At 71.1% G+C, this 56,226-nt stretch carries 55 protein-coding genes and 2 pseudogenes (1 of these 57 only partly in view); 40 read left to right on the top strand and 17 right to left on the bottom strand.

The genetic code is table 11. The annotated features are described in order from the left end of the window. From ABZS71_RS27205 to ABZS71_RS27195, 3 genes are all read left to right on the top strand, one after another. A protein-coding gene (locus tag ABZS71_RS27205; RefSeq protein ID WP_356214301.1) for an aldehyde dehydrogenase family protein crosses the window boundary here: on the top strand, positions 1-811 show its 3' portion. The gene continues 572 nt to the left of window position 1, outside the view; 811 of the gene's 1,383 nt are visible here — the last part of the coding sequence; its start codon lies beyond the left edge, outside the window; the stop codon is at positions 809-811. A 1-nt stretch (position 812) separates the two neighbouring features. Continuing rightward, on the top strand, positions 813-1,595 hold the full coding sequence (locus ABZS71_RS27200; RefSeq protein WP_355856399.1) for a 3-oxoacyl-ACP reductase: 783 nt from the start codon (positions 813-815) through the stop codon (positions 1,593-1,595). A 68-nt stretch (positions 1,596-1,663) separates the two neighbouring features. Further along, positions 1,664-2,629 (top strand): DUF2510 domain-containing protein, encoded by a 966-nt coding sequence (locus ABZS71_RS27195; protein WP_356214299.1) that lies wholly within the window; start codon positions 1,664-1,666, stop codon positions 2,627-2,629. A gap of 47 nt (positions 2,630-2,676) precedes the next feature. Here ABZS71_RS27195 and ABZS71_RS27190 read toward each other — a convergent pair whose 3' ends face one another. After that, on the bottom strand, positions 2,677-3,879 hold the full coding sequence (locus ABZS71_RS27190; protein ID WP_355856405.1) for an alanine racemase: 1,203 nt from the start codon (positions 3,877-3,879) through the stop codon (positions 2,677-2,679). A 213-nt stretch (positions 3,880-4,092) separates the two neighbouring features. On the opposite strand from ABZS71_RS27190, the gene ABZS71_RS27185 reads away from it, so the two are divergent. Both ABZS71_RS27185 and mycP read left to right on the top strand, forming a co-directional pair. Next, on the top strand, positions 4,093-5,211 hold the full coding sequence (locus tag ABZS71_RS27185) for a hypothetical protein (RefSeq protein ID WP_356214297.1): 1,119 nt from the start codon (positions 4,093-4,095) through the stop codon (positions 5,209-5,211). After that, a complete protein-coding gene (mycP, locus tag ABZS71_RS27180; RefSeq protein ID WP_355856410.1) occupies positions 5,208-6,422 on the top strand; it encodes a type VII secretion-associated serine protease mycosin in 1,215 nt (404 codons plus the stop codon). The genes ABZS71_RS27185 and mycP overlap by 4 nt, the downstream gene beginning before the upstream one ends. On the opposite strand, the gene ABZS71_RS27175 is transcribed toward mycP, so the two are convergent. Next, entirely contained in the window at positions 6,400-7,149 is a 750-nt protein-coding gene (locus ABZS71_RS27175) for a serine hydrolase (RefSeq protein WP_356214315.1), read from the bottom strand. The genes mycP and ABZS71_RS27175 overlap by 23 nt on opposite strands. A gap of 215 nt (positions 7,150-7,364) precedes the next feature. Between ABZS71_RS27175 and ABZS71_RS27170 the strand changes: the two genes are divergently transcribed. Beyond that, the gene (locus ABZS71_RS27170; RefSeq protein WP_356214295.1) at positions 7,365-8,099 is read left to right on the top strand and encodes an SseB family protein; all 735 of its coding nucleotides are present in this window, start codon (positions 7,365-7,367) and stop codon (positions 8,097-8,099) included. A gap of 120 nt (positions 8,100-8,219) precedes the next feature. Beyond that, positions 8,220-9,026, top strand: a complete 807-nt coding sequence (locus tag ABZS71_RS27165; RefSeq protein WP_356214293.1) for an aquaporin — start codon at positions 8,220-8,222, stop codon at positions 9,024-9,026. A gap of 108 nt (positions 9,027-9,134) precedes the next feature. Here the strand turns inward: ABZS71_RS27165 and ABZS71_RS27160 are convergent, their stop codons facing one another. Next, on the bottom strand, positions 9,135-9,500 hold the full coding sequence (locus ABZS71_RS27160) for a DUF1844 domain-containing protein (protein WP_355856419.1): 366 nt from the start codon (positions 9,498-9,500) through the stop codon (positions 9,135-9,137). 414 nt (positions 9,501-9,914) lie between these two features. Here ABZS71_RS27160 and infC point away from each other — a divergent pair, with 414 nt between their 5' ends. The 10 genes from infC to ABZS71_RS27110 all read left to right on the top strand — a co-directional run bounded on the left by infC (position 9,915) and on the right by ABZS71_RS27110 (position 21,945). Beyond that, a complete protein-coding gene (infC, locus tag ABZS71_RS27155) occupies positions 9,915-10,556 on the top strand; it encodes a translation initiation factor IF-3 (RefSeq protein ID WP_356214313.1) in 642 nt (213 codons plus the stop codon). A 145-nt stretch (positions 10,557-10,701) separates the two neighbouring features. Further along, entirely contained in the window at positions 10,702-10,896 is a 195-nt protein-coding gene (gene rpmI, locus ABZS71_RS27150) for a 50S ribosomal protein L35 (protein ID WP_020867203.1), read from the top strand. Between the two features lie 100 nt (positions 10,897-10,996). Continuing rightward, entirely contained in the window at positions 10,997-11,380 is a 384-nt protein-coding gene (rplT, locus tag ABZS71_RS27145; RefSeq protein WP_355856423.1) for a 50S ribosomal protein L20, read from the top strand. A 347-nt stretch (positions 11,381-11,727) separates the two neighbouring features. Further along, the gene (locus ABZS71_RS27140; RefSeq protein ID WP_355856426.1) at positions 11,728-12,561 is read left to right on the top strand and encodes an RNA methyltransferase; all 834 of its coding nucleotides are present in this window, start codon (positions 11,728-11,730) and stop codon (positions 12,559-12,561) included. Between the two features lie 39 nt (positions 12,562-12,600). Continuing rightward, the gene (locus tag ABZS71_RS27135; protein WP_356214291.1) at positions 12,601-13,785 is read left to right on the top strand and encodes a PAS domain-containing sensor histidine kinase; all 1,185 of its coding nucleotides are present in this window, start codon (positions 12,601-12,603) and stop codon (positions 13,783-13,785) included. A gap of 171 nt (positions 13,786-13,956) precedes the next feature. Continuing rightward, a complete protein-coding gene (gene pheS, locus ABZS71_RS27130) occupies positions 13,957-15,078 on the top strand; it encodes a phenylalanine--tRNA ligase subunit alpha (RefSeq protein ID WP_356214289.1) in 1,122 nt (373 codons plus the stop codon). Further along, complete coding sequence (gene pheT, locus ABZS71_RS27125; protein WP_356214287.1) at positions 15,078-17,633, top strand: phenylalanine--tRNA ligase subunit beta; 2,556 nt, start codon at positions 15,078-15,080, stop codon at positions 17,631-17,633. Before pheS ends, pheT begins: the two co-directional genes overlap by 1 nt. 1,164 nt (positions 17,634-18,797) lie before the next feature. Further along, entirely contained in the window at positions 18,798-19,925 is a 1,128-nt protein-coding gene (locus ABZS71_RS27120; RefSeq protein ID WP_356214285.1) for a PP2C family protein-serine/threonine phosphatase, read from the top strand. An 83-nt stretch (positions 19,926-20,008) separates the two neighbouring features. Next, the gene (locus ABZS71_RS27115) at positions 20,009-21,346 is read left to right on the top strand and encodes a transcriptional regulator (protein WP_355858977.1); all 1,338 of its coding nucleotides are present in this window, start codon (positions 20,009-20,011) and stop codon (positions 21,344-21,346) included. 68 nt (positions 21,347-21,414) lie between these two features. After that, positions 21,415-21,945 carry an NUDIX domain-containing protein gene (locus tag ABZS71_RS27110; protein ID WP_356214283.1) on the top strand — a complete coding sequence of 177 codons (531 nt, stop codon included), beginning with the start codon at positions 21,415-21,417 and terminating at the stop codon, positions 21,943-21,945. A gap of 60 nt (positions 21,946-22,005) precedes the next feature. Here ABZS71_RS27110 and ABZS71_RS27105 read toward each other — a convergent pair whose 3' ends face one another. Then, positions 22,006-22,263 carry a hypothetical protein gene (locus ABZS71_RS27105; protein WP_356214281.1) on the bottom strand — a complete coding sequence of 86 codons (258 nt, stop codon included), beginning with the start codon at positions 22,261-22,263 and terminating at the stop codon, positions 22,006-22,008. Between the two features lie 247 nt (positions 22,264-22,510). Here ABZS71_RS27105 and ABZS71_RS27100 point away from each other — a divergent pair, with 247 nt between their 5' ends. Next, positions 22,511-23,299, top strand: coding sequence for an MgtC/SapB family protein (locus ABZS71_RS27100; RefSeq protein WP_355858986.1), 789 nt, complete (start codon positions 22,511-22,513; stop codon positions 23,297-23,299). Between the two features lie 10 nt (positions 23,300-23,309). Here ABZS71_RS27100 and ABZS71_RS27095 read toward each other — a convergent pair whose 3' ends face one another. The 4 genes from ABZS71_RS27095 to ABZS71_RS27080 all read right to left on the bottom strand — a co-directional run bounded on the left by ABZS71_RS27095 (position 23,310) and on the right by ABZS71_RS27080 (position 26,066). After that, positions 23,310-24,221, bottom strand: coding sequence for a DJ-1/PfpI family protein (locus ABZS71_RS27095; RefSeq protein WP_356214279.1), 912 nt, complete (start codon positions 24,219-24,221; stop codon positions 23,310-23,312). Further along, positions 24,218-24,769, bottom strand: coding sequence for an isochorismatase family protein (locus ABZS71_RS27090; RefSeq protein ID WP_355858992.1), 552 nt, complete (start codon positions 24,767-24,769; stop codon positions 24,218-24,220). Before ABZS71_RS27090 ends, ABZS71_RS27095 begins: the two co-directional genes overlap by 4 nt. Positions 24,770-24,921: 152 nt before the next feature. Continuing rightward, complete coding sequence (locus ABZS71_RS27085; protein ID WP_356214276.1) at positions 24,922-25,779, bottom strand: 3-hydroxybutyryl-CoA dehydrogenase; 858 nt, start codon at positions 25,777-25,779, stop codon at positions 24,922-24,924. A gap of 134 nt (positions 25,780-25,913) precedes the next feature. Continuing rightward, entirely contained in the window at positions 25,914-26,066 is a 153-nt protein-coding gene (locus ABZS71_RS27080) for a hypothetical protein (RefSeq protein WP_356214317.1), read from the bottom strand. Between the two features lie 108 nt (positions 26,067-26,174). On the opposite strand from ABZS71_RS27080, the gene ABZS71_RS27075 reads away from it, so the two are divergent. Continuing rightward, a complete protein-coding gene (locus tag ABZS71_RS27075) occupies positions 26,175-27,404 on the top strand; it encodes a family 10 glycosylhydrolase (RefSeq protein WP_356214274.1) in 1,230 nt (409 codons plus the stop codon). Positions 27,405-27,421: 17 nt separating this feature from the next. On the opposite strand, the gene ABZS71_RS27070 is transcribed toward ABZS71_RS27075, so the two are convergent. Both ABZS71_RS27070 and ABZS71_RS27065 read right to left on the bottom strand, forming a co-directional pair. Further along, the gene (locus ABZS71_RS27070; RefSeq protein WP_355859001.1) at positions 27,422-27,625 is read right to left on the bottom strand and encodes a DUF1918 domain-containing protein; all 204 of its coding nucleotides are present in this window, start codon (positions 27,623-27,625) and stop codon (positions 27,422-27,424) included. A 49-nt stretch (positions 27,626-27,674) separates the two neighbouring features. Beyond that, entirely contained in the window at positions 27,675-28,703 is a 1,029-nt protein-coding gene (locus ABZS71_RS27065; protein ID WP_356214272.1) for a DMT family transporter, read from the bottom strand. On the opposite strand from ABZS71_RS27065, the gene ABZS71_RS27060 reads away from it, so the two are divergent. The 11 genes from ABZS71_RS27060 to ABZS71_RS27010 all read left to right on the top strand — a co-directional run bounded on the left by ABZS71_RS27060 (position 28,702) and on the right by ABZS71_RS27010 (position 40,902). Further along, positions 28,702-30,153, top strand: coding sequence for a PLP-dependent aminotransferase family protein (locus ABZS71_RS27060; RefSeq protein ID WP_356214270.1), 1,452 nt, complete (start codon positions 28,702-28,704; stop codon positions 30,151-30,153). The two genes, ABZS71_RS27065 and ABZS71_RS27060, sit on opposite strands and share 2 nt — an antisense overlap. A gap of 75 nt (positions 30,154-30,228) precedes the next feature. Further along, positions 30,229-30,675, top strand: coding sequence for a GNAT family N-acetyltransferase (locus ABZS71_RS27055; protein ID WP_356214268.1), 447 nt, complete (start codon positions 30,229-30,231; stop codon positions 30,673-30,675). A gap of 16 nt (positions 30,676-30,691) precedes the next feature. Continuing rightward, positions 30,692-31,264 carry a histidine phosphatase family protein gene (locus ABZS71_RS27050; protein ID WP_356214266.1) on the top strand — a complete coding sequence of 191 codons (573 nt, stop codon included), beginning with the start codon at positions 30,692-30,694 and terminating at the stop codon, positions 31,262-31,264. 283 nt (positions 31,265-31,547) lie between these two features. Continuing rightward, positions 31,548-33,767, top strand: coding sequence for an NADP-dependent isocitrate dehydrogenase (locus tag ABZS71_RS27045; RefSeq protein ID WP_356214264.1), 2,220 nt, complete (start codon positions 31,548-31,550; stop codon positions 33,765-33,767). A 387-nt stretch (positions 33,768-34,154) separates the two neighbouring features. Beyond that, complete coding sequence (locus ABZS71_RS27040) at positions 34,155-34,649, top strand: lamin tail domain-containing protein (RefSeq protein WP_356214262.1); 495 nt, start codon at positions 34,155-34,157, stop codon at positions 34,647-34,649. 111 nt (positions 34,650-34,760) lie between these two features. Beyond that, the gene (locus ABZS71_RS27035) at positions 34,761-35,558 is read left to right on the top strand and encodes an SDR family NAD(P)-dependent oxidoreductase (protein WP_356214261.1); all 798 of its coding nucleotides are present in this window, start codon (positions 34,761-34,763) and stop codon (positions 35,556-35,558) included. 473 nt (positions 35,559-36,031) lie between these two features. Continuing rightward, entirely contained in the window at positions 36,032-37,060 is a 1,029-nt protein-coding gene (gene argC / locus ABZS71_RS27030) for an N-acetyl-gamma-glutamyl-phosphate reductase (protein WP_356214259.1), read from the top strand. Continuing rightward, positions 37,057-38,211, top strand: a complete 1,155-nt coding sequence (gene argJ, locus ABZS71_RS27025) for a bifunctional glutamate N-acetyltransferase/amino-acid acetyltransferase ArgJ (protein WP_356214257.1) — start codon at positions 37,057-37,059, stop codon at positions 38,209-38,211. Before argC ends, argJ begins: the two co-directional genes overlap by 4 nt. Continuing rightward, a complete protein-coding gene (argB, locus tag ABZS71_RS27020) occupies positions 38,208-39,134 on the top strand; it encodes an acetylglutamate kinase (RefSeq protein ID WP_356214255.1) in 927 nt (308 codons plus the stop codon). The genes argJ and argB overlap by 4 nt, the downstream gene beginning before the upstream one ends. Beyond that, positions 39,131-40,333, top strand: a complete 1,203-nt coding sequence (locus ABZS71_RS27015; RefSeq protein WP_356214253.1) for an acetylornithine transaminase — start codon at positions 39,131-39,133, stop codon at positions 40,331-40,333. The genes argB and ABZS71_RS27015 overlap by 4 nt, the downstream gene beginning before the upstream one ends. Positions 40,334-40,341: 8 nt before the next feature. Further along, complete coding sequence (locus ABZS71_RS27010; protein ID WP_355859026.1) at positions 40,342-40,902, top strand: arginine repressor; 561 nt, start codon at positions 40,342-40,344, stop codon at positions 40,900-40,902. A 62-nt stretch (positions 40,903-40,964) separates the two neighbouring features. Here ABZS71_RS27010 and ABZS71_RS27005 read toward each other — a convergent pair whose 3' ends face one another. Continuing rightward, a complete protein-coding gene (locus ABZS71_RS27005) occupies positions 40,965-41,558 on the bottom strand; it encodes a pyridoxamine 5'-phosphate oxidase family protein (protein WP_356214251.1) in 594 nt (197 codons plus the stop codon). A 51-nt stretch (positions 41,559-41,609) separates the two neighbouring features. On the opposite strand from ABZS71_RS27005, the gene ABZS71_RS27000 reads away from it, so the two are divergent. Continuing rightward, on the top strand, positions 41,610-41,996 hold the full coding sequence (locus ABZS71_RS27000; RefSeq protein ID WP_356214249.1) for a DUF488 family protein: 387 nt from the start codon (positions 41,610-41,612) through the stop codon (positions 41,994-41,996). A 141-nt stretch (positions 41,997-42,137) separates the two neighbouring features. Here ABZS71_RS27000 and ABZS71_RS26995 read toward each other — a convergent pair whose 3' ends face one another. The 3 genes from ABZS71_RS26995 to ABZS71_RS26985 are packed head-to-tail and all read right to left on the bottom strand — an operon-like array spanning position 42,138 to position 44,786. Next, entirely contained in the window at positions 42,138-42,926 is a 789-nt protein-coding gene (locus tag ABZS71_RS26995) for an FAD:protein FMN transferase (protein ID WP_356214247.1), read from the bottom strand. Beyond that, the gene (locus ABZS71_RS26990) at positions 42,923-43,444 is read right to left on the bottom strand and encodes an FMN-binding protein (protein WP_356214245.1); all 522 of its coding nucleotides are present in this window, start codon (positions 43,442-43,444) and stop codon (positions 42,923-42,925) included. Before ABZS71_RS26990 ends, ABZS71_RS26995 begins: the two co-directional genes overlap by 4 nt. Before the next feature lie 13 nt (positions 43,445-43,457). Next, complete coding sequence (locus ABZS71_RS26985) at positions 43,458-44,786, bottom strand: ferredoxin reductase family protein (RefSeq protein ID WP_356214311.1); 1,329 nt, start codon at positions 44,784-44,786, stop codon at positions 43,458-43,460. 194 nt (positions 44,787-44,980) lie between these two features. Between ABZS71_RS26985 and ABZS71_RS26980 the strand changes: the two genes are divergently transcribed. The 7 genes and pseudogenes from ABZS71_RS26980 to ABZS71_RS26950 all read left to right on the top strand — a co-directional run bounded on the left by ABZS71_RS26980 (position 44,981) and on the right by ABZS71_RS26950 (position 51,452). After that, on the top strand, positions 44,981-45,382 hold the full coding sequence (locus tag ABZS71_RS26980) for a DUF6507 family protein (RefSeq protein ID WP_356214243.1): 402 nt from the start codon (positions 44,981-44,983) through the stop codon (positions 45,380-45,382). Continuing rightward, entirely contained in the window at positions 45,379-47,697 is a 2,319-nt protein-coding gene (locus ABZS71_RS26975; protein ID WP_356214242.1) for a protein phosphatase, read from the top strand. The genes ABZS71_RS26980 and ABZS71_RS26975 overlap by 4 nt, the downstream gene beginning before the upstream one ends. Beyond that, a complete protein-coding gene (locus ABZS71_RS26970; protein ID WP_356214240.1) occupies positions 47,697-48,227 on the top strand; it encodes a hypothetical protein in 531 nt (176 codons plus the stop codon). The genes ABZS71_RS26975 and ABZS71_RS26970 overlap by 1 nt, the downstream gene beginning before the upstream one ends. Positions 48,228-48,443: 216 nt before the next feature. After that, a complete protein-coding gene (locus ABZS71_RS26965) occupies positions 48,444-48,980 on the top strand; it encodes a hypothetical protein (RefSeq protein WP_356214238.1) in 537 nt (178 codons plus the stop codon). A 157-nt stretch (positions 48,981-49,137) separates the two neighbouring features. Beyond that, a pseudogene (locus ABZS71_RS26960) lies at positions 49,138-49,452 on the top strand (IS1380 family transposase); the annotation flags it as partial. Positions 49,453-49,506: 54 nt separating this feature from the next. Then, positions 49,507-49,944 (top strand): VOC family protein, encoded by a 438-nt coding sequence (locus ABZS71_RS26955; protein WP_100110979.1) that lies wholly within the window; start codon positions 49,507-49,509, stop codon positions 49,942-49,944. Between the two features lie 132 nt (positions 49,945-50,076). Further along, positions 50,077-51,452 (top strand): annotated as a pseudogene (locus ABZS71_RS26950) (IS1380 family transposase). A 234-nt stretch (positions 51,453-51,686) separates the two neighbouring features. Here the strand turns inward: ABZS71_RS26950 and ABZS71_RS26945 are convergent. Continuing rightward, positions 51,687-52,733 carry an IS630 family transposase gene (locus ABZS71_RS26945; protein WP_356214236.1) on the bottom strand — a complete coding sequence of 349 codons (1,047 nt, stop codon included), beginning with the start codon at positions 52,731-52,733 and terminating at the stop codon, positions 51,687-51,689. Between the two features lie 403 nt (positions 52,734-53,136). On the opposite strand from ABZS71_RS26945, the gene ABZS71_RS26940 reads away from it, so the two are divergent. After that, a complete protein-coding gene (locus tag ABZS71_RS26940; RefSeq protein ID WP_356214234.1) occupies positions 53,137-53,583 on the top strand; it encodes a PPOX class F420-dependent oxidoreductase in 447 nt (148 codons plus the stop codon). Here ABZS71_RS26940 and ABZS71_RS26935 read toward each other — a convergent pair. Together ABZS71_RS26935 and ABZS71_RS26930 are read right to left on the bottom strand one after the other, a co-directional pair. Then, on the bottom strand, positions 53,580-53,825 hold the full coding sequence (locus tag ABZS71_RS26935; protein ID WP_356214232.1) for a DUF397 domain-containing protein: 246 nt from the start codon (positions 53,823-53,825) through the stop codon (positions 53,580-53,582). The genes ABZS71_RS26940 and ABZS71_RS26935 overlap by 4 nt on opposite strands. Continuing rightward, the gene (locus ABZS71_RS26930; RefSeq protein ID WP_356214230.1) at positions 53,822-54,652 is read right to left on the bottom strand and encodes a helix-turn-helix transcriptional regulator; all 831 of its coding nucleotides are present in this window, start codon (positions 54,650-54,652) and stop codon (positions 53,822-53,824) included. Before ABZS71_RS26930 ends, ABZS71_RS26935 begins: the two co-directional genes overlap by 4 nt. Before the next feature lie 168 nt (positions 54,653-54,820). On the opposite strand from ABZS71_RS26930, the gene ABZS71_RS26925 reads away from it, so the two are divergent. Next, positions 54,821-55,258, top strand: coding sequence for an ATP-binding protein (locus ABZS71_RS26925; protein WP_356214228.1), 438 nt, complete (start codon positions 54,821-54,823; stop codon positions 55,256-55,258). Positions 55,259-56,226: the final 968 nt, after the last annotated feature.

The following is a 56,226-nucleotide window of genomic DNA, read 5'->3' as shown; positions in this document are numbered from 1 at the left end:
CGGCCCGGTGGCGGGCGCCGCGCTGGTCGAGCATCCGGGCGTGGCCAAGGTCGTCTTCACCGGGTCGACGGCCGTCGGGAAGGAGATCATGGCCCGATGCGCCGCGGGCGTGAAGCGCGTGACGCTCGAACTCGGCGGCAAGAGCCCCAATATCGTCTTCGCCGACGCCGATGTGGAGCGCGCCGCGGCGGCGGCGCCCGGCTCGTTCCTGGACAACACCGGACAGGACTGCTGCGCGCGCAGCCGCATCCTGGTCCAGCGGAGTGTCTACGACCGGTTCCTGGAGCTGCTGGAGCCCGCCGTGCGGTCCTTCGCCGTCGGCGACCCGGCCGACCCCGCCACCGCCATGGGCCCGCTGATCTCCGCCGCGCAGCGCAAGCGCGTACGGTCCTACGTCCCCGAGGACGCGCCCGCCGCGATCCGCGGCGAGGCCCCGAAGGGCAAGGGGTTCTGGTACCCGGCCACCGTCCTGGAGGCCACCGGGCCGGGCGAGCGCACCGCCGTCGAGGAGATCTTCGGACCCGTCGCCGTCGTCCTCCCCTTCGAGGACGAGGCCGACGCCGTACGGCTGGCCAACGCCACCGACTACGGCCTGTCCGGCTCGATCTGGACCCGGGACGTCGGCCGCGCCGTCCGCGTCTCGCGCGCCGTCGCCGCCGGGAATCTGTCCGTCAACTCGCACAGCAGCGTGCGCTACGCGACCCCCTTCGGCGGCTACAAGCGGTCCGGCCTCGGCCGGGAGCTGGGCCCCGACGCCCTGACCGCCTTCACCGAGACCAAGAACGTCTTCATCAGCACCGAGGAGCAGTGACGTGACCGAGACCCCCGTGTGCCGCCGTCTGGTGGGCCGTACCGCCGTCATCACCGGAGCGGGCAGCGGCATCGGCCTGGCCACCGCGCGCCGCCTCGCCTCCGAGGGAGCGCGCGTCGTCTGCGCCGATATCGACGAGACCGCGGGCAAGGCCGCGGCCGACGAGGTCGGCGGGCTCTGTGTGAAGGTGGACGTCACCGACCCCGAGGAGGTCGAGGCGCTCTTCAAGACCGCGTACGACGCCTGTGGCTCGGTCGACATCGCCTTCAACAACGCGGGCATCTCGCCCCCCGACGACGACTCGATCCTCACCACCGGACTGGACGCCTGGAAGCGGGTCCAGGAGGTCAACCTCACCTCCGTCTATCTGTGCTGCAAGGCCGCGCTGCCCTATATGCGGCGGCAGGGCAAGGGGTCCATCATCAACACGGCGTCCTTCGTGGCCGTCATGGGGGCCGCGACCTCGCAGATCAGCTACACGGCTTCCAAGGGCGGTGTGCTGGCCATGTCGCGCGAGCTGGGCGTGCAGTTCGCGCGCGAGGGCATCCGGGTCAACGCGCTGTGCCCGGGGCCGGTCAACACCCCGCTGCTGAAGGAGCTGTTCGCCAAGGACCCGGAGCGGGCGGCGCGGCGGCTGGTGCATGTGCCGGTGGGCCGCTTCGCCGAGCCGGAGGAGATCGCCTCGGCGGTGGCCTTCCTGGCCAGCGACGACTCGTCCTTCGTCAACGCCGCCGAGTTCCTGGTGGACGGAGGGATCGCCGGGGCGTATGTCACCCCTTTGTAGGCAGGCGCGCAGTCCGCGCACCCGCGGTGTACGGAGCCGAGCCCTGGCCATAAGGTGACCGAGTGAGCATGAACACACCCCCCGGCTGGTATCCCGATCCCGGCGACACAGGCAATGGCCCCGCCATGGAACGCTGGTGGGACGGAGCCACGTGGACCGAGTACACCCGCGACACCTCAGGAGCGGCGGGTCCGTCCTTCGGCCCGCCGCCGATGCCCCCGTATCTGCCCGCACAGGGCGGGGGCCACCACGGGCGTGGCCGCGGCCCGAGGATCGCGGCGCTCGCCGCCGCCGTGGGAGTCGTGGTCGCCGCGATCGTCGGCGGCGTCGTGCTGCTGGACGACGGCGGTGGCGGGGGCGGCGGGGACAAGGCCGGACCGGCCTCCAGCGCCCCCCTCCCGCCGGGGGACGGGGGTGACGGCGGTGGAGGCGGCACAACCCCGGGCGGCCCCTCGGAGGCGCCCACCACCCCCAGCGCCCCGCCCACCGACGATCCGAGCATCGCCCCGGACTCCGGAAACGGCATCAGCCTGCCCGTTCTCTCCGGCTGGCAGGCGGGCCGCAGCAGCTCCGGCGGCGCGGGCGTCACCACCTCCCGCTACCCCTGCCCGAACGACCCGTCCACGGACTGTGTGCGCGGCGGCGCCTTCTCCCGGACCGCCAGCGGCTACAAGGCCACGTCCGCCAAGGGCATAGCCAAGGAGGACATCGCGCAGAACGCGGAGGAGTCCTACGGCAAGGACGAGGCCACCAACCGCAAGGCGTACGGCGGGATCACCTCCCATCAGCAGGTCAAGGAGGCGGCGGTCGACGTCGCGGGCGAGAAGGGCTATCTGGTCCGCTGGAAGGTCGTCACCAAGAAGGGCGCCGACGGATACGTCCAGTCCCTCGCCTTTCCGTCGCCCATCATGCCCGGCACGATGGTCGTCGTCCGCTTCGGCTTCGACATGGGCGACAAGGCGCCCCCGGTCACCGATATGGACAGGATCGTCAAGGGGATAGCCGCCCTGGCCGGCGACGGCCGGTCCGTCTGAAACGCCGGAGGACCGTGACGCCGGAGGACCGTGACGCCGGAGCGGACCTAGAGGAACGTACGGCCCTCGCCCCGGTACGTCGGCACGGAGGCCACCACCCGGTCCCCGTCCCCGTCGACAAGGTGCAGCACATCGAAGCGCTCGCACAGCTCACCGGCCTTCGCATGCCGGAACCACACCTTGTCGCCGATCAGCAGATCGTCGGCGGCCGTGCCCAGCAGCGGGGTCTGCACCTCGCCCGGCCCCTCCATCGGGTCGTACGCCAGCCCCTCGGGCAGATACGGCACCGGCAGCCGGTCCGGGCCCGGCGCGCCCGACGCCGGATAGCCGCCGCCGAGCACCGTCACCACGCCCACGCCGGGCCGGCGCACCACCGGCTGAGCGAACAGGGCCGCCGGGCGGCCGCGGAAGGAGGTGTAGTTGTCGAACAGACGGGGCTGGTAGAGCCCGGATCCGGCGGCGATCTCCGTCACCGCGTCCTCGGCGGCGGTGTGCTGCACGCTGCCCGTACCGCCCCCGTTGACGAATTCCAGGTCCGCCACGGCCCGTACGGCATGGACCACCGCCGCCCGGCGGGCCGCCAGCTCCCGGCGCGCGGCCGCCTGCATCAGCCGGATGGCGCGGGAGCGCAGCGGACGCCCCGCCACCGCGTCGCCCACGCCCGCCACATGACCCTCGTACGCCATCAGGCCGACCAGCCGGAAGCCGGGGCGGCGCCCGACCGCGCGGGCGAGCTCCGCGAGCTGCTCCGGTTCGCGCAGCGGTGAGCGCAGCGCGCCGATCCGCACCCGGCCGCCGAACATCCGCAGTGAGGTGTCCAACTCCAGGCAGACCCGGACCTCTTCGGTGCCGGCACGCACACTCTCGATCAGATCGAGCTGGCTGATGTCGTCCACCATCACGGTGACGGCGGCGGCGAGCTTGGGGTCGCTGGTGAGCGTGGCGAAGCCGTCCCGGTCGGCGGAGGGATAGGCGAGCAGAACGTCGTCGAACCCCTCGCGCGCCAGCCACAGGGACTCCGCGAGCGTGAAGCTCATGATCCCGGCGAAGCCGTCCCGCGCCAGCACCCGCTCCAACAGCGCCCGGCACCGCACCGACTTGCTGGCCACCCGGATCGGCTTGCCTCCCGCCCGGCGCGCCAGATCCCGTGCGTTGTCGTCGAATGCCCCCAGGTCGACGATCGCCACGGGCGCTTCGAGATGGGCAGTGGCCCGGTCGTACCGGGCCCGGTCAGCGGCGGCAGCGGACATGAGCGAAGCTTGCCAGACCGCTATTACCACTGGGTAGAGGGCGCCCGGTGCGGAGGGCCCCCGGTGCCCCGTAGAGTGTCGCGCACGCCATGACCGGCAGGTCAGCGGCGTGTTGTCCGTATACGGGCCCGCCTGCCCGAAAGGCGGCGGGGCGGCGTGGCCAACCGGACGGAGCCAGGTGGACCAGGTCTTCGAGGGTGCGAGGGGGTGCGGATGAGCACCGACGCGGAACAGGCGCACTCTCCGTACAGCGCGCCCCCACCGCGCCCTGCGCACCCCCCGCGCACGGCGCCCGCGCAGCCTTACGCGCCCCCGCCCCACCCCTCCGCGCCCGGCTTCACCCCGGACCCGGACACCCCCATCCTCGGCATACCGGCGAAGGTCCCGTCCCCGAGGGGGACCAGGGGCACCGGGGCGCCGGACGGCTCCCCGGTGCCGCCCCGCCCCGCCGCCCCGCCCGGCTCCGCACCCGGCTCCGCGCCCCGCCCGCCCGCTCAGCGGAGCGACGACGCCGACCCCTGGTACCGCAGCCCGGAAGCCACCGCCTCCGGCGCCCCGCCCGCGGACGGCCACCACCGCGCGCACAGCCGTACGGTGGCCGCCGCCGCATCTCTCGTCCTCGGCCTCGGGCTGCTCGGCGGGGCGGCGGCCGGCAGCTGGCTCGGCGGCGGCCCCGACACCGAGCCCTCCGTCGCCGACACCTACGCACGGGCCCGCGCCGCCTGGCACAGCGTCCCTGTCGACGACCTCTTCCCCCGCACCCTGCGCGGCAAGGGCCAGGGCCCCGGCGGCGCCGACCGTCTCTGGACCCGGATCGCGGTCGCCCCCGACAGCAGCTGCGGCGGCGGCTTCGACCCGCTGCTCACCAAGGCGCTGGCCCCGGTGGGCTGCAAGCGGCTGCTGCGCGCCACCTACGCCGACGCCACCAGCACCAGCGTCACCACCGTGGGGCTGCTGATCACCACCTCCGACGCCGCCGGGATGCGCGAGCTGCACCAGCGGTTCGCGGCCGAACGGCTCGACGAACGCACCGATCTGATGCCCCGTCCGTACGCCGCCAAGGGCACCGCGGCGGCGGACTTCGGCGACGACCAGCGCGCCAGCTGGCAGATCCGGATCCTGACCGACGCCCCCGCCGTCATCTATACGGTCAGCGGCTTCGGCGACGGCCGTAAGGTCACCGACCCGCAGTCGGCCGGCGAGGCGATCCAGACCGGGGCGACCTCCGCCCCCGCGCAGTCGGGCCTCGGCCATGACGCCCGGGGCATCGCCGACGAGATCGAGCTCGGCTTCCGCCGGGCCCTGTCCGAGACCGCGGAGCCGTCCTCATGACCGCGCTCGCACGGCGCGTCGCCGTGGCCCTCGCCGCCGCCGGACTGACCCTGGTGCCGGTCGCGCCCGCGCGGGCCGACGGCATACAGGCCCAGGAGTGGGCGCTGGACGCCCTCCACGTCCGCGAGGCGTGGCAGACGACGAAGGGCGCCGGGGTGACCGTCGCCGTCCTCGACACGGGCGTCGACGCCGAACACCCGGACCTCGTGGGCCAGGTGCTGCCCGGCAAGGACCTCATCGGCTTCGGCGCCCGGTCCGGCGACCGCGCCTGGGCCCGGCACGGCACCGCCATGGCCGGGATCATCGCCGGTCGCGGACACGGCGCGGCCGGCGGCGAGGGCGTGCTGGGCGTCGCGCCGCGGGCCAAGATCCTGCCGGTGCGGGTGATCCTGGAGGACGCCGACCCGGCCCGTAAGAAGGCCCGCAGCACCCGCGGCGGCGCCCTCGCGGACGGTATCCGCTGGGCCGCCGACCACGGCGCCGACGTGATCAACCTGTCGCTCGGCGACGACAGCGAGTCCGCCCACCCCGAGGCCGCCGAGGACGCCGCCGTGCAGTACGCGCTGCGCAAGGGCGTGGTCGTGGTCGCCTCCGCGGGCAACGGCGGCGAGAAGGGCGACCGCGCCTCCTACCCGGCCGCCTACCCCGGCGTCATCGCCGTGACCGCCGTGGACCGAGACGGCTCCCGCGCCGCCTTCTCCACCCGCCGCTGGTACGCCACCGTCTGCGCGCCCGGCGTCGACGTGGTCATAGCCGACCCCGACAAGCGCTACTACGAGGGCTGGGGGACCAGCGCCGCCGCCGCCTTCGCCTCCGGCTCCGCCGCCCTCGTCCGCGCCGCCCACCCCGAACTGAGCCCGCGCCAGATCCGGCAGCTGCTCGCGCGGACCGCGCAGGACAGCCCGACGGGCGGGCGCAGCGATGAGCTCGGCGCCGGTCTGGTGAACCCGGCTGCGGCGATCAAGGCGGGGGACGCGCTCAGGCCGCGGGCCCAGCAGCCCGTCGTGGCCGCCTACCCCCAGCGCTTCTTCGGTACGGGCCCCGACGGCGCCCAGGCCCAGGGGGACGGAGACGGGCCGAATCAGCTCGCGCTCGCCGCCGGGGTCGCGGGAGCGGCCCTGGTGGCTGCCGCGGTCGCCCTGTGGCGCGGCTCGGGCCCGCTGCGTATGCCGAGGCCGCGCGGGCTGCTCACGACGATCCGCAGGCGCTGAGGGCGGCCGCCGCCCGGACGGCCGCCCGCGCCGCCTTCTCGACCAGCGCGACGCCGCTGTCCATGTCCTTACTGCCGTCGGAGAGCACCGCGACCAGATACGTGCGCCCGCCCGCGGTGACCTGGCCGATGCTGTTGACGTCCCACAGCCCGGTCGTGCTGCGCGGCAGCCAGCCGTTCTTCAGCCGGGTGCCGTTGCCGGTGCCGTCGGCGGCGGCCGAGACGCCCCAGCTCTGGCCGTCGGATATCCGGCCCGTCAGCGACCGCAGATACGCCCGGGACCGCTCGCTCAGCGCCGAGCCGCCCGCGCCCGCACCCCCGAAGACGGCGGTCAGCAGCTTCAGCTGATCGGCCGCGGTGGTCCGGGTCAGCCCCCAGCGCCCGCCGTCGCCGCCGCGCGTCCGCGTCAGCCCGAGCCGCCGGTGCGCCGCGTCGAGACCGTCGGCGCCGCCGATCGTCTTCCACAGCGAGGTCGCCGCGTCGTTGTCGCTGTGCTCGATCATCACGGTGGCGTACGAGCGCTCCCGCGCGGTCAGCTGCCGCCCCTCGTCCTGGGCCTTGAGCAGCAGCGCCGCGAGAATGCCGACCTTGACGATGCTCGCGGTGTCGTACGAGCCGTCGCCGTACACCCCGCGCGCCCCCGACCGGGTGTCCAGCACGGCGACCGAGAAATCGGCGGCCGAGCCGTCCGCCACCGGGCCGAGCGCGTCGGCGAGGGCCCGGGCCAGCGTCGGTGCCGAGGTGGCCGAGGGGGAGGGCCGGTCTTCGTCCACACGCTCCACACCGTCTCCTTCGCTCCCGCCCGCCGCCGACCGCGTCGGGCCGCTCGCCGGCCGGGCATGGGCCAGGCCCTGCGCACCGGCCGCACCAGACTTCTCCCCGGTGAACAAGGGAGTCTCCCCCTCGGCCGAGCGGCACTACCCGTCACCGATACGCTCGTGGCGTGGCCCTCAAGAACATCCCTGACTCCGGTTTCTCCGACGACGACGGCTCGGCCGACCCCCGCCTGTCCGCGGCGCTCGCCGCCTGGGCCGACGACCGCTCCGCCGAGCCCCAGGTGCTCGCCGCGCTCGCCGGCGCGCGGCTGCTCGTTCCGGTGATCGCCCTCCTGGGGGAGGCGGAGGAAGGGCCCGACGGACTGCGCCGGGACAAGACCAGCGATATGGCGGTGCCGACGCTGGAGGCCCCCGGCGGGCGGCGCGCCCTGCCGGCCTTCACCTCGACCGAGACGCTGGCCCGCTGGCGCCCGGACGCCCGGCCCGTCGCCGTACCGCTGGGCCAGGCGCTGGAGGCCGTCGCCTACGAGAGGGCGGACACCCTGGTGCTGGACCTCGCGGGGCCGGTCGCGTACCAGGTGACCGGGCCCGCGCTGCTCGCCCTCGCCGAGGGGCGGGCGAGCGTCGATCCGCTCACCGACCCGGCCGTCGTCGCGGCCGTACGCACCCTGGTGGCCGCCGAGCCGGGGGTGGTCCGCGCGCATTTCGCCCCGGCCGACGACGCCGACGGCGTGCTCGCGATCGCCGTGGCCCCAGATGCCCCGGCGCGTGAGACGGCGCAGCGGGTGGCGGGCGCCCTGGCCGCCGATGAGGTGCTGCGGGCCCGGCTGGTGCGCGGGCTGACCCTGGCACTGCTGCCGCCGGACGCCGAGGTGCCCGGGGAACCGCTCTTCAGCCGCTGATCAGCGGCTGATCCACGGGGCGTGGGCCCCTCGGCGGAATCGAACCGACAGGCGAAGTCTCCTGATTCGCCCCACAATGCTGAGTGCAACTGGCGGTCCGATCTGCGTGAGGAGAGCGCCATGGAGACGAGAACGGTCATAGCGGAGTTCATCGGGACCGCGATGCTGGTCTTCTTCGGAGTCGGTTCCCTGGTCCTGGCAGGCGACTACATCAACGCCCTCGGCATCTCGCTCGCCTTCGGCTTCACGCTGATCGCGATCGCGTGTGCGTTCGGACGCATCTCGGGCAGCCACATCAATCCGGCGGTGACCCTCGGTGTGCTGCTGGCCAAGCGCATCGACGTCCGTACCGCCATCGAGTACTGGATCGCGCAGCTGGTGGGCGGGATCGTGGGCGCGGCGGTGCTGTTCCTGCTCGCCAAACAGGTGCCGAGGCTCCAGACGGACGACGCCTTCGGCAGCAACGGCTACGGCGGCCGCTCACCGGTGGGCCTCGGGGCGGGCGGGGCCTTCCTCGCCGAGGTCATGCTCACCTTCCTGCTGGTCTTCGTCTTTCTGACGGTGACCCGCACGGTGGCGCTGGTCGGCGTCGAACCGTTCCCGGTGGGGCTCGCCTTCGCCGCGGTCAACCTGATCGGCATCCCGCTGACCTGGGCCTCCGTCAATCCGGCGCGAAGCCTGGGCCCGGCGCTGTTCGCGGGCGGCGGGGCGCTCTCCCAGCTGTGGCTGTTCCTGGTCGCGCCCCTGGTGGGCGGGGTGCTCGCGGCCGTGGTGCACCGGTTCACCCATCTCCATCCGGCGGGGCAGGCGCCACAGCGGGAGCAGGTGACCCATCCGCCGCCGGCGCGTGGGCCGTGGGGGCGGATGCGCGGCGGACACCGGCCCGAGGCGGGCGGGTCCGAGACGAAGGGGCCGGAGGCGGCCTGAGCCGGTACGGGCTCGGAGGCGGCCTGGCGGCCTGATGCGGCCTGGCGGCCTGAGGCGGCCTGGGCCCGGGGCCCGCCCCCGCCCCGGGCGCCGCTCGGTCGGCCCGCGTCAGCCGAAGACCGGTCCGGTGAACTTCTCGCCGGGCCCCTGCCCCGGCTCGTCCGGCACCACCGACGCCTCGCGGAAGGCGAGCTGCAGCGACTTGAGGCCGTCCCGCAGCGGGGCGGCGTGGAAGGAGCTGATCTCCGTGGCGCTCGCCGAGACCAGACCCGCCAGTGCGTTGATCAGCTTCCGCGCCTCGTCCAGATCCTTGTGGAGCGGGCCCTCCTCGGCCAGCCCCAGATTGACCGCGGCGGCGCTCATCAGGTGCACCGCGACCGTGGTGATCACCTCGACCGCGGGCACATCCGCGATGTCCCGGGTCATACGGTCGAAGTCGGGGGCCGGCGGCTGGTCGGCGTTGGCGTCGCTCATGGTGGTAGGGGCTCACTTCCTGAGGGATGGTGCGCTCCAGCCTAGGGGGCCGCCGGCCGCCGTATGCACGGGGCGGGTGAGTTCACAGGAACACGGGGGGCGGACGAGCGGATGACGGCGCGGTGAGCATTCGGCCGCGGTGCTGGTATCGTAGATAAATGACCGGCCGGATCACTCATGTGTCCGGCCCACAAGTGGAGGCTCCGCGCTCCCACCTCCCGATCTCCGGTCGGCAGGTCATCGGTCAGGCTGCGCCCCGCGGTTTTAGCGCGTCGGTGCTCCCGGTCAGTGAGTGGAGCCCCGCCTGTGTACCGTGCGGGGCGTTTTTTGCGTCACGGCGCGGTGGTCTCACACTTATAGAGACGTTACGCGGCAGTCCGCCAGACGGTCGCGTGGTGCAACCGAGGAGGATCCATCAGCGCCGAGCCCCGCATCAACGACCGGATTCGCGTCCCCGAGGTGCGACTCGTCGGTCCCAGTGGCGAGCAGGTCGGCATTGTGCCGCTTGCCAAGGCCCTGGAGCTTGCGCAGGAGTACGACCTCGACCTCGTCGAGGTGGCGGCGACAGCCCGTCCGCCGGTCTGCAAGCTCATGGACTACGGAAAGTTCAAGTACGAGTCGGCCATGAAGGCCCGTGAGGCGCGCAAGAACCAGGCGCACACGGTCATCAAGGAGATGAAGCTCCGGCCGAAGATCGACCCGCACGACTATGACACCAAGAAGGGTCACGTCGTCCGGTTCCTCAAGCAGGGCGACAAGGTCAAGATCACGATTATGTTCCGGGGCCGTGAGCAGTCCCGGCCGGAGCTCGGCTTCCGGCTGCTGCAGCGGCTCGCCGAGGACGTCCAGGACCTGGGCTTCATCGAGTCCAATCCGAAGCAGGACGGCCGAAACATGATCATGGTTCTCGGTCCGCACAAGAAGAAGACCGAGGCGATGGCCGAAGCCCGTGAGGCGCAGGCCGCCCGCAAGGCGGAGCGCCAGGGTGTTCCTCACCTGGACCAGTCCCCGGACGCGTCCGCCGAGGAGCCCGCCGAGGAGCCCGCAGAGGCGTGATTGAGAGGCGCCAGCCTCGACCGCCCACCCGGGGCCGTATGGCCCCGGACACCAACCGAAACATATGACGCTTCCGTACGCCGGATCGCGGCCCGTGCCGCGCCGCCGGCCGCCGGAAGCGCCCCGACGAGGAGAGAACGGCGACATGCCGAAGAACAAGACGCACAGCGGTGCCAGCAAGCGCTTCAAGCTCACCGGCTCCGGCAAGGTGGTGCGCCAGCGCGCCGGTCGCCGCCACCTTCTCGAGCACAAGCCGTCCACGTTGACGCGCCGCCTGGCCGGCAAGGTCGAAATGGCCCCGGCCGACGCCAAGAAGATCAAGAAGCTTCTCGGCAAGTGACGCCCCGCCCCGCTTCGGCGGGGCGTGCGTCAGCCGACCGGGACCTATTCGTTTCCGGGCCGCGTGAGTCACCCGCGGCCCCGTACAAGGAGTTAAACAAGTGGCACGCGTCAAGCGGGCAGTCAACGCACACAAGAAGCGCCGGGCGATCCTCGAGCAGGCCAGCGGTTACCGGGGCCAGCGCTCCCGCCTGTACCGCAAGGCCAAGGAGCAGGTCACCCACTCTCTGGTCTACAACTACAACGACCGCAAGAAGCGCAAGGGCGACTTCCGTCAGCTGTGGATCCAGCGCATCAACGCCGCTGCCCGCGCCAACGGCATGACGTACAACCGCTTCATCCAGGGTCTGAAGGCCGCCAGCATCGAGGTGGACCGCAAGATCCTGGCCGACCTCGCGGTCAACGACGCCACCGCGTTCGCCGCGCTGGTCGAGGCGGCCCAGAAGGCGCTGCCGAGCGACGTCAACGCGCCGAAGGCCGCCTGAAGCAGGCGCTGAGCCTTACGGCACCCGGACCCGCAGGTGATCGCTCACCTGCGGGTCCGCGCATGTGCAGCCCTGCCCCCGGCTGGGGGCACCTCCCAGCGGTTGCTGGGGGCGAGCCGAAGGGGCGCGCCGCTGTCGTAAGGGAGAGCAGGTGCAGGCCCGGAGGGTTCCCATCGCTCTGGGTGCCTTGCCTGCCGGCGAGTGAGCCGAAGGGGCGCGCCGCTGTCGTAAGGGAGAGCGCGCGGAGGCCCTGAGGAACGAAGGGCCGAGCACGGTCGACTGTCGACAGTGGCTGAAAGCGCCCCGGAGGCGAACCGAGCCCCAGAAGAAAGAGAGAGGCGCACCCCATGGCGACCCCCGAGCTGACGTCCCTGCGATCGCCGCGCGTCACGGCGGCCAGACGGCTCGCCAAGCGCGGCTTCCGCGGGAAGGAGCGGCGGTTCATCGTCGAGGGGCCGCAGGCCGTACGGGAGGCGATCGCGCATCTCGTGGAGGTGTACGCGACCCCCGAGGCCGCCGAGCGTCACGCGGAGATCGTCGCCGCCGCCCGCGCCGCGGACATCCCCGTCCTCACCGCGTCCGACGAGGTCGTCGCGGAGATGTCCGACACCGTCACCCCGCAGGGCATCGTCGGGCTGTGCCGCTTCCTGGACTCGCCGTTCGAGGAGATCCTGCGCGCCCGCCCCCGGCTCGTCGCCGTCCTCGCCCATGTCCGCGACCCCGGGAACGCGGGGACCGTCCTTAGGTGCGCGGACGCCGCCGGGGCGGACGCCGTCGTCCTCACCGACGCCTCCGTTGACCTCTACAACCCCAAGGCCGTGCGCGCCTCCGTCGGCTCGCTCTTCCACCTTCCCGTCGCCGTCGGGGTGCCCGTCGAGCGCGCGGTGAGCGGTCTGAGGGAGACCGGGGCGCGGGTGCTGGCCGCGGACGGGGCGGGGGAGCGGGATCTGGACTCCGAGCTCGACGACGGGGTGCTCGGCGCCCCCACCGCCTGGATCTTCGGCAATGAGGCCTGGGGGCTGCCGGAGGCTACCCGCGCACTCGCCGACGAGGTGGTGCGCGTTCCGATCCACGGCAGGGCCGAGAGCCTCAACCTCGCCACGGCCGCCGCCGTGTGCCTCTATGCCTCCGCTCGTGCGCAGCGTGCTCCCGCAGGGTGCCGCTCCGTCACATCGACCTAGTAGGGTTGCCCCTCCGGGGGAGTGAGAGGGGGTGTGGGGATGGACGTCAGGACCTCCGGCGCCAGGGCGGCCGATGCCCATGCGCCCGGTGCGGGGCTGCCCGGCGCGGGATACGACCCGGGCGAGGGCCCCGGCCCGGCCGACGACGTGATGGCCGCGCTCGGTCTGCACCCCGACGATCTGCCCGACGGTCTGGTGGTGGCCGATGAGACCGGCCGCGTCACCTGCTTCAACGCCGCGGCGGGCCGGATCACCGCCACCCGCCCCGCCGACGTGATCGGCTGCCGGCTGGAGCGGGCCCTGCCGTTAGAGGACCTGGACGGGCGGCGCTGGTGGGCGCTGACCGATCCCTACGGAGGGCTGGCCACCCGGGTCGGCCAGCCCGAGCGGAATCTGCTGCTGCCCGGCGGCCGTGAGGTGCTGGTCTCGGCCCGTTACGTACGCGAGCGGCCCACCGGGCCGGTGTGCCGGCTGGTGGTCTCGCTGCGCGGCACCGAGGCGCGCCGGCGCACCGAGCGCAGCCATGCCGAGCTGATCGCGACCGTCGCGCATGAGCTGCGCTCCCCGCTGACGTCCGTCAAGGGCTTCACGGCCACCCTTCTCGCGAAATGGGAGCGCTTCACCGACGATCAGAAGCGGCTGATGCTGGAGACCGTCGACGCCGACGCCAACCGGGTCACCCGGCTGATCGCCGAGCTGCTGGACATCTCCCGGATCGACTCCGGCCGCCTAGAGGTGCGCCGACAGCCGGTCGACGTCGCCGCCGCCGTCCGCCGCCATGTGCAGGCGCTCACCGCCGCCGGACAGTGCGCGGAGCGCTTTCTGATCAGGGTCAGGGGGCCGCTGCCCGGCCTGTGGGCCGATCCGGACAAGATAGATCAGGTGTTGGGCAACCTCCTGGAAAATGCGGTGCGCCACGGCGAGGGAACGGTCACTATTGAGGTGGCACCCGCGGCGGTCAGACCCGCCGCGGACGGCCCCGTAGTCGAAAGGACCGCCATCACCGTGAGCGATGAGGGCCCCGGTATCCCGGAGGAGTCGATGAGCCGCGTCTTCACCCGCTTCTGGCGGGGCAGCAAGCGCGGCGGCACCGGCCTGGGCCTCTACATCGTCAAGGGCATCGTCGAGGCGCACGGCGGGACGATCACCGTCGGCCGGGCCCGCGGCGGCGGCGCCGAGTTCCGATTTACCCTGCCCGTGGGCACCCCGGCCTATCTGGTCTGATCGCCCCACGGGCTTCCCGCGGAACAGCAGACCCCCCGCGCCCCTTAGACTCGGGCCTTGGCACCTTTGGCGTCCCTTGTGGTCCCCTGTGGTCGCAGAGTCGAGCGGGGTCGCGCAGCCAGGGGGCACCTCCCAGCGGTAGCTGGGGGACAATCGGAAGCACGGGAAGAGATGTCGGCACCCAATAAGTCGTACGACCCTGTTGAGGTCGAGGCACTGAAACCGGAAGAGATCGCCCGGATGCGGGACGAGGCGCTGGACGCCATCGCCGCCGCGGGGGACCTCGAGGCGCTGCGCGAGGTGAAGGTCGCCCACGCCGGCGACCGCTCGCCGCTGGCGCTCGCCAACCGCGAGATCGGCGCCCTGCCGCCGCACGCCAAGGCGGACGCGGGCAAGCGCGTCGGCCAGGCCCGCGGCCAGGTCAACCAGGCGCTGAAGGTCCGGCAGGAGGAGCTGGAGGCCGAGCGCGACGCGCGGGTCCTGGTCGAGGAGGCGGTGGACGTCAGCCTGCCGTACGACCGCACCCCGGCCGGCGCCCGTCACCCCATCACCACGCTCTCCGAGCGCATCGAGGACATCTTCGTCGCCATGGGCTACGAGGTCGCCGAGGGCCCCGAGGTCGAGGCCGAGTGGTTCAACTTCGACGCGCTGAACTTCCCGCCCGACCACCCCGCCCGCGAGATGCAGGACACCTTCTTCGTCCGGGGCGCCAAGGAGGGCGAGTCGTCCGGAGTGGTGCTGCGCACCCACACCTCGCCGGTGCAGATCCGGTCGATGATCGACCGGGAGCCGCCCATCTATGTGATCTGTCCGGGCCGCACCTTCCGCACCGATGAGCTGGACGCCACCCACACCCCCGTCTTCCACCAGGTCGAGCTGCTGGCCATCGACGAGGGCCTCACCATGGCCGACCTCAAGGGCACGCTCGACCACATGGTGCGGGCGCTGTTCGGCGAGGGGATGACCACCCGGCTGCGGCCGAACTTCTTCCCGTTCACCGAGCCGTCCGCCGAGATGGACATGCGGTGCTACGTGTGCTGCGGCGAGTCCGTCGGCAACCCGGACCGGCCCTGCCGCACCTGCTCCAGCGAGGGCTGGATCGAGCTGGGCGGCTGCGGCATGGTCAACCCGCGGGTGCTGGTCGCCGCCGGCGTCGACCCGGAGAAGTACAGCGGCTTCGCCTTCGGGTTCGGGATCGAGCGGATGCTGATGTTCCGGCACAACGTGGAAGACATGCGAGACATGGTCGAGGGTGACGTGCGCTTCACCCGGCCCTTCGGGATGGAGATCTGATGCGGGTCCCGCTTTCTTGGCTGCGGGAGTACGTCGACCTGCCCGCCGGTGAGACCGGCCGTGACGTACAGGCCAAACTCGTCGCGGCCGGGCTCGAGGTCGAGACCGTCGAGCAGCTCGGCGCCGGCCTCAAGGGCCCCCTGGTCGTCGGACAGGTACTGGCCATCGAGGAGCTGGAGGGGTTCAAGAAGCCCATCCGCTACTGCCAGGTCGACGTCGGCCAGGCAGGGGGCACCTCCCAGGCCGAAGGCTCTGGGGGCGGCACCGGTGAGCCGCAGAACATCGTCTGCGGTGCCACCAACTTCGCGGTCGGCGACAAAGTCGTCGTCGTGCTGCCCGGCGCCGAGCTGCCCGGCGGCTTCGCGATCTCCGCGCGCAAGACGTACGGCAAGACCTCCGAGGGCATGATCTGCTCCGCCCGCGAGCTGGGCATGGCCGACGACCACGACGGCATCATCGTGCTGCCGCCGGAGTACGAGCCGGGCACCGACGCCATCGAGCTGCTCGAACTCGTCGACGATGTCCTCGACATCGCCGTCACCCCCGACCGGGGCTACTGCCTGTCGATGCGCGGCATCGCCCGCGAGACCGCGATCGCCTACGGGCTGCCGCTGCGCGACCCGGCCCTGCTGGACGTACCCGCGCCCAACAGCCACGGCTACCCGGTCAAGGTCGCCGACCCGGTCGGCTGCGACCGCTTCACCGCCCGTACGGTCACCGGGCTCGACCCCGAGGCGCACTCCCCGATCTGGCTGCAGCGCCGACTGCAGAAGGCCGGGATGCGCCCGGTCTCGCTCGCGGTCGACGTCACCAACTATGTGATGCTCGAACTCGGCCAGCCGCTGCACGCCTATGACCGCACCCGGGTCAACGGCGCGATCGGTGTCCGCCGCGCCGAGCAGGGCGAGAAGCTCACCACCCTTGACGGCACCCAGCGCGTCCTGGACGCCGAGGACCTCGTCATCACCGACGAGAGCGGGCCGATCGGCCTCGCCGGCGTAATGGGCGGCGCCGACACCGAGATCGCGGACGCCGCGGCCGCCCCCGGGACCGGCCAGGTCAAGGGCACCACCGAGGTCGTCATCGAGGCCGCCCACTTCTCCCCCGTCTCGATCGCCCGTACCGCCCGGCGCCACAAGCTGTCCTCCGAGGCGTCCCGGCGGTTCGAGCGCGGCGTCGACCCGGAGGCCACCTCGGCCGCCGCGCAGCGCACCGTCGACCTGCTGGTGCTGCTCGCGGGCGGCACCGCCGAGGCGGGCGTCACCGAGATCATCTCGCCCAGCGCACCGCACACCATCACGCTGCCCGCCGACCACCCCGACCGCGTCGCGGGCGTCACCTACGGGCGCGAGACCGTGGTGCGGCGGCTCCAGCAGATCGGCTGCGACGTCTACGGCGCCGACGACCTCACCGTCACCGTGCCCAGCTGGCGGCCCGACCTCACCGACCCCAACGACCTCGCCGAGGAGGTCATCCGGCTCGAAGGGTACGAGAACCTCCCCTCGACCCTGCCGCGGCCGCCCGCCGGGCGCGGGCTGACCAGCCGTCAGCGGCTGCACCGGCGGGTCGGCCGCGCGCTGGCCGGCGCCGGCTATGTCGAGGCGCTCAACTACCCGTTCATCGGCGAGGAGGTCCTCGACCAGTTCGGCCTCGCCGCCGACGACGGGCGGCGTGACCTGGTCCACCTCGTCAACCCGCTCTCCGACACCGAGCCCGCGCTCCGTACGACGCTGCTGCCCGGACTGCTCGCCGCGCTGCGCCGCAACGTCGGCCGCGGCGAGCACGACGTCGCGCTCTTCGAGACCGGTCTGATCTTCCGCGCCACCGGCGGCGAGCCCCCGGCCGTCGTCCTCCCTGTCGACCACCGTCCGTCGGACGAGGAGATCGCCGCGCTGAACGCCTCGCTCCCGCGCCAGCCGCGCCGCGCCGCCGTCGTCCTCGCGGGCGCCCGTGAGCAGGCCGGCTGGTGGGGCAAGGGCACCCCGGTGAGCTGGGCCGACGCCGTCGAGGCGGGCCGTATCGTGGCGCGTGAGGCGGGCGTCGAGCTGATCGTCCGCCAGGACCAGCAGGACCCCTGGCACCCGGGCCGCTGCGCCGCGCTGCTGGCCGTCGTCGACGGCGAGGAGATCCTCGTCGGCAACGCCGGTGAGCTCCACCCGCGCGTCACCAAGGCCCTCGGCCTCCCCGAGCGCACCTGCGCGATGGAGATCGAGCTGGACCATCTGGAGCGCGCGGGCACGGGCGTCGTGGAGGCCCCCCACGTCTCCACCTTCCCGGTGGCCACCCAGGACGTCGCGCTCGTCGTGGACACGTCGGTGGCCGCGGCCGACGTCGAGGCGGCGCTGCGGGAGGGGGCCGGCGATCTGCTGGAGTCCGTCCGCCTGTTCGACGTCTTCACCGGCGAACAGCTCGGCGAGGGCAAGAAGTCCTTGGCCTACGCGCTGCGCTTCCGCGCCCGCGACCGCACCCTGACCGCCGAGGAGATCGCGGCGTCCCGCGACGCCGCGGTGGCGGTGGCGGCCGAACGCACGGGCGCCACGCTCCGCGGAGCCTGACGCCGACCGACTCGCGTCGGTCGCCGTAACGAGCCGATGGGGCGCACCCCGATCACGGGGTGCGCCCCATCGCGCGCTCCCGCCGCCCGGGGGCGGCGTGCCCCCGCGGCGACCGCCACCGGGCCGCGCCGGATACGGGCGGCTGCGCCCGCCCGCACCGCAGCGGCCCTGCCGCGTTGGCGCGCCGTGGCCGCGTGTGTGCGGCCTTCCGTAGCGTCTGTCGGCGACCGGTGCCGCCGCCGGTCGTGCGGGGGTGTGGGTGGTTGCGTCGGTCCGCGTCTGCAGCGGCCGTGCGTGCCGCGTTGGGGGCGGCCTGGTCCGCGTGTGTGCGGCCTTCCGCAGCGTCTGCCGGCGACCGGTGCCGCCGCCGGTCGTGCGGGGGTGTGGGTGGTTGCGTCGGTCCGCGTTTGCAGCGGTCGTGCGTGCCGCGTTGGGGGCGGCCTGGTCCGCGTGTGTGCGGCCTTCCGCAGCGTCTGTCGGCGACCGGTGCCGTCGCCGGGCTGCGCGGGATGCGGGCGGTTGCGCTCGCCCGTGGTCCGGCGCGGTGTGGCCGCGGCTGCGCCACCTCCGTGCGTCTGAGGGCGGACCGGTCCGCCACACGCACGCCGGCCTTCCCGCAGTGGCGCTGCGGCGTCGGGCGGGCCTGCGCTCGTCGCCGCCGCTGCGGGCCGCCTGGGCGCGGTCTCCGCGGTGCGGTCGGGGCCGGGCGGGCGTACCGCCGAGGCCCGGCGCGTCGGCTCGGGCCGGCGTCGGCGGTCAGCCGCGCGGGCGCCGCCCGGGGCGCGCGCACGGGCCCCGCCCGGTGGCTCCGCCGCGTCAGCCGTTCCTCTGAGCCGGGCTGGTCTCCGGGCCCCGGTATCGGCAGACAGCCGATACCGCGTCCGGCCCACGGCGTGGTGTTCGGGGTCCGGTCAGGGCGGTGGTCACACGTTCAGGTGAGATCCGGAAGGCGACTGGTCCTTTGCGCAGGAGCTGTCGCCAGAATCGTCACGGTCGCACGGCTCGGGTCAGGACCGGCACCGGGCCCCGCCGACCGCCTCATTGGGCTGCGAGTGGGGGCGACGCATGATCGGGACCAGGGCGGTGGGCGGTGTACCGGCAACGGTGGCGGATTCGCCGTGCGGGAGGCGGCGGCGGTTTGTGCTCGTGTTTGCCTGTCTGTGGGTGGCCGGTGTCGTTGTGTGGGAGCTGTACTGCCCGCATGGGCCCCGGCTGGTGCAGGTTCTGGCCGCCGTTCCCGCCTTCGCGTACGCGATCAGCGGCCGCAGGCTCTGCATGCTGCTGGGCGGGGTGAGCGCGCTGTTCGCGCTCGTACCGCTGAGCCTCCTGGCCCCGGCGAGCCCGTCGGACGCCCTGTCCACCCGGCTCGGGGCGTGCGGGGCCATCCTCAGCGTCGTCGCGGCGGGGTATCTGACGACGGGCCGGCGGTCCCGGCTGGTGCGCGAGCTGGAGCGGGCCCGGGAGGTGGCCGCCGCCGCGCAGGACGCGGTGCTGCGGCCGCTTCCGTCCCGTCTGGAGGGCATCGAGCTGGCGGGCGGCCATCTGTCGGCCAGCCGGGGCGCCGCGGTGGGCGGCGATCTGTACGAGGCGCTGGCCACTGCCCATGGCGTCCGGGTCGTCATCGGGGATGCGCGCGGGCACGGGCTCGCCGCGATCGGCACTGTCGCCGCCGTGCTCGGCAGCTTCCGCGAGGCGGCCCACGAGGAGGCCGAACTCGCCGATGTACTGCGCCGGTTGGACCGCGCCCTGCAGCGCCATCTGCGGGAGCGCGCCGGGGGCGAGTACCCGCCGGAGAGCCCGGAGGCCGAGGAGTTCGTGACGGTCCTGCTGCTGGAGGTGGGCCGGGACGGCGAGGTCACCGCGCTCAACTGCGGCCACCCCTGGCCGTACCGGCTCTTCGAACAGCCGGTGGGTCCGGCCATGGCCCGGCAGACGGCCCCCGGCGAGGTGCTGCCCCCGCTCGGCCTCTTCCCGCTCCCCGCCGAGCTGCCCGTCGCCCGCTGCCGCGATCTGCGGGGCGGGGACGCGCTGGTGCTGCACACCGACGGCGCCGAGGACGCGCGCGACGCGCACGGCGCGTTCTTCCCGTTGCGCCGCGCCCTCGCCGAGGCCGCGGGCCCCGGCCCGATCGTGCCGGCGGCGGTGGTCGCGGGGGTGCGCGCGGCGGTGCTGCGGCACACCGGTGGCCGGCTCGCGGACGACATCGCCCTGGTCGCGCTCCGCAACGACCGCAGTCCGCTGTCCGCCCACCCGGCCCTCAGCGTCCCGGCCGGCGATGCCCGCCACCGCTAGGGCGCCCCTCACGCGCCCTCTTCACACCCCGTGCGAATCCCCCTCCACTACGCTGAGCGCACCGAGGGCATCGGGAGGGCGCCATGGAGCCCAACACACTGCTCGATTCCTTACTCGACGAGGCCGGAATCTCCCACGCGGGGCTGGCCGCGCATATCAACGAGGCGGGCCGGGCGCGCGGCATGAGGCTGCGGTACGAACACACCGCGGTGGCCCGCTGGCTGAAGGGCCAGCGGCCGCGCGGTCAGGTGCCGGACCTCATCTGCGAGGTGCTCGGCGAGCGGCTGCACCGCGCGCTCACCCTGGACGACATCGGTCTCGGCACCCCCGGCAGCCCCCGCGCGCCCGCCACCCCGCTCTCCGGCTTCGTCGAGCGCGCCACCGCGCTGTGGCGCTCCGACGAACAGCAGCGCCCGCATGTCATCGGCGCCCCGGCGGTCACCGGCACGCCCGCCGTCATCCCGGTGTGGGAGTGGGAGAACCCGCCCGAGGACTCCGATGTGTCACGCCACGGCCTGACCCGCGTCAGCATGACCGACATCGACATGCTGCGCGCCGCCCGCGCCCACTACGAGCAGCTGTACCGCAAGGCCGGCGGCATCGCGACCAGAGCCCGCGTCGTCGGCTTTCTCAACTCCGAGACCGCGCCGCTGCTGCGCGGCAGCTACGCCGACGACACCGGCCGTCAGCTGCACCGGGCGACCGGCGGCCTGGTGGCCATCGCCGGGATCTGCGCGTACGACTCCAACGCGCACGGCCTGGCCCAGCGCTACTTCCACCAGGCGCTGCGGCTCGCCAAGGCCAGCGGCGACCGGGGCCTGGGGGCCTACGTCATAGCGCTGCTCGTCACCCAGTCCCTGTACATGAAGGAGCACCGGCAGGCGGTCGCCTTCGCCGAGTCGGCGCTGCGCGCCGCGGGCGCCCAGATCACCCCCGCGCTCGCCGCCGATCTGTACGCCATGCAGGCCAAGGCGTACGCCCGGCTCGGCGACGGCGCCGGGGCCCTGTCCTGCATCCGGCGCGCCGAGACCGCGGCCGACCGGATCCGGCCGGGCCAGGAGCCCGACGAGACGGGTTACGTCCAGCCGGGGCTGGTGAACATCCAGGTGGCCGAGGCGCTGCTGAGCCTCGGCGACCTCGGCGGCGCCCGGGAGCACGCCACCGCCGCCGTCGGCACACCCGCGCACGACCGGGGCCGGGTGCACCGGCTCGCCATGCTCACCCATATCGAACTGCGCCAGGGGGACGCGGACCGGGCGGGCGCCACCGCCGTGGAGATGACCGAGCGGGCCCGCGGGATGGAGTCCCAGCGGTTACGCGACCGGTTGCGCGCGGTGCGGGAGCACCTCGCGACCAGCGGATCCGCGGCGACATCCGTGGCAGCCGAGCTCATCGACGGGGCACTGCGCGTTCCTCTCTGACCGCGGTCCGCACCCTCGTCAGCGGTTGGCCGAGGATTGCCATCTGTCCGACGGAAGGTGGCTGACCAGTGCGATGGAAGAACCTCAGGGAGCAGACCGTGTACGAGAACCGATGGTTCCGGGTCAACCTCGCGGATGTCCGACTCCCCGACGGCCGTCATCTCGACCACTATCTGATCCGGCTCCGACCGGTGGCCGTGGCCACCGTCGTCAACGCGGCGAACGAGGTGCTGCTGCTGTGGCGGCACCGCTTCATCACCGACACCTGGGGCTGGGAGCTGGCGGCGGGCGTCGTCGAGGACGGTGAGGACATCGCGGAGGCCGCGGCGCGCGAGATGGAGGAGGAGACCGGCTGGCGCCCCGGCCCGCTGCGCCATCTGCTCTCCGTCGAGCCGTCCAACGGGCTCACCGATGCCCGGCACCATATCTACTGGGCCGAGGAGGCCGACTACGTCGGGCCCCCGGAGGACGACTTCGAATCGGACCGCCGTGAATGGGTCCCGCTCAAGCTGGTGCCCGATCTGGTCGCCCGCGGCGAGGTGCCCGCGGCGAACATGGCGGCCGCGCTGCTGCTGCTTCACCACATACGCCTCGGCTGAGCGGTGGGCCGCGCGAGCCTCGCGGCCCCCGCGGCCCACGCGGGCACCCCGGCCCGGGCGCTAGTGGCCCGCCGCCTGCCACACCGCGAGCGCCAGCGCGGAGACGCCCGTCAGGGCGGCGATGGAGGGCAGCGGCCAGCGTCCGTGCTCCAGGACGCGCATCCGTCCGGCCAGTTGGCCGACGTCCTCCTCCGACTGTTCCCCCCGGTGGTCGAGCAGGGCGAGCCGGCCGTCGACGCGGGCGAAGCCCACATCGACGCTCCGGCGGAGTTCCGCGAGCTCCACGGCTAACGCGGCTTGCTCGGGCTCGGTGGTCACGGGTTGATCCCCTTCCGGATGTACGTCCGTGCACTGGTCATGCTATGAGTCAACCGCGTACCCGGGCGGCGCGGGAGAGTGTGTGGGGATGGTGTGTGAGTCACCGGCGCACACCCCGTGCGAAGAGCGGTGCGCACCGGGGCCGGCCGTTCCGTTTCCCGTTCCGCTTCCCACGTGTCCGAGCCGATGTCGGGTACTGATGGGACGCATGGGGTGGGACCGTCAGGACGGACCGAAGAGGTGGCACGTGCAACTGATCGCCGCTCCGATGTGGGAATTCGGTGCTGACCAGGGGGTACGGCAGTTCGCCGAACTCGGTGTCGCGCTGGTGCTGTCCACCCTCATCGGGCTCGAACGGGCGGTGCGGCAGAAGAGTGCCGGGCTGCGCACCCACACCCTGGTGGGCGTGGGCAGCGCGCTGTTCATGCAGGTCTCCCAGTACGGCTTCGCCGATGTGCTGTTGCGGGAGCACGTCACCTTGGACCCGTCGCGGGTGGCGGCGCAGATCGTCTCCGGTATCGGCTTCATCGGCGGCGGTCTGATCTTCGTACGCCGGGATGCCGTCCGCGGACTGACCACGGCGGCCACCATCTGGCTGACCTGTGCGGTGGGCATGGCCTGCGGCGGCGGCCTGGCCCTGCTGGCCACGGCGGCCACCGTGGTGCACTTCCTGGTGGTACGCGGCTATCCGCTGGTCACCCGCCGTATGCCGGCCACGTGGTCGGCCGAGGAGGTGGAGGTGCAGCTCTCCTACCGGGTGGGCGGCGGGCTGCTGTCCCACGTTCTGGAGCTGTGCACGTCCGCCGGGTTCAAGGTGCTGCGGGTGCGGGTGGACCGGGCGCCCTGGAAGGGCCGGGACCGTTCGACCCGTGTCGTCCGGGCCGAGGAGGAGGCCAGGCCCAGCGATACGGGCGTCGCCGAGGTACAGCTCGCCCTCGAAGGCACGGGGGATGTGCTCCGGCTGGTCGGGCAGATCTCCGAGCTGGACGGTGTGCTCGGCGCCGACGCCGGACCGGAAACGGAGTCGGCGGAGTGAATCCCGCCGGTCACAGTGCGCGCGCCCGGAGGCGGCGCAGCATCCGCGCGTCGTCGAACCCCACTTCGCGGGCCGCGGCTTCCACTGTCGAGCCATGGCTGATCAGATGCTGGGCGCGTTCCAGCCGCAGTGTCTGCTGGTAGCGCAGCGGGGTGAGCCCGCTGGTGGCGCGGTTGAACAGCCGGGTGAGGGTGCGTTCGCTGACCCCCGCACCGGCGGCCAGATACGCCAGCGACAGCGGCTCGGTGAACCGTGCGTCGATGAGGTCCTGGACGCGGTGGACGGTGTCGTCCAGATGGGAACGGTGCCGCAGCATGACGCTGGCCTGCGGCTCATGGCCGTTGCGGCGGGCGTAGACGACCATGTTCCGGGCCACCTGGGCGGCGAGCGCCGGACCGTGCCGGAGGGCCAGCAGATGCAGCGCCAGATCGATCCCACTGGCGATGCCCGCCGAGGTCACTACCCGGTCGTCGGTCGTGAACAGCACGTCCCGTACCACCGTCGCCCGGGGATACCGGGCGGCCAGCTCATCCTGGAGCTCGTGGTGGGTGGTACACCGGCGCCCGTCCAGCAGCCCGGCCAGGCCCAGCGCCAGCGCCCCGGCGCACACGCTGGCGACGGTGCCCCCGGCCGCGTGGTGCGCGCGCAGCCGCGCCAGTTCCTCCGGGCCCGGCTCCGGGCCGACGTGCGGCGTGGACGTCCGCCAGCCCGGCACCACGACCAGGTCGTCGGGGCCTGTCTCGGGCCATCGGGTGTGCGCGGTCAGCGTCACACCCTGAGCGCTGGGAATCCGCTCCCGCTCGGCGACGTAGCTGAGCTCGTACGGCTGCCCGAGGTCCGCCGCCGTGCTGAAGACCTGGGCCGGTCCGGCCAGATCGAGCAGGTGGACTCCGGGCAGCAGGACGAAGACGACCCGGCTCACGCCGTGGACACTCCCGGCTCCGCCTCCAGCTCGGCCACCGTCGCGATCCGGGCGAACCGGTCGCGGAGGACCGCCTCCGTACGCTCGATGATCGCCTCGGCGCTGAGCTTGCCGATCGGGTTCGTCGTGGTGGCGTCGGTGACGAAGACGACCCGGTACCCCAGGTCGCTGCCGACCCGGGTGGTGGTCTCCACACACTGCTCGGTGCGGATGCCGCAGACCACCAGCTCGCGCACGCCCGCCGCGGTCAGCAGCTGGTGCAGACGGGTGGTGGTGAAGGCGTTGTGGGAGGTCTTGTGCAGCACCGGCTCACCGGCCTCCGGCCGCTCCAGCTCGTCCAGCAGCCGGACGTGCTGCTGGTCCGGATCGAACACGCCTCCACTGCCGGGCTCGGTGTGCAGCACCCAGACCACCAGGTCACCCTCGGCACGGGCGAGGCGGACCAGCCGATTGACCGGATCCGCGATCTTCGGATTGGCGATCTGCTCCCACGACGGGCGGGCGCGGAAGGACTCCTGGACATCGACGACGATCAGTGCGCGATTCATGTGACCCAGTCTGACCTGGGCCGACATCAAGCGGCCAGGCACGATCGGGGCTGGTGCCGGAACGATCCGGTCAGCCTCATCCGGGCGTAGGCGGCCCCCTCCCCGCGAGCCGCCCTCCGCCACCACCGGGCGCCGAGCCGATCGCGAGGGCGTCAGTACGGGTAGAAGCCCGAGCCCGTCTTACGGCCCAGCCGGCCCGCGTCCACCATGCGCAGCAGCAGCGGGGGAGCGGCGTACAGCGGCTCCTTGTACTCGTGGTACATCGAGTCGGCGATCGCCGCGATCGTGTCCAGACCGATCAGATCGGACAGCTTGAGCGGGCCCATCGGATGGGCGCAGCCCATCTCCATGCCGTTGTCGATGTCCTCACGGCTGGCGATGCCGGACTCGAACATCCGGATCGCGGACAGCAGATACGGGATCAGCAGCGCGTTGACCACGAACCCCGAGCGGTCCTGGGCGCGGATCGCGTGCTTGCCGAGGACGTCATGGACCAGCGCCTCGGAGCGCTTGATGGTCTCGTCGCCGGTGGTGAGCGCCGGGATCAGCTCGACCAGCGCCTGCACCGGGGCCGGGTTGAAGAAGTGGATGCCGATGACGTGGTCGGGGCGGGAGGTGGCGACGGCCAGCTTGACCAGGGGGATGGAGGAGGTGTTGGAGGCGAGGATGGCGTCGGGACGGGCCACCACCTGGTCGAGCACCTGGAAGATCTCCGTTTTGACCTGCTCGTTCTCGACAACCGCCTCGATCACGAGGTCACGGTCGGCGAACTCCCCCAGATCGGTGGTGAAGTTCAGCCGCCCCAGCGTCTCGTCCCGCTCCTTCTCGGTGATCTTGCCGCGTTCGGCGGCCTTGCCGAGGGAGTTGGTCAGGCGGGTACGGCCGATCTCCAGGGCCTCGCCGGTGGTCTCCGCGACCATGACGTCCAGGCCGGCGCGGGCGCACACCTCCGCGATGCCCGCACCCATCTGGCCGCAGCCCACCACTCCGACGCGTTCGATGTCGGTCACATCGTGCCTTTCGCTGATCTGCCTTCGGCTGTGTCGTCCCCCTGTCGCCCCTGACGTTACCCTCCGGTTATCGGCGAGGGACGGGCCGGGGCCGGATTCGCCCGGGCCCCGGCCAGTCCGCTGTCACCGCGCCGTTACGACGCGTCGCCGCGGAGGATGACGCGGCCGTTCGTCTCCCCGTAGACCCGCCCGTGGACCCGGGGGCCGCCGGTGATCGTGGCGCCGGTCCAGCCCCACTGATGGGCGTTGCCGTTGATCCTTGTCCAGCTCGCCCCGGCGTCGGCCAACGGCCGGATGGCCGTGCGAGAAGAGTGAAGTCACGGGGTAACCATTGCCGCGTGCGCCCAAGAGCCCCATCATCGGCGGGAGTTGCCACAAGGGGCGAGGAGCTGAGCATGGGTCGGATCACGCGCAGAAGCCTGACGGTCGCCGCCGCCGGGGCGCTGGCCGCAACCGTCACGGGCGAGGCGAGGGCGGACGGGCGGGGCGGGGAGCGCCGGCCCCGGTTCCGCGGGATGTGGCTGGCCTCCGTCGCCAACCGGGACTGGCCCTCCAGGCCCGGTCTCACGGCCGCGGAGCAGCGCGCCGAGCTGCTCGCGTTCCTCGACACCGCGGCCGAGCGCCGGCTCAACGCGGTGGTCTTCCAGGTGCGGCCGACCGCCGACGCGCTGTGGCCGTCACCGTACGAGCCCTGGTCGGAGTACCTCACCGGGGTCCAGGGCCGCGATCCGGGCTGGGATCCGCTGGGCACCGCCGTACGCGAGGCGCATCGGCGCGGTCTGGAGCTGCACGCCTGGTTCAATCCGTACCGGATCGCCAACCACACCGACGTCTCGAAGCTGGTCCCCACTCACCCCGCGCGCGTGCACCCCGAGTGGGTCGTGCCGTACGGCGGGAAGCTCTACTACAACCCCGGGCTGCCCGAGGTCCGCCGCTTCGTCCAGGACGCGATGCTGGACGCGGTCGGGCGCTATGACATCGACGCCGTTCACTGGGACGACTACTTCTATCCCTATCCGGTGGCGGGCCAGGTCTTCGACGACGACGCCGCGTACGAGCGCCATGGCGCGGGCTTTCCGGACCGGGCCGCCTGGCGGCGGGACAACATCGACCGGCTCGTGCACGAGACGGCCGGCCGTATCAAGCGGCTGAAGCGGGGCGTACGGTTCGGCATCAGCCCCTTCGCGGTGTGGCGCAACCGGGCCACCGATCCGCTCGGCTCCGACACCCGGGCAGGGGTGCAGACCTACGACGACCTGTACGCGGACACGCGCGGCTGGGTGCGGCGGGGGTGGATCGACTACATCGTCCCGCAGGTCTACTGGAACATCGGCTTCGCCGCCGCCGACTACGCCAAGCTGGTGCCCTGGTGGGCCGATGCCGTACGCGGCACCGGGGTGCACCTCTACATCGGAGAGGCCCTCTACAAGGCGGGCGACCCGGCACAGCCCGCACCCTGGCAGGACCCGGCGGAGCTGTCCCGGCATCTCACCTTCGACCGGGACTATCCGCAGGTCCGGGGGAACGTCTACTTCTCCGCAAAAGAAGTGGCCGCCGACCGCAACGGCGCCATGGCGCGTGTGGTCGCCGACCACTACTCGTGTCGCGTACGTCCGCCCCGTTGAGCCGGGCCTTGGCGGCGTTACTGCCGGGGTCCGGTGGCCAGGTGCCGGACGACGGAGTCGGGCCCGGGGGAGAACAGGCACTCATGGCCGTCGTCCTCGTAGCGGATGCGGTACGGCGGTTCGCCGTGGTCCCCGAGCACTTCGATGATCTCTGCGATCCGGTCGTGTATGCCGACAACCCTGCCGTGCACCAGCAGCTTGTCGCCTGTGGTCGCCTCCATCTGCGTGACCTCCTGTCCGCCGGAGGGCAATGCGATCCCTGAAGCCAGTCTATGGCCGCTTATCCTGGTTTGCGCCTGTCGGGGGGCCAATCCGGGCCGCCGATCCCGGAACCCGCGCCCGCTGCGTCACTCCGATGCACACCAGGACCGCGACGGCGGCGAGCGGGGCCGCGGGGGTCAGCTCCTCGTCGAGCAGAAGCACCGACCACACCAGCGTGAGCAGCGGCTGCGCCAGCTGGAGCTGGCTGGCCCTGGCCACGCCGATGGCGGCCATCCCGCGGTACCAGGCCACCAGGCCCACGAACTGCGAGCCCACCGCCAGCCACAGCAGCCCGGTGACGGCGCGCGCGCCGAGGTGGACCGGCTCGCCGAGCAGCGCCAGCGCCGCGCCCGGCACCGACAGCGGCAGACAGCCCACCAGGGCCCAGCCGATCACCTGCCAGCCCGGCATATGGCCGGCCAGCCGGCCGCCCTCCGTATAGCCCGCCGCGCACACCAGCAGCGCGCCGAACAGATACAGATCGCCGGTGGTCGGCGCGCCACCGCTCTGCTGCACCGCGAAGACGATCACGACGGCGGCCCCGGCCAGCGCCGCCGCCCAGAACAGGCGCGAGGGCCGCACCCCCGTGCGCACGGCGGAGAAGGCGGCGGTGGTGAGCGGCAGCAGGCCGACCACCACGGCCGCGTGCGAGGTGGTGGAGGTCTGCAGGGCGAGCGTGGTCAGCAGAGGGAAGCCCACGACGACACCCGCCGCGACCACCAGCAGGCCGGGCCAGTGGCGGCGCCCGGGGAGCGGTACGCGCAGCGCGGCCAGCGCGCCGCCGGCGACCAGCGCGGCGAGCACCACCCGGCACGCGGTCACCGACCAGGGGCCGAGGCCCTCCAGCGCCCAGGCGGTGGCGGGGAAGGTGAGGGAGAAGGCGGCCACGCCGAGCGCGGCGAGAACGGTTCCGCTCCGGGCGGGATGCGGCGGCGAGGTGCTGGGCGGCGGGGCGCCGGGCGGCGGGGCGGAGCCGCGCTGGGGCTCGCCGCTCACCGCTATCGTGCCGCGCTCGGTAGCGCTATCCTCTGCTGTCATGCATGAGCGTAGCAGTGTGGCTGATCTCGCCGATACGCTGCGGAGCGAACTGAACCGCTACTCACCCGGTGAGAAGCTGCCCTCCAGCCGTGCGCTGATCGAGCGCTATCGGGTAAGCCCCGTGACCGTCTCCCGGGCGCTCGCCACACTCGCCGCCGAGGGGCTTGTCGTCACCCGCCCCGGCGCCGGTGCCTTCCGCGCCGCCGCCCGGCCACGGGCCGAGGAGCCGCGGCCCGGCGACACCTCCTGGCAGGAGGTCGCGCTGAGCGCCCCGCCCGCCGGCGACTCGGTCCCGCGCTCCGTCGACGCCTCCGGTGTCCTGGCCACGCTCGCCGCCCCGCCACCCGGCGCCCTGGAACTCAACGGCGGCTATCTCCACTCCTCGCTCCAGCCCGAGCGGGCGATGGCCGCCGCCCTCGCCCGCGCCGGCCGCCGGCCCGGTGCGTGGGACCGCCCGCCCGTGGAGGGGCTTCCCGAGCTGCGCGCCTGGTTCGCCCGCGAGATCGGCGGCCGGGCCGGCGCCCTGGCCCCTTCCGACGTTCTGGTCACCGCCGGCGGCCAGTCCGCACTCACCTGCGCGCTGCGCGGGCTCGCACCGCCCGGCGCGCCTGTCCTCGTCGAGTCCCCGACCTACCCCGGCATGCTCGCCGCCGCCCGCGCCTCCGGGCTGCGGCCCGTCCCGGTCCCGGTGGACGCCGACGGGGTCCGCGCCGAGCTGCTCGCCGAGGCGCTGCGCGCGAGCGGCGCCCGGGTCTTCGTCTGCCAGCCGCTCTTCCAGAACCCGACCGGTGCGGTGCTCTCCGCCGAGCGCCGCCGCGAGGTGATCCGGATCGCCCGCGAGGCGGGCGCGTTCGTGGTGGAGGACGACTTCGCGCGCCGGCTCGTTCACGAGGACGCGCCTCCGCTGCCCGCCACGCTCGCCGCCGACGACCCCGACGGGGTGGTCGTTCACGTCTGCTCGCTCACCAAGGCCACCTCGCCCAGCCTGCGGGTGGGCGCGCTCGCCGCCCGCGGCCCCGCGCTGGAGCGGCTGCGCGCGATCCAGATCGTCGACAGCTTCTTCGTGCCCCGCCCGCTGCAGGAGGCCGCGCTGGAACTCGTCGGCGCGCCCTCCTGGACCCGCCATTTGCGCACCGTCGCCGACCGGTTGCGGACCCGCCGCGAGGCGCTCGTCACCGCGATCCGGCGGGACCTGCCCGGCCTCGCCCTGCCCCATGTCCCGCCCGGCGGCTACCACCTGTGGCTACGGCTGCCCCAGGGCGCCGACGAGGCCGCGCTGGCCTCCGCCGCGCTGCGCGCCGGAGTCGCCGTAGCCCCCGGCCGTCCGTACTTCTGCGCCGAGCCGCCCGCGCCGCACGTCCGGCTGAGCTTCGCGTCGGTGGCGGGCACCGGTGAACTGGCGGAGGGGGTACGCCGGCTCCGTACCGCGTGCGAGGAAGTGCTCGGCTGAGGCGGGTGCGTCGGGGCCGAGGGTCCGCCGGAATTCCGTCGCGGCGGCCGTGGCGCTGCTGATAGGAACATCCACATGATCGACGGCTACGAGATCTCCACCGACCCGGCGCGGCTCGACCCGGCCCGTGTCCACCACTGGCTGTCAACCGACGCCTACTGGGCGCTCGGCCGCACCCGCGAGAAGCAGGACCACGCCATCGCTGGCTCGCTCAACTTCGGCGCGTACGACACCGCTTCGGGCGCCCAGGCCGCGTACGCGCGCGTCGTCACCGACCACGCCACCTTCGCCTGGCTGTGCGATGTCTACGTCGACCGGGCCGCGCGCGGCAAGGGGCTGGGCAGCGCGCTGGTCACGGCCGTCCGCGACCATCTGGCGCCCCTCGGTCTGCGCCGCATACTCCTCGCCACGGAGGACGCCCACGGCGTCTACGAGAAGATCGGCTTCGGGCCGCTCGACGATCCCGAGCACTGGATGCGCCTGCTCTTCGCCCGGCGACAGGCCACCGGGGCGAACCCGTGAACCGTACGATGCCCGGATGACGTTTCGGCTGACGCTGGTCGCCGCCGCCCGGACCTCATCCCGCCTCGGGGAGCGCTTCGACGACGACCGGCCGCTGGATCCGGAAGGCCGGCACGCGGCCGAGCGCGCCGCGCCGGTGCTGTTGCCCCTCGCCGCCGCGGAGCTGCGCTACTGCTCGCCGTCGCCCCGCAGCCGCGAGACCGGTGACGCGCTCGGCTTCACCCCGCTGGTCCAACTCGCCCTGCGCGATTGCGACATGGGCCGCTGGTCGGGCCGTACGCTGGCGGATGTGATGGCGCGCGAGCCGCGTACGGTCGACGCCTGGCTCGCCGACCCCCGCTCGGCGCCGCACGGCGGCGAGTCGCTGCACACATTCATCACCCGGGTGGGCGGCTGGCTGGACACCCGGCCGGCCGAGGACCACGCCAAGATGGTCGCCGTCGCCGACCCCGGGGTGATCCGCGCGGCGATGATGTACGCGATCAAGGCGCCGCCGCACTGCTTCTGGAGCGTCGACATACTCCCACTCTCCACGGTCACCCTGACCGGTCGCGCGGGCCAGTGGCGGCTGCGTATGGAGGGTTTCTAGGGCACTCCTTTTTTTCTCAGGGCTCGGTTCGCCTCCGGGGCGCTCCAGCCACTGTCGACAGTCGACCATACCGGCCCCGCAAAGTCGTCCGCATGGACGGGAACGATCTCAGGAAGCGGGGGCGGAGACCAGGTCCTTTCGCGACCGCGTGGGCCGGCTGACCGGCGACTCGGCGCTGTGACGCATACGGGGCCAGGTTTCTTTCGAGGGTCCTTTCGAGAGGGGCCCGATCACGAGATATCTTGATGTCGAGCAATGTTGCAGACGTGGAGCGGAGCACCCGGTGACTGACTCGACCATCATCTATACGCACACCGACGAGGCCCCGGCCCTCGCGACGTATTCGTTCCTGCCTGTGGTCGAGGCGTACGCCTCGACGGCCGGGGTCACCGTGGAGAGCCGTGATATCTCGCTGGCGGGGCGGATCATCGCGAGCTTCCCCGAGTACCTCGAAGAGGGCCAGCGGATCGATGACGCGCTCGCCGAGCTCGGTGCGCTGGCCAGGACCCCCGAGGCCAACATCATCAAGCTGCCGAACATCTCGGCGTCGATCCCGCAGCTGAAGGCCGCGATCGCCGAGCTCCAGCAGCAGGGCTACGCGCTGCCGGACTACCCGGACGACCCGAAGACCGACGAGGAGCGGGACATCCGCGCCCGTTACGACAAGGTCAAGGGCAGCGCCGTCAACCCGGTGCTGCGCGAGGGCAACTCCGACCGCCGCGCCCCCGCCTCGGTGAAGAACTACGCCAAGGCCCACCCGCACCGCATGGGCGCGTGGTCGTCCGACTCGAAGACGAACGTCGCGCACATGGACGCCGACGACTTCCGCTCCACCGAGAAGTCCGTGGTGATCTCCGAGGCCGGTTCGCTCCGTATCGAGCTGGTGGGCGACGACGGCACCACCACCGTGCTGCGCGAGTCGGTGCCGGTGCTCGAGGGCGAGGTCGTGGACGCGTCCGTGATGCGCGTCGCGGCGCTGCGCGAGTTCCTCTCGGATCAGGTCGCCCGCGCCAAGGCCGAGGGCGTGCTGTACTCGCTGCACCTGAAGGCCACGATGATGAAGGTCTCCGACCCGATCATCTTCGGCCACGCGGTACGCGCCTTCTTCCCGAAGACCTTCGCCGAGCACGGTGAGACGCTCGCCGCCGCCGGTCTGACCCCGAACGACGGTCTCGGCGGCATCCTCAAGGGCCTGGAGCCGCTGCCCGAGGGCCCGGCGATCAAGGCGTCCTTCGAGGCCGAGCTGGCCGAGGGCCCCGCGATGGCCATGGTCGACTCGGACCGCGGCATCACCAATCTGCACGTCCCGAGCGATGTCATCGTCGACGCCTCCATGCCGGCCATGATCCGCACCTCCGGACATATGTGGGGCCCGGACGGCGAGGAGGCCGACACCCTCGCGGTCATCCCGGACAGCAGCTACGCCGGCATCTACCAGGTCGTCATCGACGACTGCCGCGCCAACGGCGCCTTCGACCCGGCCACGATGGGCTCGGTGGCCAACGTCGGCCTGATGGCGCAGAAGGCCGAGGAGTACGGCAGCCACGACAAGACCTTCGAGATCCCCACCACGGGCACCGTCCGCGTCCTCGACGAGGCCGGCAACGCGGTGCTGGAGCAGGTCGTGGGCGCCGGTGACATCTTCCGGATGTGCCAGACCAAGGACGTGCCGATCCGGGACTGGGTCAAGCTCGCCGTCACCCGCGCCCGCGCGACCGGCGACCCGGCCGTGTTCTGGCTCGACGAGGGCCGCGCGCACGACGCCAACCTGATCGAGAAGGTCAAGGAGTACCTGGGCGAGCACGACACCGAGGGTCTCCAGATCGAGATCATGTCGCCGGTCGACGCGATCGCGTTCTCGCTGGAGCGGATCCGCCGGGGCGAGAACACCATCTCGGTCACCGGCAACGTCCTGCGTGACTACCTGACCGACCTGTTCCCGATCCTCGAGCTCGGCACCAGCGCCAAGATGCTGTCCGTCGTCCCGCTCATCAACGGCGGCGGCCTGTTCGAGACCGGCGCCGGCGGCTCCGCCCCCAAGCACGTCCAGCAGTTGGTCAAGGAGAACTACCTGCGCTGGGACAGCCTGGGCGAGTTCCTCGCGCTCGCGGTCAGCTTCGAGCACCTCGCCCAGAAGACGGGCAACGGCCGCGCCCAGGTGCTCGCCGACACCCTCGACCGCGCGACCGGAACCTTCCTCAACGAGAACAAGTCGCCGAGCCGTCGCGTGGGCGGTATCGACAACCGCGGCAGCCACTTCTACCTGGCCCTCTACTGGGCCCAGGAGCTGGCCAAGCAGACCGACGACCCCCAGCTCGCGGAGGCGTTCGCCGGCCTCGCCAAGACGCTCGCCGAGCAGGAGCAGACCATCGTCGACGAGCTGATCGCCGTCCAGGGCTCGCCCGTCGACATCGGCGGCTACTACCAGCCCGACCCGGCCAAGGCCTCCGCCGTCATGCGCCCGTCCGCGACCCTCAACCAGGCCCTCGCGACCCTCAGCTGACGCCTCCGCCACAGCGCCCGTTCCGCCCCGGCCGGTATCCCACCGGCCGGGGCGGTTCCGTCTTCGGGAGGTGTTCCTCGTCGGTCGAAGAGGTCCACGGCGCTCTTGAACTGTCGCGACGGCAGGTTCTGGTGTGGCCGGCGTGATCGGGAAAGCCGCCGCGCGGACGACGTGGCAGGACAACAGCGAAGAGATCAGCCGAAGCCTGCCGTGGCCCGCGGAGCATGCGTGACCTGGTCCGTTACCCGGAGCGGGCCCGTCAGGCCGGATAGGCCCGGTGCGGCATCAAAGAAGTGCGCGACCCGTGTTATTTACCGTGCAACCATCACGCCCCCTCACAAGTCCTTCACATGCAACACGTCTTCATCGCACTTTGAGGGGAATCTCTTGCGTAAGCGATCTGTCATAGCCGCGGCTGTTACCGCCGGCGCGCTGGCCTTCCTTGCCGTCAACCCGGCTCAGGCCGCCGAGTACCACTCGGCGCTGAAAATCCGCGGAGTCCAGTACGACGCGCCCGGCCGTGACTCCAACAGCTGCTCCTCCGGCAACACCAGGGAGGAGTACCTGACGATCAAGAACTACTCGTCCTCGGCGACCATCAACCTCAAGGGCTACGTCGTCAAGGACGCCACGGGTAACCGCTTCGCCTTCACCGCCAGCCACTACCTCCAGCCCGGTGACTACGTGAAGCTCCGCGGCGGCCACGGCACCGACTCCGACAAGTACAACGTGGTCTACCGCGACAGCTGCAACTTCATGTGGAACAACGACCGCGACACGATCTACCTGTACAAGCCCTCCGGCAGCCGCTCGGATGTCCACTCCTACACCAAGAGCGGATACGACCGCGACGGCGACGGCTACATCCGCTTCCACAGCTGACCAGGACGCGCGCGGCCCCCACCTCCTGATCGCAGGTGGGGGCCGCGCGGTGAACCTTTGCATCAAGCTGCCGTGGATCGTATAGCGTGCCATACCTGAGGGAGGAAGGCGATGGCGGTACGCGCTGCGGTAACAGGCACCGACACCGTCGACGCGGCCGGCGAGCCGCTGTCGGGGTGCGCGGCGCTGGTGACCGGCGCGTCCAGCGGCATCGGGGCAGCCACCGCCCTGGCGCTGGCCCGGCAGGGCGCCGCTGTGGCGCTGGTCGCCCGCCGCACCGAGCGGCTGGAGGAACTGGCCACCGCGATCCGAGGCCAGGGCGGCTCGTGCGTCGCCCTCACCGCGGACCTGCGTGACATGGCGCAGGCGCGCCACGCCGTCGAGGACGCCGCGGACCGCTTCTCACGGCTGGACGTGCTGGTCAACAACGCCGGTTACGTAGCGATGGGCACGTTCGAGGAGAACGCCCCCGAGGACCTGGATCAGACGGTCGACCTCAATGTCAAGGCTGTCCTGCACGTGTCGCAGGCGGCGCTGCCGCACCTGCTGCACGCGGCCGCGGATGATCCGCGCCGAGTCGCCGATCTGGTCAACGTCAGCTCGCTCGCGGGCCGGGTGGCGCGTAAGAACAACAGCGTGTACTCGGCGACGAAGCACGCCGTGGGCGCGTTCAGCGAAGCCCTGCGCCAGGAGGTCACCGGGCGGGGGGTGCGGGTGGGCCTGGTCGAGCCGGGTATGACCACGACGGAGATGGCGACCGGCGCGGGTTCCGCCGCCGCCCGTGGCCTGCCGCGGAATACGTGGCTGCGCGCTGAGGACATTGCCCGCTCCATCATCTTCATGATCACCCAGCCCCCGCACGCCGCGATCAACGAGATTATGGTGCGCCCGACGGCTCAGGAGCACTGACCACCGGCGCGCACGCCGGAACAGCAGCCTGCCCACCGATTCGAGCACTCAGAGTTGCCGACTGGACGGGACGTCGGGCCGGCCTCCGGTAGTGGGGCTGCGCAGCCGCCATCGGACGAGTGCCCTGAGCATTCCGGCGCCGGCCGCAACGGCGCCGGCCGCAATGGCGCCGGCCGCAATGGCGCCGGCCGCAATGGCGCCGGCCGCAACGGCGCCCGCCTCGGACGCCACCCCGGCCGCCCACGTCCACCACTGGGACTGTTCGCCTCCCCCGTCCGGCGGAACCGCCCTCATCACCCTGACCGACCAAGCGTGCGTCCGCAGCCCGGCGACCCCGACCACACACCCGGCCAACTCAGGCGCTCACTGGCCAACCGAAGCGCGACCACAAGCGGCCTGCTGGTCGGTAACCCGACTCTTTGCATAAAGCTGCCGTGGATCGTATAGTCATGCCATACCTGAGGGAGGCTGGGATGGCGGTACGTGCTGCGGTGGCAGGAGCGAGCGGATATGCGGGCGGCGAGCTGCTGCGTCTGCTGCTCGCGCATCCCGAGGTGGAGATCGGCACGCTGACCGGCAACTCCAATGCCGGACAGCCTCTGGGGACCCTGCAGCCCCATCTCCTCCCGCTCACCGACCGGGTGCTGGAGGCGACCACCGCCGAGGCGCTGGCCGGGCACGATGTGGTTTTCCTCGCGCTGCCGCACGGGCAGTCCGCCGCCGTCGCCGAGCAGCTCGGCGACGGGGTGCTGGTGGTGGACTGCGGCGCCGACTTCCGGCTGGCGGACGCGGCGGACTGGGAGAAGTTCTACGGTTCGCCGCACGCCGGGACCTGGCCGTACGGCCTGCCCGAGCTGCCCGGGGCCCGCGTCGCGCTGGAGGGGGCGGGGCGCATCGCGGTTCCGGGCTGCTATCCCACCGCCGTCTCGCTCGCGCTCTTCCCGGCGTACGCGGCGGGGCTGGTCGAGCCCGAGGCCGTGGTCGTCGCCGCCTCCGGGACCTCGGGCGCGGGCAAGGCGCCCAGGCCGCATCTGCTCGGCAGTGAGGTCATGGGGTCCATGAGCCCGTACGGCGTGGGCGGCGGCCACCGGCACACCCCGGAGATGATCCAGAACCTGTCGTCCGCGGCGGGGGAGCGGGTCTCCGTCTCCTTCACTCCGACGCTCGCCCCGATGCCCCGCGGCATCCTGGCCACCTGCAGCGCCAAGGCCAGGGCCGGGGTGACGTACGGGACCCTGCGGGCCGCGTACGAGAAGGCGCTCCGGGACGAGCCCTTCGTACGGCTGCTCCCCGAGGGGCAGTGGCCCTCCACCTCCGCCGTGTACGGATCCAACGTCGCGCTGCTCCAGGTCGCCCACGACGAGGCGGCCGGCCGCGCCATCGTGATCAGTGCCATCGACAACCTCACCAAGGGCACCGCGGGCGGCGCGGTCCAGAGCATGAACATCGCCCTCGGCCTCCCCGAGGAGCTGGGACTTTCCACGATCGGAGTCGCTCCATGAGCGTTACGGCAGCCAAGGGCTTCACGGCCTCCGGCGTCGCGGCAGGGATCAAGGAGAACGGGCACCCCGATCTCGCACTCGTCGTCAACAACGGCCCCCGCCTCGCGGCCGCGGGCGTCTTCACCTCCAACCGCGTCAAGGCCGCCCCCGTGCTCTGGTCCGAGCAGGTGCTGAAGGGTGGTCAGGTCTCCGCCGTCGTCCTCAACTCCGGTGGCGCCAACGCCTGCACGGGCCCGGGCGGTTTCCAGGACACCCACGCGACCGCCGAGAAGGTCGCGGACGTCCTCGGGCACAGCGCGGGCGAGGTCGCCGTCGCCTCCACCGGGCTCATCGGCCTCCGGCTGCCCATGGACGCCGTGCTGCCCGGTGTGGAGGCGGCCGCCGCCGCGCTCTCCCCGCACGGCGGCGAGAAGGCCGCCATCGCCATCAAGACCACCGACACCGTGCACAAGACGGCCGTCGCGCAGAGCCCCGACGGCTGGACCCTCGGCGGTATGGCCAAGGGCGCGGGCATGCTGGCCCCGGGCCTGGCCACCATGCTCGTCGTCCTCACCACCGACGCCGAGGTGGACGCCCCGGAGCTGGACGCCGCGCTGCGCGCCGCCACCCGCACCACCTTCGACCGGATCGACTCCGACGGCTGCATGTCCACCAACGACACGGTGCTGCTGCTCGCCTCCGGCGCCTCCGGCGTCGCCCCCGCCCACGCCGATTTCGCCGAGGCGGTCCGCACCGTCTGCGCCGATCTCGCGCGCCAGCTGATCGGGGACGCCGAGGGCGCCTCCAAGGACATCCGGATCGAGGTCGTGGGCGCGGCCACCGAGGACGACGCCGTCGAGGTGGGCCGCTCCATCGCCCGTAACAACCTGCTCAAGTGCGCCATCCACGGTGAGGACCCCAACTGGGGCCGGGTGCTCTCCGCGATCGGCACCACCTCCGCCGCCTTCGATCCGGATCAGCTCAATGTCGCCATCAACGACGTGTGGGTCTGCAAAAACGGTTCAGTCGGCGAGGACCGCGAGCTCGTCGATATGCGCTACCGGGAGGTACGGATCACCGCCGACCTCTCCGCAGGCAGCGAGTCGGCCGTCATCTGGGCCAACGACCTGACCGCCGACTACGTCCACGAGAACAGCGCCTACTCGTCATGAGCCAGCCGACCGCCCGTAAACACACCGCCCTGCCCAAGGCCCGCACCCTCATCGAGGCGCTGCCCTGGCTGACCCGCCACCACGGCAAGACCGTCGTGATCAAGTTCGGCGGCAACGCGATGGTCGACGAGGAGCTGAAGGCCGCCTTCGCCCAGGACGTGGTCTTCCTGCGCCACGCCGGGCTGCGCCCCGTCGTCGTGCACGGCGGCGGCCCGCAGATCAGCGCGCACCTCGACAGGCTCGGCCTGGTCTCGGAGTTCAAGGCCGGGCTGCGGGTCACCTCGCCCGAGGCGATGGACGTCGTACGGATGGTGCTGGCCGGCCAGGTCCAGCGCGAACTCGTCGGCCTGCTCAACCAGCACGGCCCCCTCGCCGTCGGGCTGACCGGCGAGGACGCGCACACCATGACCGCCACCAAGCGCTACGCCGACATCGACGGCGCACGTGTGGACCTCGGCCGGGTCGGCGAGATCACCGAGGTCGACCCGGGCGCGGTCCAGGCGCTGCTGGACAACGGCCGGATCCCGGTCGTCTCCTCCATCGCGCGCAGCGCCGACGACGGCCATGTCTACAACATCAACGCGGATACGGCGGCGGCCGCGCTCGCCGCCGCGCTGAACGCCGAGACGCTGATGGTCCTCACCGACGTCGAGGGCCTCTACGCGGACTGGCCGAACAGTGACGAGGTGATCAGCCAGCTCACCGCGAGCGAGCTGGAGAAGCTGCTGCCCGAGCTGGCCAGCGGCATGGTCCCCAAGATGGAGGGGTGTCTGCACGCCGTGCGCAACGGCGTCACCACCGCGCGCGTGCTCGACGGGCGGGTGCAGCACTCCATCCTGCTGGAGATCTTTACCGACGAGGGCATCGGCACGATGGTCCTGCCGGACCAGGACACGACGACGGACGAGGGGGAGGACCAGTGAGCAACACGGAGCTGAGGAAGCGCTGGCAGGGCGCGCTGATGGACAACTACGGCACCCCCCGCCTCCCGCTCACCCACGGCGAGGGCACCAAGGTCTGGGACGCCGACGGCACGGAGTACCTCGACTTCGTCGGCGGCATCGCCGTCAACTCCCTCGGTCATGCCCACCCCGCCGTCGTACGGGCCGTGTCCGACCAGATCGCCACCCTCGGCCATGTCTCCAACCTGTTCGTCGCCGAGCCCCCGGTCGCGCTCGCCGAGCGGCTGCTCCAGCTCTTCGGCCGCTCCGGCCGGGTCTACTTCTCCAACTCCGGCGCGGAGGCGGTCGAGGCCGCCTTCAAGATCGGCCGACGGACGGGCCGCACCCATATGGTGGCCACCACCGGTGGCTTCCACGGCCGCACCCTGGGCGCCCTCGCGCTGACCGGCCAGCCCGGGAAGCAGGACCCCTTCCTGCCGCTGCCCGGCGATGTCACCCATGTCCCGTACGGCGACACCGAGGCGCTGCGCGCGGCCGTCACCACCGACACCGCCCTCGTCATCCTGGAGCCGGTCCAGGGCGAGAACGGGGTCATCGTGCCCCCGGCCGGCTATCTGGCGGCGGCCCGCGAGATCACCCGGGCCACCGGCACCCTGCTGGTCCTCGATGAGATCCAGACCGGAATCGGCCGCACCGGCCACTGGTTCGAGCATCAGGCGCAGGGCGTCGAACCCGATGTCGTCACCCTCGCCAAGGGGCTCGGCGCCGGGTTGCCCATCGGCGCGACCGTCGCCTTCGGCCCCGCCGCCGAGCTGCTCACCCCAGGTCAGCACGGTTCCACCTTCGGTGGAAACCCCGTCGCGTGCGCCGCCGCCCTGGCCGTTCTCGACACCATCGCCGCCGACGGCATCCTCGACCGGGTCAAGCGGGCGGGGGAGCGGCTGCGTGAGGGAATCGAGTCGCTCGACCACGCGTTGATCGCCCGGGTCCGCGGTGCCGGGCTGCTGCTCGGTATCGTGCTGACAGAGTCCCTCGCGCCGCAGGTGCAGCAGGCGGCTCAGGACGCGGGACTCCTGGTGAACGCGGTCGCTCCGGATGTGATCCGGCTCGCCCCGCCGCTCATCGTCGGCGACGACGAGGTGGACACCTTTCTCCGGGAGCTGCCCGCGATCCTGGACGCCGTCCACGAGGGCCACGGGGAACGACGATCCGGAGACTGACGACACCGATGACCGAGGCGCAGCACACCGAGGCGACGCAGGACCCCGAAGCGAACCACGGCGGACCGTCCGTGCCGCAGACCCGCACGGCCCGCCACCGCCGGATCGTGGACATCCTGAACCGGCAGCCGGTCCGCTCCCAGAGCCAGCTCGCGAAGCTCCTCGCCGACGACGGACTCTCCGTCACCCAGGCGACGCTCTCCCGCGACCTGGACGAACTGGGCGCGGTGAAGATCCGTAACACCGGCGGCGAGCTGATCTACGCGGTGCCCAGCGAGGGCGGCGACCGCACGCCCCGCGCCCCGCTCGGCGAATCGGCGAGCGAGGCACGGATGGGGCGGCTGGCGGGCGAACTCCTGATCTCGGCGGAGGCGTCGGCCAACCTCGTGGTGCTGCGCACCCCGCCGGGCGCCGCCCAGTTCCTGGCCTCGGCCATCGACTCGGCGGAGCTGCACGACATCCTCGGCACCATCGCGGGCGACGACACGCTGCTGCTGATCAGCCGCGACCCGGCGGGCGGCCAGGCCCTCGCCGACCACCTTCTGCGCCTGGCCCAGAAGGCCCGCTGATCCCGTCCCCGCGGCCGGGGTTCCGCCCCCGCTACCGCCCTGCACCCCGCCGGGGCTCCGCGTCAGCTCCGGCCGGGCCGCGGCGGCAGCGGCAGCGGAAGCCCCGGGAGACCGTCGATACTGCTGGCGACGTGCTCCTTCTTCTGGAAGTAGCGGTCCAGCGTCTCGTCGTTCTCCCGCCGGAAGCGATCGCCGTGCAGGGTGCGTTCCTCCCGGTAGTCCATGAACGGGACCGCGTAGCCGCAGGTGTCCCGGATCAGCTCGGCCGTCACCACGATGATCGCCCGCAGCCCGTGCGTATCGATGTCGACCTCGGGGAAGTGCCGCACCAGCTCCGCGAACCGCGGATCGTCACGGAACACCGGCTCGCCCCGGCCATGGACGCGCACGATGTTCGGCGGGCCGGTGAAGGCGCACCACATCAGGGTGATCCTGCCGTTCTCCCGCAGATGGGCGATGGTCTCCGCGTTGCTCCCGGCGAAGTCCAGGTATGCCACGGTCAGTTCGTCGAGTACGGCGAAGGAGCCGGCCAGCCCCTTCGGGGAGAGATTCACGGTGCCGTCACCGGCCAGCGGGGCGGTGGCGGTGAAAAAGATCTTCTGCTGCTCGATGAACGTGCGCAGCCTGCCGTCGATGCGTTCGTACACCTTTCCCATGTGGCGCATTATTCGCCGAGCCGGCGGCGGAAGGGATGTTTCCATAGGGATATGGCCGACAAGAAAGCCCCCGCGAAGGGCCCCGGCATCCGGGTCCGCCGGGTGTACGAGGCACCGGGACCGGACGACGGCACCCGCGTCCTCGTGGACCGGGTCTGGCCGCGCGGCCTCGCGAAGGCCGACGCCCGACTGGACGAATGGGCCAAGGCCGCGGCCCCCTCGACCGAGCTGCGCCGCTGGTACGGACACGAGCCGGAGCGGTTCGCCGAATTCGCCCGGCGCTACCGCGCGGAGCTGGCCGAACCGGAGCGCCGCGAGGCCGTCGACCATCTGCGGGAGCTCGCCGCGGCCGGTCCGCTCACCCTGCTCACGGCGGTGAAGGATCTCAGTTACGGACACGCTCCGCTGCTGGCCGACGCGGTACGCGGCCACCGGTAGCTCCGCTGAGGCGTGAGCGGCTGTTGGTGAGGGCTACGGAGTCGTGCGCGAGTGCCGGTGACTCTGCGGCGGGCGTAGGCGGCCACCCGTACGCATCGCCGTGGCGGACGCCACTTACCCCAAGCGGCCCCGCGAAGCGGGCTATACGCACAGCTCGGCCGAATAGCGCGCGAAGCCGCTGGTGTGCCAGGTGGCGCCGTCGGCGGTGACGACGAACGCCTCCGCCCCGGCCAGCCGCTGCAACCACGGCCGGGCCCGCTCGGCGCCCATCGCACACGCCGCCGTGGCCCACGCGTCCGCCTCCGTCAGGCTCGCGCCGATCACCGTGACCGAGGCGAGGCCCTGCGCCGGGGGCAGTCCGGTGCGCGGGTCCAGGATGTGGCAGCCCCGCTCGGCCGGGCCCGAGGTCGCCACGGCCAGCTCGCCGTGCGCCGCCACGACCGCGGCCAGCTCACCGTGGCGCAGTGGATCGGCGATGCCCACCCGCCATGGGCCGCCGTGCACCTGGACATCGCCGCCGCCGTTCACACACACCGACCCGGCGCCCGCCGAGACCAGCATCCGCGCGGCGCGCTCCACCGCCCATCCCTTGACCAGGCCGGTCGGATCCGGCGCCCCGCCGGCGTAGCGCGCGCTGAACCAGCCGTCGCTGCGGTACTCGGCGTCCTCGCACATCCGCAGCACATCCCGGACCTCCCGATCGCACCGTGACAGCGTCAGCTCACCGCGCGCCAGCCGGCTGATCTCGCTGTCCGGGCGGTACGTGGAGAACAGCTCGTCCACCCGGTGCAGCCCGACCACGGCCCCATCCAGCGCGGCCAGCACCCGGGGCCGGCCCGCGGCGGGCACCTCGCGCACATCGAAGGAGAAGACGGTGCCCATGACGTGCTCGACATGGCGCAGCGGCTCGGGTTCGGGTTCGTACGTCATTGGACACCCGCCTTGTCGAGAGCGCTCTGCAGGGACTTGGCGTAGCCCTGACTGGTGTAGGTGGCGCCGGAGACGGTGTCGACCTTCGCGGCCGCCACCGCCTGCTGGTTGAGCTTGGGAATGGAGTCCTTGGCGATCTGTACGCTCTGGGGGCCGGAGTCGGGCGTCTTGACGGCCTGGGCGGCGGTGATCTTCCCACCCGCGACGGTGAGGCTCACCTGGACCGGGCCGTACTGCGTCTGGGCGGTGTCCCCGGTGACGGTCTTCGCGCCCGCGTTGGCGCCCGCGCCACCCGGGCCACCCCCGCGACCCGCGCCACCGGCCCCACCCGCCCCACCCGCCCCACCGGCGCCCGGTGGCGCCGTGGCCGCGACGGGCGGCGCCTGCCCCGGCGGGTTCTGCGCGACGGCCTGGCCGCCGCCCGAACCGGGCTGTTTCAACGCGAGCAGCAGCACCACACCGGATACGGTGGCGGCCGTGCCCAGGATGATGCGGCGCAGCGGATGATTCCTCTTCATGGCTCCACCTCGGTCACAGCTCGAAGGATTCATGGTGGATATGGCGGTCCGGGATCCCCGCCTCGTGCAATGCCTCGTACGCGTGCTCGGTCAGGCCCGGCGGCCCGCACAGATAGACGTCGTGCTCTTCGATATCGGGCAGCAGCTGGCGCAGCCGCTCCGCGGTGATCTCCGGCCGGGCGCCGTCGGGGCCGTTCACGGCGTACAGCAGCCGGGCCTCGCGCTCGGTCGCGATCTGCTTCAACTCGTTCCACAGCGCCAGGTCCTCGATGCTGCGGGCGCGATACAGCAAGGTGAGATCGCCGCCCTTGCCGGGCAGCGTCTCGAACAGGGCCCGGATCGGGGTGATCCCGGCCCCACCGGCGATCATCAGTACCTTTCCCTGGCTGCGGCGCGCCGCGGTCATCGCCCCGTACGGCCCCTCCGCCCACACCCGCGTCCCCGGCTTCAGCGAGGCGAGCCCCGAACTGTGGCCGCCCACCGCCTTCACCGTGATCCGCAGCAGCTCGGGCCGGGGCGGCGCGGACAGCGAGTACGGATGGGAACCCCACCGCAGCCCCGGCGCCAGGAACCGCCACCGGAAGAACTGCCCCGCCTCGGCCCCGATACGGTGCAGCCGCCGCCCCTTGATCAGCACCGACACCATCCCGGGCGCCTCTTGGACGACGGCCTCCACCCGCATCCGATGCCGCAGATTCAGCCGCAGCGGCACCAGCAGCCGGTACCAGACCGCCAGCGCGGTGACCGTGCCGTACAACACGTACCAGGCGGTCTGGGCCGTCTTGTCGCCCACGAACTCCGCTCCGGTCGACAACTGGTGCCAGAACGTCAGAAAGACCGCGAGATAGGTGAGCAAGTGCAGGTAGTACCACGCCTCGTACGACATCCGACGGCGCACCACCCCCGCCGAGATCAGCCCAATCACCACCAGCACCCCGGTGCCGATCGCCGCGTCCACCATGTCCGGGTAGTCCATCACCACGGACACCAGCTGGTCGATGAAGCCGGCACCGGCCTGCTCCGCGTACCCCGCGATGATCAGGACCACATGCGCCACGATCAGACACAGCGCATACCGCCCGCTCATCGCATGCCACCGCGCCACCCGGTCCGACCCCACCCGCCGCTCCAACGCCGGCACCCGCGCCATCTGCAGCACGACCAGCGCCAGCACGTACCCCCCGAGCAACCCGCTGAGCCGCCCGGCCCCGGTGAGCCACTGCGTGGTGCCCTCGACGTTCGGTGTGTTCTGCCACCACAACGACAACACCGCCGCGGCCCCCGCCCAGCTCAGCACGACCAGCGGCACGGCGGGCGAACGGCGAGGCCGGATCTGGCGCATGGCCTGCCGCCGTCCGGCCCGGCTGTTGAGTAGCGTCGTCACGGCCTGTCCCCTTCGCGTACGAGCTCCGGCGAACAGGGGTACGGCTGGAAACGCCCGGCGACTCAAGGGGCGCCAGGATTCACAGTTTCGGGGCCCGCCGTCGGTATGGTGAACTGACGAGTAGGTGATCGCGACGCGTACAGGGGGGCCTCGTGTCGGCGTCGAAGGGGAAGCCGGACTGGGACATCGATCCCACCGGTGTGCGGAGCGTGGTCCTCAGGTCGGGGGAGGACGCCCGAGCGTTCCAGGAGAAGGTCAAGACCTTCAGTGACCACTTGGGGAGCGCCGCGGAGTCGGCGGGCTCGTTGAGCTCGGGCGGGGAAGTGCCCGAGATGGGGCTGGTGGGCGCCGCGCTCGCCCAGTTCGCCCAGGCGTGCGAGAAGAAGATCAAGTTCATTGCGGCGCGGGCCGGACGGTCGGTGGACGGTGCGGTGAAGGCGACGGCCGAGTATCTGGAGGGGGATCTTCAGATGGCCGCGCAGGCGCAGCGGGAGGCGCTGAAGGCGCCTGAGACCGACGCCAAGCCCCGCGGACGGCGGGACGCGTCGAAATGAAAATGATCCAGCCAGAGAACATTCCTCAGTTCACGGGAGATTTATCCCAGTTGGAGTCGGAAGCGACTGCACTGGCGATGGACGCGTCGCATATCCGTGGCGCGGGCCAGGGGATGCACGACCGGTTCCAGGGGTTATCGGCGTACTACCACGCCCCGGAGGCCGAGCAGCTGTTCGCGACCACACTGCCGGTGCGCGACACGGCGGACAAGGCCGCGGGCGAGGTGGAGACGGTCGGCCTCGCGCTCGAGGAGTACGCGACGGAGGTCCGCCCGATCGCGGCCAAGCTCGCCCGCCTGAAGCGGCAGGCGGCGAAGTTCGTCGAGGACGTGGGCGACGATGACGACTGGGCGTACGACCGGGACAAGGTCCGTGAGCACCAGGATCTGCTGCACGACGTCAACGCGGCGGTGGGCGCCTTCTGGGAGGCCGAGCGGCGGACGGCCAACAAGATCACGGCGTTATTCGGCGGCCCGCACTACGTGGCCAACGACGGTTCCCACAAGCCGAACATGTACGGCTACAAGGGCTCGGACCTCGACCACGCCAAGAAGACCCCGTGGGGCTCCCCGGTCCAGCAGAAGTTCCACTCGTGGGACATCGGCCACTGGACCAAGAGCTTTGTATGGGACGGCTTCATCGTCGACGGCGTATGGGGCACGCTCCAGGGCCTCGGCAGGCTGACCGGCTTCAACGGTTGGGACGAAGCCAGGGCTGCCTGGAAAGACCTGGGCAAGGTTGGGGTCGGCGCGGGTATCTATCTGAACTCCACGCTGCGGGACAAGCCGGACTCGGAACTGCCGCCGTTCCTGCGGGAGAGCAAGCACGCCGCCAAGGAGGCGGGCAAGAGCCTGGTGGCCTGGGACGAATGGAGCAAGAACCCCGCCCGAGCGGCCGGCGCGGTCTCCTTCAACGTCGTGACGAGCGTGGGCACGGGCGGCGTGGGTACGGCGGCCAAGTCCGGCGCGATAGCGAAGGCGATCGGCACAGCGGGCAAGATCGGGCGGCTGGCGGACCCGATGACCTACATCTTCAAGGGCGTGGGCCTGGCCAAGGTCAAGGTCGCCGATGTCATGGCCGGTCTGAAGAACGCCTACTCGGGCCGGTACGTGGACTTGGCTGACGGCTCGGTGAAGCTGCCGAACCATGCCGTCTTCCACCCGGACGGCTCGGTCAAGCTCCCCAGCGGCCACTACTTGGACGAGTACGGCACGCTCTACAAGGCCGACGGCACGGTCGTCGACAGGGCGAGGGTGGAACTCTCCGCAGCCGACCGCCAGGCTCTCAGCGATATCCAACGCGCCCAGGAGCCGGACCTCGTCCACGCCCACGGGCCCGGCGGTGAGCGGGGCGGATTAGGCAATGAGCTCGGCCCGCGCGCCGATCACGACCCTTTGAGTAACTCGCAGAGGCCAAGTGGGCCCGGCCGTGATCTCCCTGCAGGGGAAGGCGACAACGCATCGGCACCGGTTGGCCGCGATGAGCCGGGCGGGAATACGAGCCATGCCGAATCAGGCCATGGTGAAATCTCCGCTGGTGGTACAGCGGTCCATGACCTGCCTGGACATGCAGACCATGGCCTTCCGGGGCCACGGGATGAGGGGATTCCCGGCTCTCCGGGTCGTGGAGGACACGACGCACCGACGCCGCACGGTGAGGACATACCAGGGGATCCCCATGCAGACCATGGCCCCAACGGTGCGGATAACTGGGGTACCTACAAGGGCGAGCCGGTGCATTACGCCGAGGCACCCGAGGATGGGCTGGAGCCCGCGGTAAAAGCGGTACGAGCCTACGAACGCATCCGAGCCACCACGGAGGACGTACCGAAGATCGCTGAGAAGCTGAAACTCGATCCCGACGTCGTTATCAAGGCGAAGGAGAACCTCTTCCTGAACCGGCACGAGGTGCAGACAGGTCCGTATGAGACGAGGTACAACGTGTTTTTCACGCCCGACGAGACGATAGCCAAACTATGGACCAAAGCAACTAACGGTACAATAAAAGGCATTGATGAGGGTGCCCTACGTGGGGTCATTGCCCACGAGTACGTGGAGCATCGACTGATGGAAGCAGGGATGCCGTTCCGCTCGCAAAGTCCCGGCAGTTGGGCTTCGAATCACCAGTTGGATGTCAGTGAAATTGGTGCACATGACGTGGCACCTTTGTCGTTCAGGGGTGCTCCGGTAACGGTCGAGGGCACTCTGAAGCATTGGCCGCGATGGGGGATCAAGCCCCCGGAAGTTGCCATTGCTGATGACCTGTCGAACTTGGATGAAGTGGTCAAGGCGGCCAAGAAGGGCCTAGGGTTGTAATGCACAACGGACTGGCGGATGCACTGGTGAAGCGGATGCTTGCCGTTGCCTGGACGGATTGGGACACTGCGGATCACCATGCCGTGTCACGGTCCCGGCTGATGCGTGAGTACCTTCGCCGTTCAGCTTTGTGGGCGCAGGCGCTAGGTGGTGCGGACGCATGGCCGATCTTCGATATCGCCGCACGAGTCGACCCGTCGGTGCGGGCCGATGCGAAGCTAGTGGAGCAGCTTGAGGGGTTCCTGGAGGATCATGTCCCTGGGTTGACGACGAGAGCGGCCTGTTTGGCGGCATTGCACTGGGCGGCACTTCGAGAAACGCTGTATACCCCACCTACGGATCTAGATGACCCCTTTGATCCATTGCTCATGCTGTTTGAGCGAGGTGGGGGTTTCTTTATCGATAAAGGGGTTATTGACTTTCTCTTCGTTCGGGTGCGAGTCGGAAAATGGCAAGACCACGTCTCGACAGAGCCTGTTGTGCAGCTTGACCCTGTCGTGCTCGACGCCCTGGACGCGCAAGAGGATTGAGTGGTGGATCCTCGCCACGCGGATGGCCGCCGGTCGACTCTATCTTGGCACCCACCATGTCCAACTGCCCGGGTAATTCGTCTCCACGGCTCGACTTTTTCATGCCGGAGCTGAGTCGGGAATGGGCGCCTGCTTCGAATTACGAAGTCGAACTCATATTGACCTCCTGAGTGTGCCCCATACTCCTGTTCATCCTTCTATACCGTAAGGAAATTCATGACCGCGCCACCGCCTTCGGGCAACCCGTATGCCGCCCAGCCCCAGGCGCCCTATGCGCAGCCGCAGCCGCTGCCCACCTACCCGAGCTACCCCGGCTCTTACGGTCAGCCCGTGGCTGGGGCCAACGCTGGGCTGCCTCATGCCGCGCCGCAGCAGCTCACGTGCCGCAGGTGCGCGGCGTATCCGGCGGAGGACGTCACCATCCGCAGCCACCAGGGCATGCTCGTGCTGATGCGATTCCAGAGGTGGGAAGGTCCGTTCTGCCGGACCTGCGGTACGGCGCTGTTCCGGCAGATGACCACCAAGACGCTGTGGCAGGGGTGGTGGAGCCCGTTCTCCGCCGTCATCTTCAACCCGTTTACGATCATCAGCAACCTGGTGGTCCGCAGGAAGATCAACAAGCTGTCGGAGCCCGGATACGACCAGTCCGGGATTCGCCTGGACCCCGGCAAGCCCGTTCTTCACCGTCCGGCCGCGTATATCGCGCTGCTGCCCATCCTGTGGTTCCTGTTCCTGGTCGTGGTGAGGCCGTAGGTTCGGGCAACGGCCCCCGCGCGGGTCCCAGGTTCTAGCCTCGCGCTTTCACGAGGCGGGCTGTCCGACTGGTGGTCAAGAAGGCAGAAAGTGCCGACCAGCGAGAATGAGGATTGCTGAGGTCCTTGTTCCCGCCACCGTCGGAGGCACTTTCCAGATGAAGAAGCGTATCGGGTCCTACCCGCGTGTCCGCGTCAAGGGCGGCGGTCGCGGAGTGGTTTCGCAAGCCGGTGCGGTACTGCTGGTCGAGACGGTCCGCAAGACAAGGTCCTCCTGGACGTCGCCCTGACGGTCGCGCTCGGCGGTGACTGCCTCGCAGATGTCGCGATGCTGCGGTGCGAGCCGGCCGTCTTCGGCCCGGTCGCCTCCGACCCGACGGTCTCCCGCCTGATCGACGTCCTTACCGCCGGGCAAACACGCTCCGGACGCCGGTGGACAGGTCACGGTCGACCTCGACGGTGCCCTGGTACTCGGCTGCGTCCTTGCCGGAAGCACCTGATCGGCCCGGCTCGGTAGCATGCAACGCATGGCCATCAAACTTGAGAACGTCGGCATCGCCGTTCGCGACCTCGAAGCAACGATCTCCTTTTTCACCGACCTCGGCCTCACGGTCGTCGGCCGTGACACGGTCAGTGGTGAGTGGACCGACACCGCCGTCGGCCTTGATGGCAATCACGCCAAGATTGCGATGCTCCAGACGCCAGACGGTCACGGTCGCCTTGAGCTCTTCGAGTACATCCACCCCGAAGCGATCGAGTCGAAGCCCACTCGTCCCAACGAGATTGGCATGCATCGCGTCGCCTTCTCAGTCGACGACATCGACAAAGCCCTTGAGACAGCCGCAAAGCACGGATGCCGTCCGCTTCGCGGTGTGGCGACCTATGAGGACGTCTACAAGCTCACGTACGTCCGCGGTCCCAGCGGCATCATTGTGATGCTCGCCGAGGAGCTGAAGAAGAACTGACGGCCGATCGGGTCAATTAGCCTCGCGCTTACACAAGGTCCGACTGGTGGTCAAGAAAGCAGAAAGTGCCGACCAGCGAGAATGAGGATTGCTGAGGTCCTTGTTCCCGCCACCGTCGGAGGCACTTTCCAGATGAAGAAGCGTATCGGGTCCTGCCCGCGTGTCCGCGTCAAGGGCGGCGGTCGCGGAGCGGTTTCGCAAGCCGGTGCGGTACTGCCGGTCGAGACGGTCCGCAAGACCGGTCTGGATGCGGCGCTATCCGCAACTCTGGCCCCGTGGCGGAAGCCCCGGGCCATACACGATCCCGGCAAGGTCCTCCTGGACGTCGCCCTGGCGGCAGCGCTCGGCGGTGACTGCCTCGCGGATGTCGCGATGCTGCGGTGCGAGTCGGCCGTCTTCGGCCCGGTCGCTTCCGACCCGACGGTCTCCCGCCTGATCGACGTCCTTACCGCCTCCGGCGAGAAGGCCCTGCAGGCCATCCGGTCCGCAGGGTCCGAGGTGCGTAACCGGGTCTGGTCGCTGGCGGGCAAACACGCTCCGGACACCGGTGGACAGGTCACGGTCGACCTCGACGGTGTCCTGGTGATCGCGCACTCCGGCAAGGAGGACGCGGCCGCGACCTGGAAGAAGACCTATGGCCATCACCCCCTGACAGCGTTCGTCGACCATGGCCCGGGCGGAACCGGAGAGCCGGTCGCCGCCCTCCTCAGACCGGGAAACGCGGGCTCGAACACGGCCGCCGACCACATCGCCACCGCTCAACTGGCCCTGGCCAGCTGCCGAAGAAGTACCGGCGAGGGCGACAGACCCTGATCCGCACGGACTCCGCCGGCGGTACTCACGACTTCGTGTCCTGGCTCGCCAAACGAGGACGATGGCTGTCCTACTCGGTCGGCATGGTCATCACCGAACAGATTCACCAGCACTTTGTGAAGATCCCGGCGTCGGCCTGGACGCCGGCTGTCGAGGCCGACGGCACGGTCCGCGACGGGGCCTGGGCCGCCGAGGTCACGGGCAAGTTGCTGGACGGCTGGCCGAAGGGCATGCGGCTGATCGTCCGCAAGGAACGCCCGCATCCCGGAGCCCAGTTGAGGATCACGGACGCGGACGGCATGCGGATCACCTGCTTCGCGACCAACACCCCTGACCGGCCGATCGCTGAGCTCGAGCTCCGTCACCGGCTGCGCGCCCGAGCGGAAGACCGGATCCGGGCCGCCAGGACCACCGGACTGCGCAACCTGCCCCTGCACCACACCGCGCAGAACAGGGTCTGGCTGGAGATCGTTCAGATCGCACTCGACCTGCTGGCCTGGATGCCCATGCTCGCCCTGACTGGCACAGCCCGGCTCTGGGAACCTCGCCGACTGCGGTTCCGTCTCTTTTCCGCGGCCGCCCAGCTCGTCACCACCGGTCGGCGCCGCATCCTCCGCTTCACCCGCCATTGGCCCTGGACAGGCGAGATGACAGCCGCCCTCGAACGACTCGCGCTCCTGCCCAACCCGGGCTGACCAGCAGACCTCCGTCCCGACGGCAGCACCACCCCAACCCCGGGCAGTGGAACCCGGCGCCCGCCCGACGCGACAGCCGGGCCACCGGCCTGCCCACCACCCGCCCTGGAAGGCGAAAGGGTCCACCGACTCCGTCCACGGACCCTCACGCAAGATCGAGGCTAGTGTCTCGTGATCGTGATTGCGTTACTTCGAGTTGTTATTGACGAGTTTCTTCACGCTGGTCTGGACGAGTCAGACCTTGGCGAGGATCTCGTCGGCGGTGGCGGTCCAGGTGAAGGGTCTCGGGTTCTCGTTCCAGGAGTTGATGTAGTCGCGGATCTGTTTGACCAGGACGTTGACACTCGAGAACGTGCCGCGGCGGATGGACTGCCGGGTGATGATCCCAAACCAGATCTCGATCTGGTTCAGCCACGAGGACCCGACGGGGGTGAAATGGAAGTGGACGTGCGGGTTTTTCGCCAGCCATGCCTTCACGTCCGGGGTAGTGTGCGTGGAGAGGTTGTCCAGGACGATATGGATTTCCTTCCCGGCGTGCGGCTTGACGGCCTTCTTCAGGAACGCCAGGAAGCTCGCTCCGTTCCGGTTCGGCTTGCACTCGCCCAGCACTTCACCGGTCGTGACGTTCAGCGCGGCGAACAGGTTCGTGGTGCCGTGCCGCACATAGTCGTGGGTGCGCTTCTCGATGACCGCGAAAGCCACCGGCAGCACTGGCTGGGTCCGGTCCAGGGCCTGTACCTGCGTCTTCTCGTCGATCGACAGCACCACAGCGCCACCGGGCGGGGCCAGGTACAAACCGACGACATCGGCGACCTTCTCCGCGAACGCCGGGTCTTTCGAGATCTTGAAGGTGCCCGAGCGGTGCGGCTTCAGATTCTCCTCACGCCAGACCCGGGCAATGTAATGCCAGGAAACCGAGACGCCTTCCCGCCGCTTCAGATGGTCGGCCAGCGTCCGCGTCGACCAGTGCGACAGGCCGGATTCCGCCGGCGGGGACATCCTCGTCAAAGCGATCACCCGGGCCCGCACCTGCGGCGGCACCTGGGTACGCGACCCGCCGCGGCGCTTCTCCTCCAAACCGGCAAGACCCCGCTCGGCATAACGGGCCTTGCAGCGGTCCACCGTCAGCGGCGCCACACCGGCGAGCTCGGCAATGTCCTTGCGCCGCCGCCCCTCGCCGGACCACAACACGATCCGTGCGCGAAGCGCCACATCGGCAGGAACATCCCGCGACCCGGCCAACTCCCGTAGTTCTGCCATCTGTTCAGAGGAGAGATCCATACCAGACTCAACGATCACAGAAGCCTCATGGTTCCATGAACAGGATCACGAGACACTAGTGGTCCTTGCAACACCCCACTTCAAGGGGTGCCATGGACTTCGAGATCCGCGACCGTCGGTCAATCGGGGGAACCGGGGGCCGACGGAAGAGCGGCGGCTTTACCTTCAGCTCGTGCAACAGGGCGTGAGCTACAGAGAAGCCGCCGCGATTTACTGTGGCCAGTTGTCCGCTGTCGAAAGACGCTTGATCGGCGCAACTATCAGGTCAAGCGTTTTCTGAGAGGTGTGGGGGTAAGGGGCTCGCGGGCTACGGCTGGCAGAGCGGGCTGTCTCAATGGCCTCCCACATACCCGGGTTCGGGGTGCGAGGCATCACCAGTGTGACGGCGGGGCAGCCTGGGCCCATGGTCGCTATTCCGCAGGATGTACACGCGAGGATCGACGGGCCGCACATCTGGTACGTCGCCACGGTCAACGCTGACGGGTCGCCGCATGTGAGCCCGATGTGGGTCGGGCGAGACGGGGACTTGCTGTTCTTCAACACCGCCATCGGGCGGATCAAGGAGCGCAACCTCCGCCGTGATCCGCGGGTGTCCCTGTGCCACGCGGACTCGGCCGATCCCTACGACCGGGTGCAGGTCCGCAGCCGGGCGGTCCGGTTCATCGAGGGCCCGGAAGCGGACGAGAACATGGACCGCCTGGCCCACACCTACCTGGGCACCGAGCGATTCGAGTGGCGGGTCCCCGGTGAGCGGCGCGTCGCCGTACTGGTCGAGCCGTCACGCGTACGTCGTGTGGTCGGCGTCGAGCCCTTCCCGCCCGGGGCGCCTGGAAGCGCGGGGCCGGGTTAGCGGCTTGCCGCGTAGGTGACAAAAGCCGTCCAGGCGGCGGAGGAGAAGGCGAGTTGGGGGCCCCGCGTGTCCTTGGAGTCGCGGACGTGGACGGTGTGGGGGGAGGTGGCGACCTCGACGCAGTCGTCGCCTTGCGAGCCGCTGTAGCTGGACTTGTGCCAGGAGAGGGCGACTTCGACGCAGCTGTCGCCGTCGCCTCCGCTGTAGCTGGACTTGAACCAGGACAGCTCGGTGGTGGTCATAGCGCTCCTTGGATCTGCTTCAGCAGGCTCGCGGAGTCCTCGGCGGTGAGAGCCTGTGAACGCAGTTTGGCATACCGCATCTGGAGCACACTGACCTCTTTCCGGTCAGAGATCAACTGGCCGCTGCGTTGACCTTCGCAGTAGCCCAGCCATCGATGGTCTGGGCTCTCCAGCAGTTGCATGGACCCTTCCAGCCCTGCGTGATGCTCTTGTTCGAGTGGCAAAATCTGCAGCTCGACGTTTCGAAGTTGGGCGCATTCCAACACATGCCCGAGGAGTCCCCGGGTGGCGTCGATGCCTCCGGTGCGCCGCCTGAAGAGCGCCTCCTCCATGATGAAACTGAACGCCGTGTTGGGCCTGTTCCTGAGCAGGAGCTGGCGCTCCTGACGGGCGGCCAGCTGGGTCTCGATCTGCTCGTCTGCCAGCGGCGGCACTCTGTTGTGGAACACCGCCCGCGCGTACGCTTCCGTCTGCAAAAGACCCGGTACGACCCGGCACTCGTACGTACACAGGCTGATCGCCTGCTCCTCCAGCCCCGCCCACTGCCTGAACCAGGAGGCCAAACCCTTCCGCCGCGCCAAGTACTTCGCCGCTGCCCGTAACACGCCGAACGCGTCCAGGACATCCTCGGCCCGGTCGACGAAGTCCTGTTGCGGAAAGCGCCGACCCTGCTCGATCGAGGCGACGGTCTGCGGTGAGTACCGCACCAGCGGGGCCAGTTCCTCCTGGGTGAGGCCCGCCCGTTCTCGGAAGACCTTGACCACGGCCCCGAATGCCCTGAGGCTGTCCGAGGACTCCGGCTCGTTGGTGTTCGCGCTGTCCGCCATCTCGGCCACCTCCGATGCGCCCGCCTGTCCCTGGGCCTGACTATCTGCTCAACGCGCCCAGGGTCACGGTCGGTTACGCGTACCGTCCACCCTCCGCGCCCGTACGCTCACTCCGCGTACGAGCCGCTGACCTGGTCCGCTCCACCCGGGAACCGGAACGGTGGCCGCATGTCAGCCCAAGCACGGCCGCCGCCGCCCGTCACCGTACGTATGTTCACCCGCCGGCTCCGCTCCACCCGCAGGGGAGCCAGGCTCGCCCGGCTTCTCGTCGTCCGGCAGCTCGATGCGTGGGGGTACCGCGGCGAGCCGTCCGACGTCGCCGCCGCGATCGTCGGCGAGCTGGCGGCGAACGCCGTCACGCACGGCCTGGTGCCCAGCCGGGATTTCGAGGTGGGGCTGATCCTCACCGGGGGCACGCTACGGATCGAGGTCGCCGACACGCGCACCGAGAGCCGCCCGCCGGCCGCCGAAGCCGGGCCGATCGTGCCCGGCCCGGACTGCGAGACCGGCCGGGGGCTCCTCCTGGTCGCGGCCCTCGCCACCCGCTGGGGCGTCGCCGACCGGCAGGGGCCGGGCAAGACCGTCTGGGCCGAGATCGGCACCTGACCCCTACCCGGTGCCCCGAGGGATCGGGGGACTGGGTGGGGGCGCCGGGCGGCGTGGTGTCACCGGTGCGACGAGTCCACGGTCACTGGTGCCGCTGCCGGTTCGTCCGCTCCGCCGGTGGGGACGTCGCGCAGGTCCTGGTGGCGACCTTCGCGCAGGGCGAGAGCCGATACGAGGGTGATCGCGCACAGAGCGGCGACGTACCAAGGGAAACTCCGGACAAGTCACGGGCGTTGAGCCATTCGATCGTGAACGGGGCCGTGCCGCCGAAGACCTCCACGGACAGCGCGTACGGCAAACCGAGACCGGCCGCGCGGACCTCGGTGGGCAATTGCTCGGCCATGGTCGATCCGACGGCCAGGACGAGCCCCCCAAGCGGCCGGAAGAAGAAACCCACCGCGTATATGGCCAGCGCTCCGAGCAAGGAGGCGACCGGGTCGTCGCCGGGAAAGAACTCGGGGCGAAAGTGGCCGCGAAGACGGTGAAAATTCCCAGTCGTACCATTCGAGGCAGTTACTGACGAGGACGGAGAAGAGATGCTTCCCGGATGACTGCCGTGCCTTCGGCTTCCGCGGGGCTTGCGGGGCCTGCGGGGTCCGCGGCTGCCGGTCGCTTCGGCCGCGGGATTCGGGCTCGGCCCCATTCTGTGCGTTCATGTCGTTCCTTCGGTTGGATGGCAGGAGCACGGCGGTGAGCGCGACACCGGGAATGCGGTCGAAGGGAGTCGCCCGAAGCCGAGGGGTGGGGCGGGGTAGGCTCGCTCACGAGTTCCTGATGATCTGTTCCGCAGGCTGTGGGGGCGGCCCGTGCGGTATGGCGGGTCTTCGAAGTTGAGCGGTGTGCCCTTTGCGTGTACTGACTGGCAGTCACTGCGCGTGATGGGTAGGGCTGTTGGTGGCCCTGGACGCAGGACGCCCGTGGTCCTGGGTGATCATTTCTGTTCTCTACGCAGAATGATCGTCTGGGAG

This window comes from Streptomyces sp. NPDC005393 (genome assembly GCF_040606675.1).
GTDB lineage: Bacteria > Actinomycetota > Actinomycetes > Streptomycetales > Streptomycetaceae > Streptomyces.
This window is presented reverse-complemented; position numbering and strand designations above follow the sequence as displayed.

Bases quoted from the DNA above. Each gene is read 5' to 3' on its own strand.
- ABZS71_RS27195 (WP_356214299.1), top strand. From the start codon at position 1,664: ATGAACACACCCCCCGGCTGGTATCCCGATCCCGGCGACACAGGCAAT.
- ABZS71_RS26965 (WP_356214238.1), top strand. From the start codon at position 48,444: ATGACCGCGCCACCGCCTTCGGGCAACCCGTATGCCGCCCAGCCCCAG.
- ABZS71_RS27160 (WP_355856419.1), bottom strand. From the start codon at position 9,500: ATGAGCGACGCCAACGCCGACCAGCCGCCGGCCCCCGACTTCGACCGT.
- ABZS71_RS26945 (WP_356214236.1), bottom strand. From the start codon at position 52,733: ATGGATCTCTCCTCTGAACAGATGGCAGAACTACGGGAGTTGGCCGGG.
- ABZS71_RS26995 (WP_356214247.1), bottom strand. From the start codon at position 42,926: ATGACGTACGAACCCGAACCCGAGCCGCTGCGCCATGTCGAGCACGTC.
- ABZS71_RS26975 (WP_356214242.1), top strand. From the start codon at position 45,379: ATGAAAATGATCCAGCCAGAGAACATTCCTCAGTTCACGGGAGATTTA.
- ABZS71_RS27005 (WP_356214251.1), bottom strand. From the start codon at position 41,558: ATGGGAAAGGTGTACGAACGCATCGACGGCAGGCTGCGCACGTTCATC.
- ABZS71_RS27140 (WP_355856426.1), top strand. From the start codon at position 11,728: ATGGCGACCCCCGAGCTGACGTCCCTGCGATCGCCGCGCGTCACGGCG.
- ABZS71_RS27115 (WP_355858977.1), top strand. From the start codon at position 20,009: ATGGAGCCCAACACACTGCTCGATTCCTTACTCGACGAGGCCGGAATC.
- ABZS71_RS27050 (WP_356214266.1), top strand. From the start codon at position 30,692: ATGACGTTTCGGCTGACGCTGGTCGCCGCCGCCCGGACCTCATCCCGC.
- pheT (WP_356214287.1), top strand. From the start codon at position 15,078: ATGCGGGTCCCGCTTTCTTGGCTGCGGGAGTACGTCGACCTGCCCGCC.
- rpmI (WP_020867203.1), top strand. From the start codon at position 10,702: ATGCCGAAGAACAAGACGCACAGCGGTGCCAGCAAGCGCTTCAAGCTC.
- ABZS71_RS26970 (WP_356214240.1), top strand. From the start codon at position 47,697: ATGCACAACGGACTGGCGGATGCACTGGTGAAGCGGATGCTTGCCGTT.
- ABZS71_RS26935 (WP_356214232.1), bottom strand. From the start codon at position 53,825: ATGACCACCACCGAGCTGTCCTGGTTCAAGTCCAGCTACAGCGGAGGC.
- argJ (WP_356214257.1), top strand. From the start codon at position 37,057: ATGAGCGTTACGGCAGCCAAGGGCTTCACGGCCTCCGGCGTCGCGGCA.
- argC (WP_356214259.1), top strand. From the start codon at position 36,032: ATGGCGGTACGTGCTGCGGTGGCAGGAGCGAGCGGATATGCGGGCGGC.
- ABZS71_RS26925 (WP_356214228.1), top strand. From the start codon at position 54,821: ATGTCAGCCCAAGCACGGCCGCCGCCGCCCGTCACCGTACGTATGTTC.
- ABZS71_RS27165 (WP_356214293.1), top strand. From the start codon at position 8,220: ATGGAGACGAGAACGGTCATAGCGGAGTTCATCGGGACCGCGATGCTG.
- ABZS71_RS27060 (WP_356214270.1), top strand. From the start codon at position 28,702: ATGCATGAGCGTAGCAGTGTGGCTGATCTCGCCGATACGCTGCGGAGC.
- mycP (WP_355856410.1), top strand. From the start codon at position 5,208: ATGACCGCGCTCGCACGGCGCGTCGCCGTGGCCCTCGCCGCCGCCGGA.
- ABZS71_RS26940 (WP_356214234.1), top strand. From the start codon at position 53,137: ATGGTCGCTATTCCGCAGGATGTACACGCGAGGATCGACGGGCCGCAC.
- ABZS71_RS26985 (WP_356214311.1), bottom strand. From the start codon at position 44,786: ATGCGCCAGATCCGGCCTCGCCGTTCGCCCGCCGTGCCGCTGGTCGTG.
- ABZS71_RS27055 (WP_356214268.1), top strand. From the start codon at position 30,229: ATGATCGACGGCTACGAGATCTCCACCGACCCGGCGCGGCTCGACCCG.
- ABZS71_RS26930 (WP_356214230.1), bottom strand. From the start codon at position 54,652: ATGGCGGACAGCGCGAACACCAACGAGCCGGAGTCCTCGGACAGCCTC.
- ABZS71_RS27135 (WP_356214291.1), top strand. From the start codon at position 12,601: ATGGACGTCAGGACCTCCGGCGCCAGGGCGGCCGATGCCCATGCGCCC.
- ABZS71_RS27065 (WP_356214272.1), bottom strand. From the start codon at position 28,703: ATGACAGCAGAGGATAGCGCTACCGAGCGCGGCACGATAGCGGTGAGC.
- argB (WP_356214255.1), top strand. From the start codon at position 38,208: ATGAGCCAGCCGACCGCCCGTAAACACACCGCCCTGCCCAAGGCCCGC.
- ABZS71_RS26955 (WP_100110979.1), top strand. From the start codon at position 49,507: ATGGCCATCAAACTTGAGAACGTCGGCATCGCCGTTCGCGACCTCGAA.
- ABZS71_RS27090 (WP_355858992.1), bottom strand. From the start codon at position 24,769: ATGAATCGCGCACTGATCGTCGTCGATGTCCAGGAGTCCTTCCGCGCC.
- ABZS71_RS27010 (WP_355859026.1), top strand. From the start codon at position 40,342: ATGACCGAGGCGCAGCACACCGAGGCGACGCAGGACCCCGAAGCGAAC.
- ABZS71_RS27075 (WP_356214274.1), top strand. From the start codon at position 26,175: ATGGGTCGGATCACGCGCAGAAGCCTGACGGTCGCCGCCGCCGGGGCG.
- ABZS71_RS27185 (WP_356214297.1), top strand. From the start codon at position 4,093: ATGAGCACCGACGCGGAACAGGCGCACTCTCCGTACAGCGCGCCCCCA.
- ABZS71_RS27035 (WP_356214261.1), top strand. From the start codon at position 34,761: ATGGCGGTACGCGCTGCGGTAACAGGCACCGACACCGTCGACGCGGCC.
- ABZS71_RS27000 (WP_356214249.1), top strand. From the start codon at position 41,610: ATGGCCGACAAGAAAGCCCCCGCGAAGGGCCCCGGCATCCGGGTCCGC.
- ABZS71_RS27070 (WP_355859001.1), bottom strand. From the start codon at position 27,625: ATGGAGGCGACCACAGGCGACAAGCTGCTGGTGCACGGCAGGGTTGTC.
- pheS (WP_356214289.1), top strand. From the start codon at position 13,957: ATGTCGGCACCCAATAAGTCGTACGACCCTGTTGAGGTCGAGGCACTG.
- ABZS71_RS26990 (WP_356214245.1), bottom strand. From the start codon at position 43,444: ATGAAGAGGAATCATCCGCTGCGCCGCATCATCCTGGGCACGGCCGCC.
- ABZS71_RS27190 (WP_355856405.1), bottom strand. From the start codon at position 3,879: ATGTCCGCTGCCGCCGCTGACCGGGCCCGGTACGACCGGGCCACTGCC.